The organism is Nonomuraea sp. NPDC049269, assembly GCF_043197155.1.
Lineage (GTDB): Bacteria > Actinomycetota > Actinomycetes > Streptosporangiales > Streptosporangiaceae > Nonomuraea.
Genome location: NZ_JBICSO010000005.1, coordinates 54,846 through 111,777, shown reverse-complemented (window position 1 = coordinate 111,777; position 56,932 = coordinate 54,846). Strand labels below are relative to the sequence as shown.

Annotated in this window: 51 protein-coding genes (2 of these 51 only partly in view); 19 read left to right on the top strand and 32 right to left on the bottom strand. The window is 71.2% G+C overall.

Going from position 1 to position 56,932, the window contains the following annotated elements; all coding sequences use genetic code 11:
- Positions 1-186, bottom strand: the 5' end (the start) of a protein-coding gene (locus tag ACGFNP_RS28075; RefSeq protein WP_358313489.1) for a dihydrodipicolinate synthase family protein. The gene continues 744 nt to the left of window position 1, outside the view; the window shows 186 of its 930 coding nt (coding positions 1-186); it begins with the start codon at positions 184-186; the stop codon falls past the left edge of the window.
- A 182-nt stretch (positions 187-368) separates the two neighbouring features.
- Between ACGFNP_RS28075 and ACGFNP_RS28070 the strand changes: the two genes are divergently transcribed.
- Positions 369-1,292 carry a hypothetical protein gene (locus ACGFNP_RS28070; protein ID WP_393323907.1) on the top strand — a complete coding sequence of 308 codons (924 nt, stop codon included), beginning with the start codon at positions 369-371 and terminating at the stop codon, positions 1,290-1,292.
- Positions 1,293-1,313: 21 nt separating this feature from the next.
- Here ACGFNP_RS28070 and ACGFNP_RS28065 read toward each other — a convergent pair whose 3' ends face one another.
- Both ACGFNP_RS28065 and ACGFNP_RS28060 read right to left on the bottom strand, forming a co-directional pair.
- Positions 1,314-5,561, bottom strand: a complete 4,248-nt coding sequence (locus ACGFNP_RS28065) for an AAA family ATPase (protein ID WP_393323904.1) — start codon at positions 5,559-5,561, stop codon at positions 1,314-1,316.
- Complete coding sequence (locus ACGFNP_RS28060; RefSeq protein WP_358313499.1) at positions 5,562-6,680, bottom strand: exonuclease SbcCD subunit D; 1,119 nt, start codon at positions 6,678-6,680, stop codon at positions 5,562-5,564.
- Between the two features lie 105 nt (positions 6,681-6,785).
- On the opposite strand from ACGFNP_RS28060, the gene ACGFNP_RS28055 reads away from it, so the two are divergent.
- The gene (locus ACGFNP_RS28055) at positions 6,786-8,279 is read left to right on the top strand and encodes a prolyl oligopeptidase family serine peptidase (RefSeq protein WP_358313502.1); all 1,494 of its coding nucleotides are present in this window, start codon (positions 6,786-6,788) and stop codon (positions 8,277-8,279) included.
- On the opposite strand, the gene ACGFNP_RS28050 is transcribed toward ACGFNP_RS28055, so the two are convergent.
- Positions 8,252-9,193, bottom strand: coding sequence for an alpha/beta hydrolase (locus ACGFNP_RS28050; RefSeq protein ID WP_358313505.1), 942 nt, complete (start codon positions 9,191-9,193; stop codon positions 8,252-8,254). The two genes, ACGFNP_RS28055 and ACGFNP_RS28050, sit on opposite strands and share 28 nt — an antisense overlap.
- A 1-nt stretch (position 9,194) precedes the next feature.
- Positions 9,195-10,055, bottom strand: a complete 861-nt coding sequence (locus tag ACGFNP_RS28045; protein ID WP_358313508.1) for a crotonase/enoyl-CoA hydratase family protein — start codon at positions 10,053-10,055, stop codon at positions 9,195-9,197.
- A 120-nt stretch (positions 10,056-10,175) separates the two neighbouring features.
- Between ACGFNP_RS28045 and ACGFNP_RS28040 the strand changes: the two genes are divergently transcribed.
- A complete protein-coding gene (locus ACGFNP_RS28040; protein ID WP_358313511.1) occupies positions 10,176-11,639 on the top strand; it encodes an LCP family protein in 1,464 nt (487 codons plus the stop codon).
- Here the strand turns inward: ACGFNP_RS28040 and ACGFNP_RS28035 are convergent.
- From ACGFNP_RS28035 to ACGFNP_RS28020, 4 genes are read right to left on the bottom strand one after another with little or no spacing between them, the layout of a single operon-like run.
- Complete coding sequence (locus tag ACGFNP_RS28035) at positions 11,614-12,570, bottom strand: asparaginase (protein WP_393323894.1); 957 nt, start codon at positions 12,568-12,570, stop codon at positions 11,614-11,616. The genes ACGFNP_RS28040 and ACGFNP_RS28035 overlap by 26 nt on opposite strands.
- The gene (locus ACGFNP_RS28030) at positions 12,563-13,390 is read right to left on the bottom strand and encodes an amino acid ABC transporter permease (protein ID WP_393323891.1); all 828 of its coding nucleotides are present in this window, start codon (positions 13,388-13,390) and stop codon (positions 12,563-12,565) included. Before ACGFNP_RS28030 ends, ACGFNP_RS28035 begins: the two co-directional genes overlap by 8 nt.
- Positions 13,387-14,031 carry an amino acid ABC transporter permease gene (locus ACGFNP_RS28025; RefSeq protein WP_219536288.1) on the bottom strand — a complete coding sequence of 215 codons (645 nt, stop codon included), beginning with the start codon at positions 14,029-14,031 and terminating at the stop codon, positions 13,387-13,389. Before ACGFNP_RS28025 ends, ACGFNP_RS28030 begins: the two co-directional genes overlap by 4 nt.
- The gene (locus ACGFNP_RS28020) at positions 14,031-14,948 is read right to left on the bottom strand and encodes a glutamate ABC transporter substrate-binding protein (protein WP_358313521.1); all 918 of its coding nucleotides are present in this window, start codon (positions 14,946-14,948) and stop codon (positions 14,031-14,033) included. The genes ACGFNP_RS28025 and ACGFNP_RS28020 overlap by 1 nt, the downstream gene beginning before the upstream one ends.
- A gap of 125 nt (positions 14,949-15,073) precedes the next feature.
- On the opposite strand from ACGFNP_RS28020, the gene ACGFNP_RS28015 reads away from it, so the two are divergent.
- On the top strand, positions 15,074-16,192 hold the full coding sequence (locus ACGFNP_RS28015) for an ROK family transcriptional regulator (RefSeq protein WP_393323886.1): 1,119 nt from the start codon (positions 15,074-15,076) through the stop codon (positions 16,190-16,192).
- Between the two features lie 279 nt (positions 16,193-16,471).
- Here the strand turns inward: ACGFNP_RS28015 and ACGFNP_RS28010 are convergent, their stop codons facing one another.
- The 5 genes from ACGFNP_RS28010 to ACGFNP_RS27990 form a co-directional block, all read right to left on the bottom strand.
- Positions 16,472-17,857 (bottom strand): class I SAM-dependent methyltransferase, encoded by a 1,386-nt coding sequence (locus ACGFNP_RS28010; RefSeq protein ID WP_393325075.1) that lies wholly within the window; start codon positions 17,855-17,857, stop codon positions 16,472-16,474.
- A complete protein-coding gene (locus tag ACGFNP_RS28005; protein WP_358313527.1) occupies positions 17,857-17,982 on the bottom strand; it encodes a hypothetical protein in 126 nt (41 codons plus the stop codon). Before ACGFNP_RS28005 ends, ACGFNP_RS28010 begins: the two co-directional genes overlap by 1 nt.
- A gap of 147 nt (positions 17,983-18,129) precedes the next feature.
- The gene (locus ACGFNP_RS28000) at positions 18,130-19,134 is read right to left on the bottom strand and encodes an enolase C-terminal domain-like protein (RefSeq protein ID WP_358313530.1); all 1,005 of its coding nucleotides are present in this window, start codon (positions 19,132-19,134) and stop codon (positions 18,130-18,132) included.
- 12 nt (positions 19,135-19,146) lie between these two features.
- Positions 19,147-20,520 (bottom strand): MFS transporter, encoded by a 1,374-nt coding sequence (locus tag ACGFNP_RS27995; RefSeq protein WP_358313533.1) that lies wholly within the window; start codon positions 20,518-20,520, stop codon positions 19,147-19,149.
- A gap of 63 nt (positions 20,521-20,583) precedes the next feature.
- Positions 20,584-21,306, bottom strand: coding sequence for a TetR/AcrR family transcriptional regulator (locus ACGFNP_RS27990; RefSeq protein WP_393323881.1), 723 nt, complete (start codon positions 21,304-21,306; stop codon positions 20,584-20,586).
- Between the two features lie 100 nt (positions 21,307-21,406).
- Here ACGFNP_RS27990 and ACGFNP_RS27985 point away from each other — a divergent pair, with 100 nt between their 5' ends.
- Positions 21,407-22,852 carry an MFS transporter gene (locus tag ACGFNP_RS27985; protein WP_358313539.1) on the top strand — a complete coding sequence of 482 codons (1,446 nt, stop codon included), beginning with the start codon at positions 21,407-21,409 and terminating at the stop codon, positions 22,850-22,852.
- A 43-nt stretch (positions 22,853-22,895) separates the two neighbouring features.
- On the opposite strand, the gene ACGFNP_RS27980 is transcribed toward ACGFNP_RS27985, so the two are convergent.
- The 5 genes from ACGFNP_RS27980 to ACGFNP_RS27960 are packed head-to-tail and all read right to left on the bottom strand — an operon-like array spanning position 22,896 to position 30,482.
- Entirely contained in the window at positions 22,896-24,068 is a 1,173-nt protein-coding gene (locus ACGFNP_RS27980) for a VWA domain-containing protein (RefSeq protein WP_393323876.1), read from the bottom strand.
- A complete protein-coding gene (locus ACGFNP_RS27975) occupies positions 24,061-26,361 on the bottom strand; it encodes a DUF5682 family protein (RefSeq protein ID WP_393323873.1) in 2,301 nt (766 codons plus the stop codon). Before ACGFNP_RS27975 ends, ACGFNP_RS27980 begins: the two co-directional genes overlap by 8 nt.
- A 46-nt stretch (positions 26,362-26,407) precedes the next feature.
- Positions 26,408-27,472, bottom strand: coding sequence for an AAA family ATPase (locus ACGFNP_RS27970; RefSeq protein WP_393323870.1), 1,065 nt, complete (start codon positions 27,470-27,472; stop codon positions 26,408-26,410).
- Positions 27,469-28,803 carry a DUF5691 domain-containing protein gene (locus tag ACGFNP_RS27965; protein ID WP_393323867.1) on the bottom strand — a complete coding sequence of 445 codons (1,335 nt, stop codon included), beginning with the start codon at positions 28,801-28,803 and terminating at the stop codon, positions 27,469-27,471. Before ACGFNP_RS27965 ends, ACGFNP_RS27970 begins: the two co-directional genes overlap by 4 nt.
- Positions 28,800-30,482: an SWIM zinc finger family protein gene (locus ACGFNP_RS27960; RefSeq protein ID WP_393323864.1), complete on the bottom strand. Its 1,683-nt coding sequence runs from the start codon at positions 30,480-30,482 to the stop codon at positions 28,800-28,802. The genes ACGFNP_RS27965 and ACGFNP_RS27960 overlap by 4 nt, the downstream gene beginning before the upstream one ends.
- Before the next feature lie 137 nt (positions 30,483-30,619).
- Between ACGFNP_RS27960 and ACGFNP_RS27955 the strand changes: the two genes are divergently transcribed.
- The 3 genes from ACGFNP_RS27955 (at position 30,620) to ACGFNP_RS27945 (ending at position 32,570) form a co-directional block, all read left to right on the top strand.
- Positions 30,620-31,186, top strand: a complete 567-nt coding sequence (locus tag ACGFNP_RS27955) for a cupin domain-containing protein (RefSeq protein WP_393323861.1) — start codon at positions 30,620-30,622, stop codon at positions 31,184-31,186.
- A gap of 5 nt (positions 31,187-31,191) precedes the next feature.
- Entirely contained in the window at positions 31,192-31,749 is a 558-nt protein-coding gene (locus ACGFNP_RS27950) for an NUDIX domain-containing protein (protein WP_393323858.1), read from the top strand.
- Between the two features lie 149 nt (positions 31,750-31,898).
- Positions 31,899-32,570 carry a response regulator gene (locus tag ACGFNP_RS27945; protein ID WP_393323856.1) on the top strand — a complete coding sequence of 224 codons (672 nt, stop codon included), beginning with the start codon at positions 31,899-31,901 and terminating at the stop codon, positions 32,568-32,570.
- Here the strand turns inward: ACGFNP_RS27945 and ACGFNP_RS27940 are convergent.
- From ACGFNP_RS27940 to ACGFNP_RS27920, 5 genes are all read right to left on the bottom strand, one after another.
- A complete protein-coding gene (locus tag ACGFNP_RS27940; RefSeq protein ID WP_393323853.1) occupies positions 32,557-33,684 on the bottom strand; it encodes an MFS transporter in 1,128 nt (375 codons plus the stop codon). The genes ACGFNP_RS27945 and ACGFNP_RS27940 overlap by 14 nt on opposite strands.
- The gene (locus ACGFNP_RS27935; RefSeq protein ID WP_393323850.1) at positions 33,681-34,445 is read right to left on the bottom strand and encodes an SDR family NAD(P)-dependent oxidoreductase; all 765 of its coding nucleotides are present in this window, start codon (positions 34,443-34,445) and stop codon (positions 33,681-33,683) included. Before ACGFNP_RS27935 ends, ACGFNP_RS27940 begins: the two co-directional genes overlap by 4 nt.
- A 13-nt stretch (positions 34,446-34,458) precedes the next feature.
- Complete coding sequence (locus ACGFNP_RS27930; RefSeq protein ID WP_393323847.1) at positions 34,459-35,256, bottom strand: family 3 encapsulin nanocompartment shell protein; 798 nt, start codon at positions 35,254-35,256, stop codon at positions 34,459-34,461.
- A 27-nt stretch (positions 35,257-35,283) separates the two neighbouring features.
- Positions 35,284-37,068, bottom strand: coding sequence for a carbamoyltransferase (locus ACGFNP_RS27925; RefSeq protein ID WP_393323844.1), 1,785 nt, complete (start codon positions 37,066-37,068; stop codon positions 35,284-35,286).
- A gap of 117 nt (positions 37,069-37,185) precedes the next feature.
- Entirely contained in the window at positions 37,186-38,541 is a 1,356-nt protein-coding gene (locus tag ACGFNP_RS27920; RefSeq protein ID WP_393323841.1) for an FAD-binding oxidoreductase, read from the bottom strand.
- 159 nt (positions 38,542-38,700) lie between these two features.
- Here ACGFNP_RS27920 and ACGFNP_RS27915 point away from each other — a divergent pair, with 159 nt between their 5' ends.
- The 4 genes from ACGFNP_RS27915 to ACGFNP_RS27900 are packed head-to-tail and all read left to right on the top strand — an operon-like array spanning position 38,701 to position 43,584.
- Positions 38,701-39,966 carry a DegT/DnrJ/EryC1/StrS family aminotransferase gene (locus ACGFNP_RS27915; RefSeq protein WP_393323838.1) on the top strand — a complete coding sequence of 422 codons (1,266 nt, stop codon included), beginning with the start codon at positions 38,701-38,703 and terminating at the stop codon, positions 39,964-39,966.
- A gap of 8 nt (positions 39,967-39,974) precedes the next feature.
- Positions 39,975-40,871, top strand: coding sequence for a sulfotransferase (locus ACGFNP_RS27910; RefSeq protein ID WP_358313616.1), 897 nt, complete (start codon positions 39,975-39,977; stop codon positions 40,869-40,871).
- A gap of 8 nt (positions 40,872-40,879) precedes the next feature.
- Positions 40,880-42,442 (top strand): AMP-binding protein, encoded by a 1,563-nt coding sequence (locus tag ACGFNP_RS27905; RefSeq protein WP_358313619.1) that lies wholly within the window; start codon positions 40,880-40,882, stop codon positions 42,440-42,442.
- A 2-nt stretch (positions 42,443-42,444) separates the two neighbouring features.
- Positions 42,445-43,584 carry an acyl-CoA dehydrogenase family protein gene (locus ACGFNP_RS27900; protein ID WP_358313622.1) on the top strand — a complete coding sequence of 380 codons (1,140 nt, stop codon included), beginning with the start codon at positions 42,445-42,447 and terminating at the stop codon, positions 43,582-43,584.
- On the opposite strand, the gene ACGFNP_RS27895 is transcribed toward ACGFNP_RS27900, so the two are convergent.
- Both ACGFNP_RS27895 and ACGFNP_RS27890 read right to left on the bottom strand, forming a co-directional pair.
- The gene (locus ACGFNP_RS27895) at positions 43,558-44,235 is read right to left on the bottom strand and encodes a nucleoside monophosphate kinase (RefSeq protein ID WP_358313625.1); all 678 of its coding nucleotides are present in this window, start codon (positions 44,233-44,235) and stop codon (positions 43,558-43,560) included. The genes ACGFNP_RS27900 and ACGFNP_RS27895 overlap by 27 nt on opposite strands.
- A 3-nt stretch (positions 44,236-44,238) precedes the next feature.
- Complete coding sequence (locus tag ACGFNP_RS27890) at positions 44,239-45,483, bottom strand: ROK family protein (RefSeq protein WP_358313628.1); 1,245 nt, start codon at positions 45,481-45,483, stop codon at positions 44,239-44,241.
- A gap of 130 nt (positions 45,484-45,613) precedes the next feature.
- Between ACGFNP_RS27890 and ACGFNP_RS27885 the strand changes: the two genes are divergently transcribed.
- From ACGFNP_RS27885 to ACGFNP_RS27865, 5 genes are read left to right on the top strand one after another with little or no spacing between them, the layout of a single operon-like run.
- Positions 45,614-46,660 (top strand): substrate-binding domain-containing protein, encoded by a 1,047-nt coding sequence (locus ACGFNP_RS27885; protein ID WP_393323832.1) that lies wholly within the window; start codon positions 45,614-45,616, stop codon positions 46,658-46,660.
- A 7-nt stretch (positions 46,661-46,667) separates the two neighbouring features.
- Positions 46,668-47,642: an ABC transporter permease gene (locus tag ACGFNP_RS27880; RefSeq protein ID WP_358313634.1), complete on the top strand. Its 975-nt coding sequence runs from the start codon at positions 46,668-46,670 to the stop codon at positions 47,640-47,642.
- Entirely contained in the window at positions 47,639-48,385 is a 747-nt protein-coding gene (locus ACGFNP_RS27875; RefSeq protein ID WP_358313637.1) for an ATP-binding cassette domain-containing protein, read from the top strand. The genes ACGFNP_RS27880 and ACGFNP_RS27875 overlap by 4 nt, the downstream gene beginning before the upstream one ends.
- A gap of 32 nt (positions 48,386-48,417) precedes the next feature.
- Entirely contained in the window at positions 48,418-49,302 is an 885-nt protein-coding gene (locus tag ACGFNP_RS27870) for a sugar phosphate isomerase/epimerase family protein (RefSeq protein ID WP_393323827.1), read from the top strand.
- A complete protein-coding gene (locus ACGFNP_RS27865) occupies positions 49,299-49,955 on the top strand; it encodes a nucleoside/nucleotide kinase family protein (RefSeq protein ID WP_393323824.1) in 657 nt (218 codons plus the stop codon). The genes ACGFNP_RS27870 and ACGFNP_RS27865 overlap by 4 nt, the downstream gene beginning before the upstream one ends.
- Here ACGFNP_RS27865 and ACGFNP_RS27860 read toward each other — a convergent pair.
- The 6 genes from ACGFNP_RS27860 to ACGFNP_RS27835 all read right to left on the bottom strand — a co-directional run bounded on the left by ACGFNP_RS27860 (position 49,952) and on the right by ACGFNP_RS27835 (position 54,552).
- Complete coding sequence (locus ACGFNP_RS27860) at positions 49,952-50,926, bottom strand: phosphotransferase (RefSeq protein WP_393323821.1); 975 nt, start codon at positions 50,924-50,926, stop codon at positions 49,952-49,954. The genes ACGFNP_RS27865 and ACGFNP_RS27860 overlap by 4 nt on opposite strands.
- Before the next feature lie 75 nt (positions 50,927-51,001).
- Positions 51,002-51,487, bottom strand: coding sequence for a DinB family protein (locus tag ACGFNP_RS27855; protein WP_358313649.1), 486 nt, complete (start codon positions 51,485-51,487; stop codon positions 51,002-51,004).
- 45 nt (positions 51,488-51,532) lie between these two features.
- Positions 51,533-52,000, bottom strand: coding sequence for a hypothetical protein (locus ACGFNP_RS27850; RefSeq protein WP_393323817.1), 468 nt, complete (start codon positions 51,998-52,000; stop codon positions 51,533-51,535).
- Positions 51,984-52,796 carry a PAS domain S-box protein gene (locus ACGFNP_RS27845; RefSeq protein WP_393323814.1) on the bottom strand — a complete coding sequence of 271 codons (813 nt, stop codon included), beginning with the start codon at positions 52,794-52,796 and terminating at the stop codon, positions 51,984-51,986. Before ACGFNP_RS27845 ends, ACGFNP_RS27850 begins: the two co-directional genes overlap by 17 nt.
- Before the next feature lie 69 nt (positions 52,797-52,865).
- Positions 52,866-53,795 carry a MerR family transcriptional regulator gene (locus ACGFNP_RS27840; protein WP_393323811.1) on the bottom strand — a complete coding sequence of 310 codons (930 nt, stop codon included), beginning with the start codon at positions 53,793-53,795 and terminating at the stop codon, positions 52,866-52,868.
- Positions 53,796-53,841: 46 nt separating this feature from the next.
- Entirely contained in the window at positions 53,842-54,552 is a 711-nt protein-coding gene (locus tag ACGFNP_RS27835) for a GntR family transcriptional regulator (RefSeq protein WP_393323808.1), read from the bottom strand.
- A 140-nt stretch (positions 54,553-54,692) separates the two neighbouring features.
- Here ACGFNP_RS27835 and manD point away from each other — a divergent pair, with 140 nt between their 5' ends.
- Both manD and ACGFNP_RS27825 read left to right on the top strand, forming a co-directional pair.
- A complete protein-coding gene (manD, locus tag ACGFNP_RS27830; RefSeq protein WP_393323805.1) occupies positions 54,693-55,901 on the top strand; it encodes a D-mannonate dehydratase ManD in 1,209 nt (402 codons plus the stop codon).
- Positions 55,898-56,932, top strand: partial view of a mannitol dehydrogenase family protein gene (locus ACGFNP_RS27825; RefSeq protein ID WP_393323802.1) — the 5' portion only. 432 nt of this gene lie beyond the right edge of the window; only the first 1,035 of its 1,467 coding nucleotides appear in the window; the start codon lies at positions 55,898-55,900; its stop codon lies off the right edge, out of view. The genes manD and ACGFNP_RS27825 overlap by 4 nt, the downstream gene beginning before the upstream one ends.

The following is a 56,932-nucleotide window of genomic DNA, read 5'->3' as shown; positions in this document are numbered from 1 at the left end:
CTCGTCGGTTATCGCGTGGAACTCTCCCGCCGTGCCGTGGGCGTACACGCCGTCCAGGCCTGCGGCGGCCAGCCGGTCCAGTTCGTCGGCCAGCCGGGCGAAGTCGATGGAGTCGTCGGAACGGAGTGGCAGCAGAGCGGTCCCCCACGTGCCACCGAGGGACTTTCGCGTAAGAAAGGACGGCATAGATCGAAATATAGGCACGGCAGCGCTGCGCGACCGAACCACTGGACTCACAGCGTCAGAGAGATCCAGGATGTGTGGTGTGACGGCGGGGACAGCGGCGGCCGGCAGGGATGAGCCCTGAGGCGCTGAGGCGATGGGTGGACGACGCCGGGCCCGTCGCGACACGTCACGGACACGGTGCCGTGGCGGAGCCCGCCGCCCCGCCGACCGGCCTGACCGTCGAGGACTGCGTGGGCGCGGGCTTTCGCTCGTACGGCAGATACCTGAGGCGTTCCCGCGCGGGCGTCACGTTCCGCGTCTACTTCTCCGCGGACACGCGGCACCAGGCCGTGCTGCTCGAAGCGCGCCGCGGCCGGCGCGGGACGCTGCTGTGGATCGACGGCCGCCGCGCGCCGACGCCGGTCGCTCTCGACGGCGCCGTCAAGACCGCGTCCTTGGCGCACTGGCTGGAGCACCGCTTCACCACAAGGACCTTGGGCGACGGGGAGGATCCGGCGCGTGCCCTGTCGATGTGGGCGTGGATGGGCGAGGCCGGGCGCATCGCGGCGCGCGGCCGGGACGGATGGACGCAGACGTACCCGGACCTGCCGGCAGGGATGACGCCCGCCGACTACCGGGAGCTCGGCTTCGAGTTCTCGGACGAGCGGTGCGCGTTCAACTACCTCGACGAGACGGGTAAGAGCACGATCCGTCTCGTTTTCTCCCCCGACCTCCGGCATCAAGCCTTGCTGCTCCAGGGACCGAACTGGATCGGCGCCCTGCTCTGGGTCGACGGCGAGCCAGTGCCGGTGCCGTGTGACCCGGACATGGGCCCGCTGTGCGAGCAGTTCGCCGAATGGCTCGACGACCGCTTCGTCCATACCGAGATCGGCGGCCTGTGGGACCATCCGCGGTACGATCCGACCAAGATCAATCTGCTCGGTAACGTACGCGGACTGCTGATCTGGGACGCGTCGAAACGTCTGCGGCGCGTTGAGCTTCCCCTCCCGACCGAGGCGTGGCGGAGCCCGATACTGCTGGCGTCGGGCGACTCGTGGCGCATCTATCCGGATGGTGAGGCGTACCAGCAGGATCACCCCGACCGCGTGCTGCCGATCCCCCGCTGAGACAAGCGGAGCAGGAGGTCGTCAGCCCACGCCGACCGTCGACAGGGTGGATCCGGTACGCGTCTTGGAGACCTTGAGCTGGGCCGGGACCCGGGAGCGGAGCTCGGCGACGTGGCTGATGATGCCGACCGCCCGGCCTCCGTCACGCAGCCCGTCGAGGATGTCCAGTACGCCGTCCAGCGTGTCCTCGTCGAGCGTGCCGAAGCCTTCGTCCACGAAGAGCGTGCCGATCTCCGCCCCGCCGGCTTCGGCGGTGACGACGTCGGCCAGGCCGAGCGCGAGGGCGAGGGACGTGATGAAGCTCTCCCCGCCCGACAGTGTGGCCGGATCGCGATCGACGCCCGTCCACCCGTCGGCCACCCGCAACCCCAGCCCGCCCCCGGAACGCCCTCTGGCCCCGGCCGTCTTCCGCAGGTCGTGCCGGAGCAGGTAACGTCCGGCCGACATGTGGTCGAGGCGCTCGTTGGCGGCGTCGACCACCTGCCGGAGCCGTTCGCCGAGCACGAACGACGACAGGCTCATGCTCCACTGGTTGTCGCTCGACGTACCGCTGGCCAGCGCCGCCAGCCGCTCGGCCAGCCGATGCCGGTCGGCGGCGGGCTGCCAGCGGTCGATGCACGCCGCCAGTTCGGCGCCCAGCTCGGCCACTCGCCGTTCACGCTGTTCGGCCTGGTCCCGGGCCGATGCCAGCGCTGTGTGCGCCCGCTCCGCCTCCTCGCGTGCCGCCTCGGCGACGGCCAGGTCGGGTACGTCCTGCTGTGCGGCGGCGACCAGCTCGGGATCGGCCAGCGTGCTGGTCACGGCCGCGTGCTGCGCGTCGAGTCGCCGCAGCAGCTCGGCCTTGCTCTCCCGCTCGTACTCGCTCCTGGCGGCGCTCTCCACATCGGCGACGTCGTCGAACCCCGCCTCCAGAGCCGCCCGCCCGGCCGCCTCCACCGCCCTGACCCGTTCAGCCTCGGCGGCGACGGCTGCCTGCGTGGCGTCAAGGGCCTCCCGCAGCAGCTCTGCCTCGTCGTTCAGCCTGGACAGGCGGGCTGTGAGCGTCGAGTCGTCGCCGCGCGCGCTGTCGAGCCGCGCGGTCAGGCGTCCGGCGTCGCCGCTGAGCTCCTCTTGTCTGGTACGGCCGGCCGCGAGGCGGGCGCTCAGGCGGCGGACTCGCTCTTCCAGCGCCACCCGCTCCTGGCCGAGCCCGGCGGCCTCCCGCGCCAGCCCGGCCTCCAACCCGGCCGACGCCCGCAGCCTCTCCAGCTCCTTCTCGGCCACCGCCAACACGGCGGGCGCCAGCTCGGGCCCGATCTCCGCTCCCCGGCCGTCACCTGGAACCGTCTCCTCAGAGGCGGCACCTCGCTCGGCCCGAGCCCGCGCCGAGACGTCGGACCCATCTTCCGCCCCGCCATCGCCGACCGAAACCGCCTCGCCAGAGGCCACACCCCGGTCGGTCCGGCCCTGCGCTGAGCCGTCAGCTTCGTCCTCTGTCCGGAGATCGACTCGGGAGTCGGACTGGGCGGACCCCGTGGGGCGACCGGTGGCGGTGCCCAAGCGGCCGGTGTCGGTGGTGGGGACGTAGGTGTCGAGGAGGCCGCTCTGGATCAGGCGGGTGACGAGGCGGGTGCGTTCGGCCTGGAAGTGAGTGCGGTGGGTGCGGTGGGCCGTGAGGAGTTCGCCGAGGTCGCGGGACTGGTCGCGGACGCGTTCGCGTTCCGTTTCGATGTGGTCCAGTTCGGCGGCCAGGGCGGGCTCGCGTTCGGCGATCGCCTCCAGGCGGGCCAGTTGTTCCTGTGCCTGGAGCGTCGCGGACTCCGCCGTGGCGGGGTCGAGGCCGCCTGCGGCTGACACGGCGTCGGTGTGGCGGGATTCGAGGGAGGCGAGTGCGCGTTCGGCCGCCTCTCGTTCGGACAGGGCCGCTTCGTGGGCGCTCTCCGCCGCCTGCTCGTCGTCGGCGCTGGGGGCGCTGGGGGCGGGTGAGGCCGGGTGAGGGTGCTGGTCGGAGCCGCATACGGCGCACGGGCTGCCGTCGGACAGGTCGCGTGCCAGTTCGGCGGCCATGCCGTCGATGCGTGCCTGCCGTACGTCCAGCCAGTGTTCGCGCAGGCCCTGCGCCCGGTCCACGAGGGACTGGTGCGCGGCGGCGGCCGACTCCAGCTCGGCGGCGAGGGTCTCACCGCGGTGGGCGGCATCTCGTACGGCCTTGGCGGCTTCCAGTGTCGCGACGGCGGCGGGGATGGCGGCCGCCTCGGCCCGTACCTCGGACAGGCGGGTGTTGACGTCGGCCAGCCGGGCGGGCAGTTCCGCGTCGGCGGCGGCCACCTCGGCCTCCCGCTGGGTCAGCCCGTCGAGCTCCGTGGCCAGCCTGGACAGCTCCCGGTCGACGCCGATCAGCTCGGCCGCCGCGGTCCGTACGGCCTCGGCCGCCGGGATTCTGGCGGCGTCCAGCCGGGCCTGGGCCAGCTTCCGTTCGGCCTCTGCTACGAGCGCGGGCAGGGCGGCGAGCCGGGTGGCGGCGGACTCGTCCTCGGCGGCCAGGCCGGTCAGCTCCTGCTCGACGCGCTGGAGGTCCCGCCGGACCACCAGCAGCCTGGCCTCCTCGGTGAGCAGCTCGGACAGGCGGGCGATCTCCGCCTGCCGGTCGCGTTCCATGGCGCGGAGCCGCTCGGGCTCGACCCATCCGACCAGATTCGCCCGCCGAGGCAGCGCCCGCGAGCCGCTCTCCTCGTCTGAGGGTGTGTGGGAGGGGTCGGTGAGTGGCCAGTCAACGGGGTAGGCCGCGGGCGTGGGGGTGGAGGCGGCTGCGGGCGAGCCTTCGCGCGGCCGGTCAAGGCGGTACGCGGCGGGGGCCTGGGCAGAGGAGATGGCGGACGCGTCGTCGTCGGAGGGGGCGGTGGGCGCAGAGGAAGAACGAGATGCGGGCGTTGGGGTGGTTTTCAGGAGGGGGTGGGCGCGGGCGACGGCGTCGGTGGCCAGGGCGTGGGCCTTGGCGGCGGCTTCGGCGCGCTGGCGGGCGGCTCGGATGAGCGGGAGTACGCGGTCCGCGCGGGCGGCGTCGTCGAGGATGGCCTGGAGTTCGGCGCGTTCTTCGGCTCGCTCGTCGAGGGTGCGGCGCAATGTCAGGGCTTCGGCGTGGCGGCGTTGGCGGTCGGCCAGCGACGTCGCCTGCTCGAAGCGGGAACGCGCCGAACGCAGCGCGTGCCCCGCCGTCTCGTGTTGGCCGGTGGTACGGACGACGACGGCGCGGGCGGCAGCGAGCAGCGCTCCGGCCCACCCGAGCGGGTCGGTGTCCGCATCGGGCGGCTCTGCGTCGGAACCGGGCGGGACGGTGCCGGAGCCAGGCGAGCCGGTGTCGGGAGCCGACGGGGCGGCTGCCCTCCGCTCCGACCGATGGCTGCCGGGAGTGTCCGGGCCAGCGGACGGGTCTGCGGGCAGATCGAAAAGGGCGCCTGCAGACGGCAGAGCGGCGCCCGGGGTGGGAGTGCTTGGCGCGGCACCGTCCATTGCGGCAGCACCCGGCACGGCACCACCCGGTGCCGGAACACCGGTGACGGCAGCGTCCGAGCCGGCAGCCTCCGTGACTGCGTCCGGCGCGGTGATGGCGGTCGGCGTGAGGTCGCCCGCTGCCTCCTCCAGGCGCTGGATCGCGAAGTCCACCTGCTGTCGCAGCTCCTGCTGCTCCCGCCAGGCCGTCTTGCGGTGTTCGGCCAGCCAGGACTCCGTCTGGGTGAACACCTTCACGGTGAACAGCCGCTCCAGCAGCCGCCGCCGGTCATCCCCATCGGCCCGCAGGAACCTGGCGAAGTCGCCCTGCGGCAGCATCGCGACCTGGCAGAACTGGTCGGCGTTCATGCCGAGCAGCCCGCCCACCAGGTCTCCTGCCTCGTCGGAGCGGGTCGTCAGGCCGTGCCAGGAGGAGCCGGCCCGTTCCTCGACGATGACCTTGGCCTTCTCCTCGGTGAATCCGGACCCGCGCAGCTTGGGCCGCTGCCACACCGGCGAACGCTGGATGCGCAGTAAACGGCCGCGCACCGACACCTCGAGCGAGACCGAGGGCCCGACGGACGGCGGGGCGTGGTCGCAGCGCAGCGCGCGGGCGCTGTTGCGCTGGCCCGGAACCTGGCCGTAGAGGGCGAAGCAGAGGGCGTCGAGGATCGTGGTCTTGCCCGCACCCGTCGGTCCGTGGACGAGGAAGAGGCCCGCCTCGGTCAGCGCGTCGAAGTCGACCGTCTCCGAACCGGGGAAGGACCCGAAGGCCGTGAGCGAGAGCCGGTGCGGCCGCATCTACGCCATCGTCTCCTTCACCCGGGATGCCTCGATCGCCTGTCTTAGCAGGTCTTCCTCGTCAGGTGCGGCAGGCTCGCCGCGTACCTCCCGGACGAAATCGAGCGCCACGTCCGCCTCGGGGCGCCCGCTGAGCCGTGCGGGCTGGGCGGCGGGAGCGCCGCCTGCGGGCTCGAAGGAGAGGGCGAGGGTGTGGGGGAAGCGGGCGCGCAGCCGGTCCATGGCGGATTTGGGGCGGATTGGGTCGGTCAGGACGACCTGGAGCCAATGGTCTTCCAAGGCGTCATATTCCGGAAATGTCAGGAGATCCTCCAGCAGGCCACGCAGGCGGCCGACCGGGCGGGGCACGGGCGCGGGTACGAAGTCGACGGTGGAGGCGGTCGAGCCGAGCGTGACCAGCCACGACCCCTTCTTCTGGTTGACCTCCGAGAAGGAGTAGGCCAGGGGCGAGCCGGAGTAGCGGACCGTCTCCGACATCCGCTGGCGGCCGTGCAGGTGGCCGAGCGCGACGTAGTCGACCCCGTCGAACGCCGACAGCGGCACGTGCGCCACCCCGCCCACGCTGATGTCGCGCTCGCTGTCGCTGGCCTCTCCCCCGGTGACGAAGGCGTGGGCCAGGACGACGGACTGGCGGTGTCGCACGGCGTCGGCTCGTACGTGCGCCATGGCGTGGGACAGCGCGGCGGTGTGGCTGCGGTCGGGCAGCTCCCAGGGACCGCGGACCAGCTCGGGCTCCAGGTAGGGGATGCCGTAGAAGGCGACGTCGTCCACGACGATCGGCTCCCAGGCGCGGGACGGGTCGGTGCGCAGGTGGACTCCGGCGGCGTCGATCAGGTCGGCGCCGAACCCGAGCCGCCGCGCCGAGTCGTGGTTGCCGCTGATGAGCACGGTGCGGGCGCCGGTGCCCATCAGACGGCGCAGCGCGTCGCCGCACAGCGCGACCGCGTCGACCGGCGGCAGGGCGCGGTCGTAGACGTCACCCGACACCACCACCACGTCGACCCGCTCGGCACGCACCGTCTCGATCAGATGGTCGACGAACGCGGCCTGGCCCTCGAGCAGGCTCTCGCGATGGAACGATCGCCCCAGGTGCCAGTCGGAGGTGTGCAGGATCCGCATTCGCAGGAAGCTAACAGTTCCCACCGACAAATGTGGTCCCCTGGGTCACAGAACACGGGAGTAGGCTGAAAGATCAGCGGGCAAATCACCCACATGGGGAGGCCGATGCGCACTGGCCGTGGCACCTTGAGCGTCGCCGCCGGTTTGGTCCTGGTGGCCCTTGCGTCGGTCGGCTACGTTCTGCCACCCGCGTTCAACCCTCCGCCGCTCCAGGCGGATCATACGATGCAGGCACTCCCGCCCCAGCCCGCGAGCGAGCTGCGACCCGTCGCCGCGGTGGATCCCGTACGGCGTCAGGAGATCTCGATCCCGGCGGAGGGCCAGACACTGTTCGGAACGGTCCGCGCGCCGATGACGCCGGGACGGCATCCGGCGATGGTGTTCGTGTCGGGGTCGGGCAACGGCTCGCGGACCGAGTTCACGCCGCAGGCGGAGTTCCTGGCCAAGGCGGGCGTGGTGACGCTGGCGTTCGACAAGCGGACGGTCGGCTACAACTTCCGCGACCGGGACTTCGGGCTGCTCGCGGACGACGCGCTGCGCATGGTGGAGTATCTGCGTACGCGCCCCGACGTGGACCCCCAGCGCACCGGGCTGTGGGGGGTCAGCGAGGGCGGCTGGGTGGTGCCCATCGCGGCGGCCAAGAGCCTCGACGTGGGGTTCACGGTGCTGGTGTCCTCGCCGAACGTGTCCCCGCTCAGGCAGGTGGCCTGGGCGCTGAACGAGCAGTTGCAGCGCCTGCACGCGCCGATCGGCGTGCGCGACCTGCTGACCAGGGCGATGGGCGGGGTGGGCTTCGACTTCCTGCGCTATGACGCGCGGCCCGCGCTGCGTCAGATCACGCAGCCGGTGCTGGCGTTCTACGGGACGATGGACCCGTCCATCCCGTTCGTGGAGTCCAGCCAGTCCCTGATCACCTCGCTCAAGGTGGCGGGCAACGACCAGTACACGGTCCGCTTCATGGACAAGGCCGACCACGCCATGCGGATCAACGGCGGCCCGTTCGCGCACGGCTACCTGGAGACGCTGGCGAACTGGATCATCGGCCTGCCCGGCACGGCGCGGCCCGCCGTGCACGTGGCGGGCGCGACGCCGGTGCAGCGCTTCGAGGCCAGCGACGTCCCGGCCGCTCCGTGGTACGCGGGCGGCACGATGCTGGGGCTGACGATCTGCCTGGCCGCCGTCGGCTACGTGGCCGGTCCCGTCGCCGCGATGGTCGTGCGCCTGCGCGGCCGTCGGCAGACTCCCGCCGACACGAACGCCCGGCTCTGGCCGCCGATCAGGCGCCGGTTGCGCCGGATGGCGTGGACCGGGCTGGGGTTGCTGGCCTCGGTGGTGGCGTTCATCACGGTGCTGGTGCTGTTCTCGGTGAACCAGGCGGGGGCCTGGCCCGCCGTGCTGGCCGGCTGGCTGGTGGTGCGCCTGCTGGCCGTGCTCATGCTGGTGCAGGAGGTCACGGCGGTCGCGGCGGTCGTGGCGGGGCTGCGTGAGGGCATGCGGCCGAGTCGCTGGCAGCACGTGGCGATCGCGGGCGTGCTCGGTGGTACGGGGCTGCTGCTGGTGGCCGCGGCCTATTACGGCTTGTTCGCCTTCCCCTGGTGATCCTGGTGATCCTGGTAGACGAAGGCGTTCAGCCAGCGGTCGATCTCGGCGAAGACCCGCTCGCGCACCGGCTCGGCCGACAGCACCAGGTCGTGCATGCCGTCGGGGATGCGCACGCAGGTGACGTGCGGGCCGACGGCGGTGGCCCAGCGGGCGATATGGCGGGGATCGAGTACGGTGTCCGCCGAGCGGGCTTCCGGGACGAAGTCGCGGATCCGTAGTCCCGTGGCCGAGGCGAGCACGAGCACCGGCACGTCCACGGCCAGCCCGGCGTGCAGCCGCCGCTGCGCCCTGCGGATGGCGGCCAGCCAGGTGGCGTGCACGGAGAAGCCGCCGAGCGGCTTGAGCTCCAGGTCGTAGTCCCATTCACCCTGTTCGGTGCGGTGCAGGCTCTGGCCGTACGCGACGCTCACACCCAGCGGCAGCGCCCGGCTGGAGTACGACAGCGGCGTCTTGAGCAGGTCGGCGGCGAGACGGAGCGGCGCGGGCACGTTCAGGTCGAAGAACGGGCTGTTGAGCACGAGCCCCTGCACCAGGCCCCGGCCGCGGACGCGGTCGGCCCACAGGGAGGCGACCAGGCCGCCGGTCGAGTGGGCGTTGATGGTCAGCTCGTCGTGGTCCTGCCTGATGACCCGGACGGCTTCGTCGATCTCGGGGAAGTATTCGGTGACGCTCCTGACCAGGCCCCTGGTCTGGTGCGGCAGCAGCGACCTGCCGTATTTCCGCAGGTCGAGGGCGAAGAAGTCGACGCCGCGGCCGACGTAGTGGTCGGCGAGGTGGTCCTGGAAGAAGTAGTCGGTGAAGCCATGGAGGTAGAGCACCGCCCTGCGGGAACCGGCTCGTCTGGAGATCAGCGTCGCCACGACGTCGCCTTCGAAGTCGGGCGGCATGGCCAGAACGGTGGTGTCGTACATGTTAGCCACCATAAGGATTTACCGGCCATGTCGGCACACCGTCTGGCAGGTCCTCACTGATCTTCATCGGGAACTCGGCCGGCCGTTTCTCCAGGAACGCCGTCACCCCTTCCACGGTGTCGGGCGCGGACCCGAGCTCGGCCATCAGCCGGGAGTCCGCCGCGTGCGCCTCCCACGGCGACGAGGCCGACAGCCCCGACCACATCAGCCGGCGGATCGCGGCGACCGACACGGCGGAGGTGTTGCCGGCGATCTCCCGGCCGAGCGCGTAGGCGGCGGGCAGCAGCTCCTCGGCGGGCAGCACGCGGGACACGAGACCTCCCGCCAGCGCCTCGGACGCGGGGAACACCCGCCCGGTGGCGGCCCACTCCATGGCCTGCGCGATGCCGACGAGCCTGGGCAGGAACCAGCTCGACGCGGCCTCGGTGACGATCCCCCTGCGGGCGAAGACGAAGCCGAACTTGGCGGTGTCGGCGGCGAGCCTGATGTCCATCGGCAGCGTCATCGTGACGCCCACGCCCACGGCGGGGCCGTTGATGGCGCCGATGACCGGCTTGAGCGACCGGGCGATACGCAGCGCGACCGTGCCGCCACCATCACGCGGTGAACCCTCCACCAGCTCGCCAGGCTCCCGGTGACTGAAGGTGTCACCGCCGCCGCTCAGATCGGCCCCGGCGCAGAAGGCCCGGCCCGCGCCGGTGACCACGACGGCGCGTACCTCGTCATCGTCATCCGCGAGGTCAAAAGCCTTTACCAACTCTCCGCGCATCGTAAAGGTGAACGCGTTGAGCCGTTCGGGACGCTTCAATGTGATCGTGGCGATCCGGTCCGTCACGCCGTACTCGATCTGGGAGAAGGACATGTACCGAATCTTATTCGGCTACTAATGTTCACTCTCCCCTCGAGACATATTTCGTATTCTGTCCATAGGCTGCCGCCTCGATTCGGCCTACGGTGAAGTTCGCGGGGAAACGGGGATGGCGTGAGGCAGGCAACTAAACCGGTGCGGGCATGGGCGGTTCTCGGCTGGCTGGCGCTCGCCGTGATCGCGCCGGGAGCGGCGCATCTGCGCGCCGGGTGGCGTAAGACGGGGCTGACACTGCTCGGCTGTTACGCGGCCGGTCTGCTCGCGTTGCTCGCCGTCCGGCTGAGCACCGACAACCTGCTGGGCGAGCTGCAGGAGAACAGCTGGCTGACGGGGGTGGCCGCCGGCGCCGCCGTGCTCGGGGTGGCATGGTTCGCCCTGATCGTCCACTCGTTCATCGTGCTGCGGCCCGGCGGCCTGCCGCAGAGCGGCCAGATTCTGGCGGGCACCTTCGCGGGACTGCTCGCCGTCGTGGTCGTGCTGCCGTTCGGGGTGGGCGCGAACTTCGTCTGGACGTATCGGCAGGCGCTCAACGACATCTTCGTGAACGACGGCAGCGCCGACGGCGCCCCCGACCCGCAGGCCGGGGAGAAGATCCGCCCCGAGGATCCGTGGGCGGGCCGCACCAGGGTGAACATCCTGCTGCTCGGCGGCGACGCCGACGACAACAGGATCGGCGTGCGCACCGACAGCATGAACCTGGCCACCATCGACGTGAAGACCGGCAACACCGTGCTGGTCAGCCTGCCGCGCAACCTGGAGAACGTACGGTTCCGGCCGGGCACGCCGATGGCCCAGCACTTCCCGAACGGGTTCCGGCTGCCGCCCGATCCCGGCGGTGGCCGCAGCGACCTGCTCAACAGCGTCTGGGAGTACGCCGACGCGCATCCGGAGATCTTCGGCGGCAAGCAGCACCAGGGCCCCCGGGTGCTGATGGACACGATCGGCTACACGCTCGGGCTCAAGGTCGACTGGTACGCGCTGGTCAACATGTGGGGGTTCGCCCGGCTGATCGACGCGATCGGCGGGGTCCGGATCACGGTCGAGCAGGACGTGGTGTTCGGCAAGTACAACGAGGGCCTGGTCAAGGCGGGCACGCGCAAGCTGAAGGGCGCCGATGCGATGTGGTACGCCCGCTCGCGCACCTTCAGCGATGACTTCACGCGGATGCGCCGTCAGCGCTGCGTGATCGGCGCGCTGCTCGACCAGGCCGATCCGGCGACGGTGCTGACCCGGTTCAACAAGATCGCGTTCGCCACCAAGGAGCTGATCAAGACCGACATCCCGCGGCCGATGCTCAAGCACCTGGTGCCGCTGGCGCTGACCGTCAAGAACGCCAAGGTGACGAGCGTCCAGTTCGTACCGCCGCTGATCAGCACCGCCTACCCCGACTGGGCGAAGATCCGCACCATCACCGAGAAGGCCATCCGCGACTCCGCGGCCAGCCGTCCCGTCGCGGCCACGGCCTCCGCGGCGCCCTCTTCGTCGCCGTCGCCGTCGAAGTCGCCGTCGAAGGCTCCCAAGAAGCCGAAAGAGAGCGACCCCACCAAGACCCTTACCGAGGGCTGCGGCTCGGCGTGACGATCCGGCCGACCGGCGCGCCACCGCCGAGCACGGCCACGCTCTCGAACGCGGCGGCCGAGGACACCTCGCAGCCCATCTCGCGGAGCACGGCCAGGGCGATGACCGTGGTGGCGCGCGGGCTGCCGTCGATGACCTTGACCGCGACCGAGTGCCCGGAGGCCGTCCCCACGACCAGCACCCCTTCCGCGCCGCCCTTGGCCAAGGAGCCGGGCAGGGCACGCATGAGCTCGGTGTTCTGGTGGCCGGTCCCGCCGACGTACTCGGGGTGCTCGCGCATAGCGTCGGCGACCTGGCGGGGCGCGCTGCCCGGCGCGGCGAGCACGAGCGCCTGCACGGCCCGCGCCAGGCCGGTCAGCGAGAGCCCGAACACCGGCGCCCCGCAGCCGTCCACGGCCACGTGGGCGACCTTCTCCCCCGCCAGGTCCTCGGTGATCGAGCGCACCTTGCGCTGCACCGGGTGCTCGGCGGCCAGGTAGGAGTCCACGTCCCAGTCGTTGGCCACTGCGGCGGCCAGCATCGCGGCGTGCTTGCCCGAGCAGTTCATCCGCTCGCGGGAGACGCCCTGGCCCTGCCTGATCAGCGCGTGCAGGGTGGCCTCGTCCTCCGGCCAGGTCGCCGGGCAGCCGAGCGCCCCGAAGTCCAGGCCGTAGTCGGCCAGCAGCTCGCCGACCAGCCGTACGTGGAAGTCCTCGCCCGTGTGACTGCCCGCGGCGATCGCCAGGCTCGGTCCGGCAAGGGCGGCGCCCGCGACGAGGCAGGCGAGCGCCTGGAACGGCTTGCCCGACGAGCGGGGCAGCACCGGCGCGTCCACCCGGCCGAGCGCGACCTCGGGCTTACCCGACGGGTCCAGGCCGACGGCGCTGCCGCAGTGGACGCTCTCGACGAACCCGGAGCGCACGACCTCGGCGAGGAGGGCGAGTTCAGGCACGGGTGAATCTCCTTCGGGGGATGCCGGGGCCCGCTCGCCGGCGGGCCTCCAGCGTACGGGCCAGTTTGGACAGCGACGCGTTGACCACCAGGTAGACCAGCGCGACGACGAGGTAGGTCTGGATGAGGTAGCCGTTGTACGCGGCCAGGACCTTGCCGCTGTAGAGCAGCTCGGCGTAGCTGACCACGTATCCGAGCGCGGTGTCCTTGAGCAGCCCGACCGACTGGCTGACGATCGAGGGCAGCACCCGGCGGGCGGCCTGCGGCAGCACGATCAGGCGCATGGCCTGGCCGTGGGTGAGGCCGATCGCCAGGCCCGCCTCGCCCTGGCCGCGCTCGATGGAGCGGATCCCGGCGCGGAAGATCTCGGCGAACGCCGCCGCGTTCGACACCGACAGCGGCACCACGAGCTTCCAGAACAGCGGCAGGTCCAGCCCGTACTTCGGCAGCGCGAACAGCACCACGTACACCAGCAGCAGGGCCGGGATGGTCCTGACCACCTCGACGTAGCCGGCGGCGGGGACGCGCAGGAAACGGTGGCGTGACAGCCGGCCCAGGGCCAGCACCAGCCCGAACGCCATCGCCAGCGCGGCCGAGACGACCGCGGCCAGCGCGGTGGACCACAGTCCTGTCAGGAGATATCGCCACATGGGCCAGGTGGCGTACGGCTGCCAGCGCGCGGCGTCGAGCTGCCCGTTGGCGGCGAACTGCCGGACCGCCAGCGCGAGCAGCGCCAGGGCGGCGAGCGTGCCGACGACGGTCGCGATCCGGATGCGCCGCCGCGCCCGAGGGCCCGGCTCGTCGAACAGAGCGGTACTCATCGCAGGATCACCAGTCGTCGTTCGAGGCGCCCGGTCACGAAGCCCGCGCAGGCGGCGATCAGCGCGTACGCCGCGCCCGCGCCGACGAAGATCGGGATGGGCTGGGCTTCGAGGAGGTTCACCCGGTTCGCCGCCGCGGTCAGGTCGACGACGCCGACGGCCGCCGCGAGGGCGGTGTTCATGGTGAGCGCGATGAAGATGTTGCCGATCGGCTGCACCACCGTACGCAGCGCCTGCGGCAGGATGACGTGCCGCAGCGACTGGGCGAACGTCAGCCCGATCGCGCGGGCCGCCTCGCCCTGCCCCTTGGCCACCGAGTTCACGCCGGACCGCAGCGCCTCGCCGATGTAGGCGGCCTCGTACACGGCGATCACCGCGATGGCCGTCACCCGCAGGTCTGCCTGGATCCCGATCTCCGGCAGGCCGAAGAACGCCAGGACGAGCAGGACCAGCAGCGGCAGGTTCTGGAAGGTCTCCACGTAGGCGGTGCCGAGGGCGCGCAGCACTCGCACCGGGCTCACCCGCAGGGCGGTGACCAGCACGCCCAGCACCGCCGCGCCGAGGAACGACGCGGCGGTGAGCTGGAACGTCACGAGCAGTCCCTGCCACAGCTCGGGCAGGTGGTCGAGGAGCACGGACATCAGGACCCCGGCACGGAACCGATCTGGGGCGGCTGCGGAGCATCGCCCACGACGACCGTGCCGATGGAGTTCTTCCAGATCTTCTGCCAGGCCCCGGCGTCCTGCATCTTCTTCAGCCAGGCGTTGGTGAACGTCTTGAACTGCTCGTCACCGTGCTTGAGCCCGATGCCGTACGGGTCGACGGTGAAGGGCTTGGTGACGATCTGGATCGACGGGTCCTTCTTGGCGTCGGCGATCAGCAGCGTCTCGTCCTGGACGTAGGCGACGCCGCGGTCCTGCTTGAGCGCCTGAAGGCATTCCGGGTCGCTGCCGAACGTGATGATCTCGGCCTGCGGCGCGAACTTCTTGATCGCCGGGATGGCCGGCGTGTTCGCACCCGCGAGGACCTTCTTGCCGTTCAGGTCCTCGGGCTTGGCGATGCCCGTCGCGCCCTTCTTCACCGCGATGGTCAGACCGGAGGTGTAGTAGGGCCCGGCGAACGCGACCTGCTTCGCCCGTTCCGGCGTGATCGTGTACGTCTGGAAGACGACGTCCACGGTGCCGTTGGCGAGCAGCGCCTCGCGGGTCTCCGAGGCCGAGTTGACGATCTTCACCTTGGGCTGGCCGATGATGTACTTCGCCAGTGCCTTGCCCAGATCGGCGTCGAAGCCCTCGATCTCGCCGGTGGCCGGGTTCTGCTGGGAGAGCAGCGGCGCGTCCAGCGAGCCGCCGACGATCAGCTCGCCGCGCTGCTTGATCTTCTCCATGGTGGAGCCGGGCAGGATGTCCGCGGCGGCGGCGACAGGTGCCTGCGCGAGCACGTCATCCTTCGCCGTGGCCTGTTCCGGTACGGCTCCGGGTACGGCGGGGCTGCTCGTCTCGCCGCAGGCCGCCAGGCCTAACAGGGAAACGGCGACGGCAGCGACCAGTCTCTTCATTGAGCATCCACTTCCTTCGAAATCGAAGATGAAGCGGAACGTAGTGGGAGATTTCGTACTAAGTCAATACGTTGCCGCAGGAAGTCTGGACATGGTATTCCTCTCACATGGATCAGCGGCTGCCCGTGAGCGGGGCACAGAGGGACCTGCTGCGGCTCGTGGCCACCGGCCAGGCCGAGTCCCGGGCCGACCTCGCCCGCTTATCGGGCCTGGCCGCCTCCAGCGTGTCGCTCCGGGTCGAGGAGCTGATCGCGTTGGGGCTGCTCGGCGAGGAGGGCTCGGGCACGTCGCGGGGCGGGCGGCGGCCCAGGCGGCTGCGCCTGTCACCGTCGGCGGGGGTGCTGGCGGTCGCCGACCTGGGCGCGCACCATGCCCGGCTCGGGCTGCTCGACCTCAGCGGCACTCCGCTCGTGATCGAGGAACGCCCCTGCGAGATCGCCCGGGGCCCGGAGGCCACGCTCGACCTCCTGTCGGACGCCTTCGACGAGCTGCTGGCCGTACATGTGGCCGATGACGTGCCGTTACGCGGGGTGGGCACCGGCATCCCCGGCCCGGTGGACCCGGCGACGCGCCGGGTGGTCACGCCGTCGCGCATGCCGGGCTGGAACAACTTCCCCGTTGCCGAGCATCTGGGGCTCCGCTACGACCTGCCGATCCTCGTCGAGAACGACGCCAACCTGATGGCCGCCGGCGAGGCCAGGCACTGGCCTGGCTGCGACAACCTCATGGTGCTCAAGGCCGGCACCGGCATCGGCTGCGGCGTGATCGTCAACGGCCACCTGCACCGGGGCCGGGGCGCGGCGGGCGACATCAGCCATGTGCGGGTACGTTCCGACTCCTCCGTCCTGTGCGCCTGCGGCCACCCCGACTGCCTGGAGGCGTACGCCAGCGGCGCCGCCCTCATGTCGGCCCTGGCGGACGCCGGGATCAAGGTGGCGCGCCCGGCGGACATCGTGGGCCTGGTGAACGACGCGATCCCCGAGGCCACCAGCCTGGTACGGGGCGCGGGCCGGCGGATCGGCGAGGTCCTCACGGTATTGGTCAACTTCTTCAACCCGGACGTGATCGCGGTGGGCGGCAGCCTGTCGGCCGCGGAACCACTGATCACCGCCATCAGAGCGGCGGTCTACGAACGCTGCCTGCCCCTGGCGACCCGCGACCTGGAGATCGCCCCGGCCCGCGCCGGCCGAGACGCCGCCCTCCTGGGCGCCGGAGCGCTTCTGCTGGAGGCGGCGCTGGCCTAGGCGGCCCGTGGTAGACGGGTCAGCCGCGTGGGACGAAGACGCTGGGCGGGGGGCCGTCGGCGGCCGGGCGGAAGGTGCTCTCCACCATCCGTGCCAGGTGCTCGAACTCCCACCGCCCGGTGCCGTTGACCTAGCGCCGCCTCGGGGTTGTTGCCCGTACTCACGGCGTCGCAGCCTACTCGTGTCGGACGGCGATTCCCGGCATGCTTGCGTTTCCAGAATCGCTTCTGATTTTCGGCTCGGTCGACGCTTCGCTCCGCCGCCGCGACGGAACCTGCGTCAGGCGGCGGCGGGGCGGTGGAAGGTGGCGCGGCAGCGGTGGCGTTCCGGGTCGCGGAGGTCCTCGATGTGGTCCTCTACCAGGCCGTCGGATGCGAAGGACGCGATCTCGGACGGGGTGAGGGGCCATGGCGGGGCGAACACCGGGCCGCCCTCCTCGCGGGCCGAGGCGATCACCAGGAGCGCGCCGCCCGGCCGGACGAAGCCGGCGACCGAGGCGATGGCCGGTGCGTGGAGGTGTTCCGGCAGTGCTTGGACGGTCATGATCTCCACCACCAGGTCGAACGCGTGGCGCCACTCGGCAGGCGGGGCGAGCAGGTCGGCGGCGCGGTAGTCCACCGTGGAGGCCGGGAAGCGCTCCTTGGCCAGGCGTACGGCCGACTCGCTGACGTCGAAGGCGACCGTGTCGTAGCCGAACCGCGACAGGTACTCGGCGTCGTCACCGAACCCGCACCCGACCACCAGCACTCGACGAGCCGCTCCCGCCTCCGAGCCCGAGCCCGGTTCCATTGGGAGCCACTCAACGAGCAGCGGGTGGGGGCTCTGCGAATCCCACGGGACGATCGCCTCGCCCGTCTCCGACTCCGCGTACAGGCGCTCGAACCAGCCCGTCGCATCGCCGGCCGCCAGCGACTCCGCCGCCAGCCGCCGGGAATCCGCGTCCGGGTCTCTTTCCGTCACAGATCCTCCAAGTTCGAGTCCGTACGGCAATCCCTGCCCTGCTCTATCAGCCAGTGCCACCACATCGACCGTATCGCCCAGAGGCCCGACAAGGCTGCGGTGCTGGAGGGCCTCTGCCACGTAGCCCATCCGCCGCAGCGCGCCGTCGAAGAACGGGATCAGCACGCAGACGGCCGGGCTGGGATGGGGGCACGGCTCAGCGTGCCCCCAGGAGAGCTCGCCCGCCCTGCCGTCGACGGCCAGTTGGACGACGTCGCGTGTGGTGGCCTCCCGCCCGAGCAGCGTGCGCGCGGCGGCGATGATCTGTTCCCGGTCGTGCGCGTGTATCGAGCCCCACGACTCCCAGGGCACGTCATGCAGGGAGAGGGGCGGGATGCGGGGGTTGGCGGCCTTGGTGCTCTCCCACAGGACGACCTGCCCGAGCCGACGTTCCGGCTTCTCCGCGACGCCGGAGACGACCGGATCGACCACCGGGTCGACGAGCTCGCCGGCGCTCCATCCGAGCTCCTGGAACAGGCTCGCCTCGTACCGGTCCATCTTCTCGGCCAGGTAGACGTCGACGTTGGGCTGCATCCGCGCGAGCAGACCGTCTTCCTTGATCTTCCATAGGAAGGTCCGATAGATGTCGGGGACGTAGCCCCAGCCAGGCGACATCGCCGGGAGCGCGTATCGGCGGAGATGCCAGTAGAAGGCCTTGTCGACCATCAACGCGCGCCGCGTGGCGCGGGCCAGGCGCTCAGGCGGACCTTGACCGAGGTGGGCCGCCAGCCCGCCTCCTCGAACGCCGAGTCGAGGACGCGACGAAGCCGCGGATGATCGTCCAGAGGCAAGCGCGGGTATCTCCACCTGCCCCGAGGCCACCAGGCCATGGCTCCGGCAATCAGGCATGTGGCGAGGGTCGGCACCGCCAACAGCACTACAAGTCCCTCTATCGCGAAATTTCGGGATAAAGGTAGATGGGCTAGATCACGTAGCCGTCACGCGCGAAAGGAGTCCTTGGCCATCCGGTGTACCCGGGTCTCGTCGATGACGTGTCCCAGGCCCGCCTGCGTCAGCGGGACCGCCACCACCCCGCCGTTCGCCCCCACGATCGGGGTCACGATCTGGTTGTTGCGTGGCGGCTGCGTCACGTCGCACGGCAGCGTGCACCCCGGCAGGCTGGCCACCGCCACCGTGGCCGCCCGGGCCAGCCCGGCGCCCTGGCCGCCCGCGCACTGGATGTCCCAGCCGGCCGCGGCGGCCCGGTCGTGCGCCCGGCGGGCCTCGCTGAGCGAGCGGAAGGCGGTGGGCCGCAGCAGCAGCACCCGCCCGGCCCGCAGCGTCAGGTAGTCGTCGAGCTCCGCCGACGAGCGCACCTCGACCGCCACCGACGCCGCCACCTGGTCCTGCAGCGCGGCGTGCGCGTAGACGTCGCCGATGGGGAAGGGCCGTTCGATGACCTCGACGCCGTAGGAGTCGAGGGCCGCGAGCTGGCCGCCCTCGGAGTAGGCGCACCCGCCGTCGACGGCCAGCGTCAGGGCCGGATAGGCGAGCCGTACGGCCCGTACCGGCTCGACGTCCCAGCCGGGACGGACGTCGAGCGTCACGTGGCCGTAGCCCGCGCAGACCTGCTGGTTGACCCGTGAGACCAGGCTTTCCAGGGAGGGATCGGGTTCGAGCCGGACGGTCGCCACCAGGGAGGTGCGGGTGCCGCCGATCGCCTCGGCGAGCGGGACGCCGCGCATCCTGGTCCACAGGTCCCAGCAGGCCATGTCGACGGCCGGGTCACTGATCGGGACGGCGTCGGGGTGCTCCCAGTCGACGCCGATGAGCTGGGCGCCCAGCGACTCCTCCAACTGGGTCCAGGTCTTGGGCTGGGGGGCCAGCGCCTCACCCCAGCCGGTCATGCCGGCGTAGTCGGTGAGCTTGACGAGCAGGCTCTCCGTCCGCCTGCCGTACGGCAGAACCAGCCGGAAGACCTCTAGCTCCCGCACTCGCGGCATGTAACCCCACTTCTACGCATCGACTCCTTCCAGTGTGCCTGCCTTCGTGTGCTGGGCAAAACGCGGAGCCACGGCAGCGGCGAGCACGGCGAGGGCGAAGGTGAAGGCCAGGCCCACCAGATAGGTCTCGCCGGTGGCCGTGAACAGGGCTCCGGTGACCGCGACGGCGACGACGGTGAACACGGACTCGCCGACGCCGAGGGCCGCGGTGTTCTGGCCCTCCTCCCCCGACGCGGACATCTCCAGCACCAGTACGGACACCGTGGGGTGCAGCGCGCCGATGCCGAGCCCGGAGATGGCCATGGCCACGTACGCCAGAGCGATCGGCACGGAGTCGATCAGCACGAGCGACATCAGCGCGATGCCGGTGGCGATCATGATGGCGCCGCCGCGCAGGGCGGCCAGGTGGCTGATGACGCCGCGGCCCTTGACCCAGGACCCGGTGGACCAGCCGAGCGCGCCGACGGTCAGGACGATGCCCGCGCCGGTGGGCGTCAGGTCACGCTCGTTGATCAGCATGAGCGGGATGAGGACCTGGGCCGCCATCAGCGAGCCGTAGGCCAGGCCGCGGAGCACGGGGGCGGTCGGCAGCCCGCGGGCGGCCCTGAGCGAGCCGCGGGGCAGCAGCCTGGGCAGGGACACGGCCAGCAGGACGATCCCGGCCGCGAGCAGGGGCAGGCCGCGGAGCTGGAGCGCGCTGCCGTACTGGATCAACGCGGCGGCCACGGCGGTCAGCGTGGCCCAGATCAGCTTGCGCCCGAGACCGGGGGCGGGCTCGGCGTTGCCGCCGCTCAGGCCGGCGCCCGCGGTGCCGCGCCAGAGCAGCAGCGCGCTGGGCACGACGATCAGGGAGACGCCGAGGAAGATCCACCGCCAGTCGGCGTTCTCCACCACGAACCCCGCGATGGCCGGCCCGACCATGGAGGGCACCACCCAGGCGGCCGAGAACAGCGCGAACACCTTGGGATGCATCTCACCCGGATAGACCCTGGCCACGAGCACGTACAGGGACACCTGGATCAGGCCCGCGCCGAGCCCCTGGATGAACCGCCCGGCGACGAACACCTCCATGTTCGGCGCGAGCCCGGCCACCAGCAGCCCCGCCACGAAGGCCGCCACCCCGGACCCGACCGGCACCAGCGGGCCCTTCACATCACTCCATCTGCCGCCGAGCACGGTGGCGATCACACTGGCGGCGAGGGTGGCGCTGAAGGCCAGGTTGTACAGGTGCATGCCGCCGAGCTCGCGCGCCACGACGGGCATCGCCGTCGCCACCGCCATCGCCTCGAACGCCACCAGCATGACGAGCGCCACCAGCCCCACGCTGAGCGCCCGATATTTCGCCGACACCACGCTGACGGGAGGTGCTTCAACAGTTGTGGTCATGTCCGGCACGCTATGGCGGACACCCTGGTCAGCACATCGGGCGGCGGCCCTAGGCCATTGGGCCTAAGGCATCCGGGCCTCCAGGCCGTCGAGGAGCAGATCGAGGCCGTACTCGAAGCGGGCGCGACCGTCGCCGCCCATCAGTGCGTCGAGGTGCTTGGTGATGTGCGGGAACCGCTCGGGAGGCAGCGAGCGGTAGTAGCTCTCGATGGTGCCGACGAACGTCCTGAAGTATTCCTCCATGCTGACGCCCGCGGCGCGGATCTTGGCGAAGTGCAGCGAGCCCTCGAAGGCGTCGCCGGAGACGTAGAGGGCGAGCCGGTCGACGGCGAACGCGGCGTCACGGGGCGGCATGCCCGCATCGAGGAGCAGGCCGAAGACCTGTTCGCTGATCCGCAGCGCGTTCGGGCCGGTGGGGATGCTGGCCAGCGCGGCCCTGGCCACGTCGGCGTGGCTGCCCAGCACCCGGTACCACTCCATCGCGTAATCGCGTAGTTGCTCCTTCCAGCGGGCCGGGTCGGGCTCGGCCAGCCGGATCTCGCCGAGCACCCGGTCGTAGATGAGCTCCAGGAGCTCTTCCTTGTTGGCGACGTGCGCGTAGAGCGAGGCGGGCCCGGTGTCGAGCTCCTGCGCGACGCGGCGCATGCTCAGCCCGTCGAGGCCCTCGGCGTCCATGATCCGCAGCCCCGTCTCGACGATCAGATCCTGACTCAGCTGCGGCTTGAGCTGGACCGGCTTACGCGCCTTGCGCCACGGCGGGGTCGGGACGTCTTCGTTGCTTCCCATGACGAACACTGTACTTGACACGAACGTCGTTCGCCACTAAAACGGTGTTCGTAGCGAACGATGTTCGTTGAAAGAACGGTGTTCTAGCCAAGGAGTCCACATGACCGTCACCGCCCCCCAAGCGGCCTCGGAGGTCCAGCCTTACCGCTGGCGCTGGGTCGCGCTGTTCGTCATCTTGGCCGCCGAGGTCATGGACCTGCTGGACGCGCTGGTCACCTCCATCGCCGCACCGACCATCCAGAAGGATCTGGGCGGCTCGTCGAGCATGGTGCAGTGGCTGGTGGCCGGTTACACGCTGGCCATGGCCGTCGGCCTGATCACCGGCGGCCGGCTCGGCGACCTCTACGGCCGCAAGCGCATGTTCGTGATCGGCGCCTTGGGCTTCACCGCCGCCTCGCTGCTGTGCGGGATCGCCGCCAACCCGGAGATGCTGATCGCCAGCCGGGTCGTGCAGGGCTTGTTCGGCGCCGTGATGCTGCCGCAGGGGCTCGGCCTGATCAAGGAGATGTTCCCGCCGAAGGAGATGGGCAAGGCGTTCGGCATGTTCGGCCCGGTCATGACGATCTCGTCCGTGGGCGGCCCGATCCTGGCCGGGTGGCTGGTGGACGCCGATCTGTTCGGCACCGGCTGGCGCATGATCTTCCTGATCAACCTGCCCATCGGGCTGGCCGCCGCGCTGGCCGGGATCCGGTTCCTGCCGGAGTTCAGGCTCTCCAACGCCACCCGGCTCGACCTGGTCGGCATGCTGCTGGTGTCGGCCGCCGCGTTCCTGCTGATCTTCCCGCTCATCCAGGGCCGCGATCTGGACTGGCCCGCCTGGACGTTCGTGTCGATGGCCGCCTCGATCGTGGTGTTCGCCGTGTTCGGCCGGTACGAGAGCCGCCGCGCCGCGTCCGGCAAGGACCCGCTGATCACGCCGAGCCTGTTCCGCAAGCGCGCCTTCACCGGCGGGCTGGTGGCCGGGCTGGCCTTCTTCACCGGCATGATCGGCCTCAGCCTCGTCTTCACCCTCTACACCCAGGTCGGCCTCGGCTACAGCCCGCTCAAGGCCGGCCTCACCGGCCTGCCGCAGGCCATCGGCGGCGTGGTCGGCTTCGGTCTGGCCATGTCGGGCCTGCAGGAGAAGCTCGGCCGCGGCCTGCTGCAGATCGGCACCGCGGTCATGGCGGTGGGCGCGGCGGTGCTGGGCGTGACCATCCACCTGGCCGGGACCGACATCAGCCCCTGGCAGCTGGCTCCCGGTCTGGCCTTCGTGGGTATCGGGATGGGCCTGACCATGGCGCCGTTCTTCGACATCGTGCTCTCGGGGGTCGAGCCGCACGAGTCGGGCTCGGCTTCGGGCACGCTGACCGCGACCCAGCAGCTCGGCGGCGCGCTCGGCAGCGCTCTGCTGGGAACGCTCTTCTTCGACCTGCTCAAGAGCCAGTGGAGCTTCGGCTCGGCGATGCAGGTCACCGTCTGGGTGGAGATCGGGCTGCTGGCGCTGACCTTCGTCCTGGCGTACCTGCTGCCTCGCAAGGCCCTCGCGGAGCACGCCGGGCACTGACCCCGCTGGAAAGGGCCGCGACCTCGCGTCGCGGCCCTTTTCGCTATGAAGAACCCAGGCCGATGTGCCGTTCGGCCCACTGGGCGATGTCGCGGCGCTCGATAGCGGCGGCCATCAGGTCCGGGAACGCGTCGGGCGTACACGCGAAGGCGGGCACCCCCATCGCGGCCAGCGCGGCGGCGTTCTCGTGGTCGTAGAAGGGCGCGCCCTCGTCCGAGAGCGCCAGCAGCACGATCACCTGGACGCCCGCCTGGGTCATCGCGGCGACCCTGCGCAGCATCTCCTGCCGCACCCCGCCCTCGTAGAGGTCGCTGATGAGGATGAAGATCGAGTTGGCCGGGCGGGTGATGAGGCCCTGGCTGTAGGCGATGGCCCGGTTGATGTCCGTACCACCGCCGAGCTGCGTGCCGAACAGCAGCTCGACCGGATCATGCAGCTGATCCGTCAGATCGACCACAGCCGTGTCGAACACCACGAGCGACGTCTTGAGCGACCGCATCGAGGCCAGCACGGCGCCGAACACACTCGAATACACCACCGAGGCGGCCATCGACCCGCTCTGGTCGATGGCCAGCACCACCTCGCGCTGCACGGACCGCTGCCTGCGCGCGTAGCCGACGAGCCGCGACGGCACGACCGTGTTCTTCTCGGGCAGGTAGTTCTTGAGGTTCGCCCTGATCGTCCGGTCCCAGTCGATGTCGGACACCCGCTTGGGCCGGTGGGTCCTGGCCGAGCGGTCGAGCGCGCCGGTGACGGCGGCCCTGGTCTTCTGGGCGAGCCTGCGTTCGAGCTCCTGTACGACCTTGCGCACCACGGCCCTGGCCGACTCACGGGCCTGATCGGGCATGACCCGGTTGAGCGCGAGCAGGGTGCCGACCAGGTGTACGTCGGGCTCGACGGCCTCCAGCATCTCGGGTTCGAGCAGCAGCCTGGTGAGGTTGAGCCGCTGGATCGCGTCCTTCTGCATGACCTGGACGACGGTCGACGGGAAGTAGGTCCTGATGTCGCCCAGCCACCGCGCCACCCGGGGCGCAGACGCGCCCAGGCCGCCGTCGCGGTCGTACACGGCGGCCAGCGCCCGGTCCATGTCCGCGTCGGCCCCCTGGAGACCGCCGCCTTGGCCTCCGCTTTGACCTCCGGAACAGATGCCGTCGGCGTCGCCACCGCCCAGCACCAGCCGCCACCTGCGCAGGCGCTCATCCATCGGCTCAGCCATGGTCCCTCCCGTCGATCCGCGCTCTCCCCAAGATCGCCAGTACGGTCCGCGCGGCCGGCTCCGCCCGCTGTTCGTCCACGTCCTGCTCCCCCACCCGCTCGGCCCGCTCCGCCGATCGGACGCGCTCGCCGATCGCCCTGCGTTCCGGTGCGGCGAAGCTCCCGAACGTACGGCGGAGCAGCGGCAGCACGTCGATGAACTGTTCGCCGTCAAGCCCGGTCAGCCAGGTGTCGACCAGGCTGAGCAGCCTGGGATCGTGCACGAGCAGCAGCCCCCCGCCGCCCAGGAAGCCCTCGATCCACGAGGCGGCCCTGGTGGGCGCGTGCCCCCTGGACATCGCCCGCGACATCCGGGCGTCGGCGTCGTCGAGCTCCCCCGCGTCGAGCAGGATCCTGGTCAGCCGTCCCTCGATCAGCCCGTGCAGGTCGGGACGGTCACTCACCCCACGCAACGTGACCAGCCACCGACTACGCGGCGACGCCTGACGAACGACCGGCGCCGCCGTCTCCTGCCCGGCGGCCTCCTCTTGGGGAGCTTCCGGTGAGGGCCCGGTGGGCTCCTCTGACATCAGGGCGACGGCCGTGTGGACGGCGTCGACGCCGCTCAGGAGTGCGGCCGCCGCCTCGTCGTCGAGGCCGGTGACCGCGACGGGCAGGCCGACGCAGATGCGGTCGAGCATGGAACGTACGATCACCGCCAACCCCTCGGCCGAGGTGCCGCGCACGTCGCCGTAGCGGTGGGCGCGGACCATCGCGGGCAGCGCGGCCATCAGGTGGGTGACGTCGGTGTCGAGCGCGGCCTTGGCCGACAGGGCGGCCAGCACCTCAGGCAACGCTTCCGGCAGGTCGGCCAGCAGGCAGCGTTCGACCAGCCCGGTCAGGTCGGCCAGCGTCACCGACTCCGCCGAGGCGAGGTCGCGGGCCCGCTGGGCGGCGGCCGAGGCGACCGTGATGCCGAGAGCCGCCGCCTCGACGAGCGCCAGGTCGAACTCGGGCCGCCACTGCAACGTCCACGTCTCCCTGAACGTCCCCTTGCCCCTGGCCTGCCCCAGCACCCCCCACTCGACGCCGAGCAGCCGCAGCCGGTGCAGCAGGCGGCTGCGATCGAGGTCGAGCGGCTTACGCAGGTCGAGGCCGAACTCGCGGTCGAGCGCCTCCGGCTTCAGCTTGAGCCGCCGCTGCTGCTCACGCAGGTCCCGCTGGAGCGGCACCATGGGCGTGCCGTCGGAGACGTGACCGAGCCGGTCGCCGGCCACCATGCGCCGCTGGATCAGCTCCACCGCCAGGTCGTCGCCCTCGCACAAGACCGCCCTGGCCGCCTCGGTGACCTCGCCGAGCCCGGCCAGCGGGCGTCCGCGCAGGGTCGCCAGGCTGTGCGCGAGCCGTACGGACTCGATGACGTGCGCGGACGAGACCGGCAGGCCCTCCTCACGCAGCACCGCCGCCGCCTCGGCCAGCCAGCGTTCGACGGGACGGTCGGGGGCCGTGAACAGGTGGTGGTACCAGCCGGGCGAGGAGATGCCCGCGCCGTAGCCGCTCCACGAGGCCAGCCGCCCGTACGTCCACGGCACCCACGTCAGCTGGGCCTTCACCTTGGGCAGGCCGCGCAGGAGCGCGTCGTCGGCCTTGGCCGGGGGCATAGGGGCGGTCAGGGCGGGGACGTGCCAGGCGCCGCAGATCACCGCGATGCGGTCGTGGCCCTGTCTGATGGCGGTGCGGAGGGTCTTGCGCATGTACGCCTCGCGCCTGGCCTCTCGCTCGCCGGGCTCGTGGCCCTCGCGGACAGCGGCCATGGCCTCAGCGATCACCTCGAACGGGGTGTCGCCCCGGTGCTCGACGACGTCCTCCCACCACCGCTCGGGGTCGTCGTAACCGGCCGCCCTGGCGAGCGCGCCGATCGGATCGACCCGCAGGCCCTCGGGGTCGGCATCGGGCGCGGGCTCGGGGCCGGAAGCAGGCTCGGGAACCACCTCGGGCTCAGGTTCGGCCAGGCTGTGGGACGCCGGGAGGTCGCAGAAGCGGACCGGGATGCCGGCCGTCGTACCGTACAAGATCGCCTGCCACTCGGGCGAGAACCCCGCGAACGGCCAGAAGGCCGCGCTGGACGCCTTGCCCGGCACGTGCGCGAGCAGCGCGACCGGTGGCTCCAGCTCGGGCGCGAGCGCGACCAGCGCGTCGGCCTCCGGCGGTCCCTCGATGAGGATCAGGTCGGGACGGAGGCGTTCGAGCTCCGCCCGCACGGCGCGCGCCGAGCCGGGGCCGTGGTGCCGGACGCCGAGGATCGAGACGCTCACGGGTGCACCATCCTCTCGCCGGCGGTCGGGAGACCGCTGGCGCACCTCATGACACCTCGCGGCAGGCGCGGTAGAAGTCACGCCAGTCGGAGCGCTCGCGGACGACCGTTTCGAGGTATTCGCGCCACACCACCCGGTCGGACACCGGCTCCTGCACCACCGCGCCCACGATCCCGGCGGCCACGTCGGAAGGCCGCAGCACACCGTCGCCGAAGTGGGCCGCCAGCGCGATGCCGCTGGTCAGAACCGAGATCGCCTCGGCCGTGGACAGAGTGCCGCTGGGCGATTTGACCTTGGTCCTGCCGTCCTCCGTCACACCCGTGCGCAGCTCCCGGAACACCGTCACCACCCGGCGGATCTCCGCCAGCCCCGTGCTGGTCTCGGGCAGCTCCAGCGAGCGGCCGAGCTGGGTGACGCGGCGCGAGACGATGTCGACCTCCTCCTCGGCGGTGGCGGGCACCGGCAGGACGACCGTGTTGAAACGGCGGCGCAGGGCGCTGGACAGCTCGTTGACGCCCCGGTCGCGGTCGTTGGCGGTGGCGATCACGTTGAAGCCGCGTTCGGCCTGCACCTCGCGGTTGAGCTCGGGGATCGGCAGCGTCTTCTCCGACAGCACGGTGATCAGCGCGTCCTGAACGTCGGAGGGCATGCGCGTGAGCTCCTCGACGCGGGCGATCCGGCCCTCGGCCATGGCCCGCATGACGGGCGACGGGGTCATCGCCTCCATGGACGGGCCCTCGGCCAGCAGCCGCGCGTAGTTCCAGCCGTAGCGGATTGCCTCTTCGGCCGTTCCCGCCGTGCCCTGCACCAACAGGGTCGAGTCGCAGCTGATCGCGGCGGCCAGGTGCTCGGACAGCCAGGTCTTCGCCGTGCCGGGCACGCCGAGCAGCAGCAGCGCGCGGTCGGTGGCCAAGGTGGCGACGGCGACCTCGACGATGCGGCGGGCGCCCACGTACTTCGGGGTGATCTGGCGGCCGTCGCCCAGGATGTACGTGGTCACGGCCCATGGCGACAGCTTCCAGCCGGGCGGCCTGGTCCGATCGTCGTCCTTGGCGAGCACCGCCAGCTCTTCGGCGTACTGGTCTTCGGCATGGGGCCGCAAAACGGTCATGAGAGCTCCTTCAACATGTCGGCACGGAAGCGCAGCAGGGCGGCGACCTGCTGAATGGGCGGCACGGGCGAGTAGCCTTCTGCCAGCTCGGCGAGCGACGGGTCGATGCGCTCGCCGGCCAGTTTGATCAGCTCGCCGAGGTTCCACGGCTGGGTGGTGGCCACCTTGATGATCTTGCGGAGGACGGCCGTCGCCAGGCCCTCCCGCCAGTGCGAGGACACGCCGCCCAGCACCATGATCAATTGGCTGTCCAGGTCATGCAATTTCACGAAATCAGCGGCGAGCCGCTGCTGCTCGTCCGGCCCCAGCGCCTCCAGCAGATCCGCGATCGGGTCCCACGCGAACATCGCCCGCGCCCACTCCGGATCCCGCTGCAGCACGGCCGCGCGTACCCAGGCGGCCTTCACCTCGGCGTCCCAGTCGGCGATCTTCATCTGGAGCAGCTTGGCGGGCCTGCCCCAGAGCCCGAGGGGCGCGCGGGCGACGACCTGCTGGAGCCACCAGGCCCGCTCGCCGATCCCCCTCGGGGGCTTGGCCCGGATGCCGTCACGCTCCATCGCCGCATCGCACGCTTTGGGCGCCTCGACGGAGATCGTGCCCTTGGTGAAGGTCAGGCAGCTTCGAGCGCGTACGGCCATGCGCTGGGCCAGCCGCGACTCGGGCAGGCGGGTGAGGAGGTTGGCGGCCTGCTGGCGCACCTCTCGCCTGCGGTCGTCGAGGGCCTGCTCCAGGAACGGCTCGTCGTCCATGGACAGTCCGTCGGCCAGCACCTCGACGAACGCCGCCCGGTCGTCGGGCTCCTCGCGCTCCCAGCCCGTCTCCAGCAGCTCCCTGGCCTGCTTGGGTTCCTGACTCCTGAGGTGGCTCAGGTAGGCGCGGCGGTCGGCCGGGCTGCCCAGCTCCCACGTCTCACCGGTCGGCTCTTCGAGCAGGTACGCCCAGGCCGGGTTCAGGGCGGCCAGCCACCTGCCGCGCTGCCCGGCGACCAGGCCGAGGTGGGACCTGATCGACTGGTCGCGCCTGCCCCGGTCCAGCAGCTCGGGCAGGACGTACGGGGGCACTCTGCGGCCCGCCGTGGACGCGGCGGCCAGCCATTCGGGGAGCAGGCGGTCGTACTCGCCGCCCAGGATCCTGGCCAGCCGCTCGGCTGCCCGCGCGCTCACGGCGGGCAACTCCTCGTCGTCCGCCCGCTCCTGCTCGGTCGTCTCGCCAAGTCGCTGACCGGCGCGCCGGCGCACCACCTCCACGGCGGCGCTTTCGAGCAGTTCTCCCTCGTACGGTCTGCGGTCGGTGCCGACCAGCGCCGTCGAGGCCAGGTCCTCCCAGGTCACAGGATCACCGCCGTTCCGTCGTCAGCCCAGGTGGCCAGGGGGCGCAGGCCCAGCGGCGTCCACTCGGCGGCCACCGTCACCGGACGCCCGCCGGACACGGCGATCAGCCGCCACGGGTCGCGGGACCTCGGGTGCAGCGGGAACCCGCCCACGGACGCCCGGCCCGGAACCACCCCCGCCAGCACGACAGGCCAGGAGTCGGTCCACGGATCGGCGGTGACGGCGGCGGCGATCTCGCCAAGCGCCTCCTCCGGCGACGTCCCCGGCGGAACCCGGCCACCGAGACCACCCCGGGTAGCGGCGTCACTCTGACCGGCAACCGCACTCGGGTCAGCGGCTTCGCTCGGGCCGACGGCTTCCCTCCGACCAGCGAGCGCGCTCCGGTCGGTGGGGAGGCCGCGATCGGCGGGATGTCCCCGGTCGGCGGGGACGCTCCGAGGGGCGGGGTGGCGGGTGGCCACCAGGGCGCGGAGGGGTGCGGCGCCCGGGTAGAAGGCGACGTCGGCGTCGATCGTGGTGCCGGTGACCAGCGAGGCGTCGAGCGGCTGGCCGGAGGCGGCGAACGAGAGGACCAGCGCCGCCCGGCCCGTGTCGTGGCCCCGGAGCCAGACCCGGCGGGCGATCAGCCGGTCGTGTTCCTCGTCGCGCCTGCCCACCACGTGCCACCGGTCGCGCACCGCCGGCCGGGCCAGCACGTCCTCCCGTGCGACGGGGAAGCCCGCACGGATCAGGACGGTCTGGCGCAACGGCCCCGGCAGCTCGGCCCGCCGCCGGTAGGCGACCGCCAGCAGGTTGATCAGCGAGTATTCGGCCAGCAGCCGGCTCGGCCAGTCGTCGGCCATGCGCACCTCCCGTAGCCGGGAGAGGACGTTGGCGACACCCGGCGCCTGGGCGTCGACGAGGCGCTTGGCCAGCTCGTCCCACTCGTCGGCGTCGGTCCCCGCCAGGCCCTGCCGCACCTGGTCGGCCAGCCACCGTTCGAGCTCGGCCAGCCCGGCGGCCACCCGCGCATGCCGTACGGACTCGGCCCCCGCACCCCGACCACCACCCGGCGTGGCCGACGCCCCCAGACCGGACCCACCACCAGCCACCGCGCCCGCCGCACCACCCGAGCCCCCGCCCGAGGCAGAGCCCTCGCCCAAACCCGAGGCCGAATCCGGCCCACCACCCGAGGCCGCACCCGAACCCGACCCCAAGCCCGAGGCCGCACCCGAGTCCAGATCAGCGTCCGAGCCCAGCCCGGCGTCCGAGTCCCATGCCTGCCCGTCCGCCAACTCCGGGTCGCCAGCGGCTTCGGCGGCGGCTCGGGCGCGGGCCGCCTCGAGCTTGGCCGCCGCCTTCGCGGCGCGTTCGGTGCGCTGGGCGACCCACTCCGCCGCCCACGGCGGCAGCGAGTCGGCGGCGGGCACCCCGTCCGCCGACCACATGAGCAGCAGCCCGAGCGCGTGCTTGCACGGGAACTTCCGGCTGGGGCAACTGCACCGATATGCGGGCTCGGAGAGGTCGACACACGCCAGGTAGGGCGTGGCCCCGCTCCCCTTGCACGCGCCGAACAGCACGTCGTCAGTCACGCCGCGCAAGGTCCATTTGCCGGGTGCCGCCACGCCCTGCGCCGCCTTCTGGGACGAGGCGTCGGGGGCGAGGGCGAGCACCTGATCACGGCTCCACCGTTCGATCACTTGCCGCAGACTAGCCAGCCCGACCGACAATTACCGCCGCTCCGCCGGATCCGCGAAGAAGATCCATATCACCAGCTCGTCAGGCTACGGCGACGTCATTCGACTGCCACGAATACCGAGCACGTAGGATCACCCACGTGGAGCTGACGATCTACCCCAGCGGCCCGTCCGTCGAGGTCGCCGACGAGGCTGCGGCCCTGGCCAGCGAGCTGGCCAAGGAGCTGGACGGGCAGCTGGTCCTCGACGGCACCCGCTTCCTGCGCCGTGACGTCACCGGCGCGGCCGTCGCGTTCGTGGACCGCCCGCCCATCGCCCAGGCCCTGGACCTGCTGCCCCACCCCGAGGGCGGCTGGTTCCGCGAGACCTGGCGGGCGCCCGTCTCCTTCCTGCCCGCCGGCTACCCCGGCGCCCGCGCCTCCGCCACCGGCATCTACTTCCTGCTGGGGCCGGGCGAGGAGTCGGTCCCGCACGTGGTCCGGTCCGACGAGGTGTGGCTGTGGCACCGGGGCGGCCCGCTGAGCCTGACCATCGGCGACGAAACCGTCATCCTCGGCCCGCGGGTCGAGGATGACCAGGTGCCGCAGGCCGTGGTCCCGGGCGGGGTGTGGCAGTCGGCCAGGCCGGCGACCGGCGAGGAGGTCCTGGTGAGCTGCGTCGTCTCGCCGGGATTCGACTTCGCCGACTTCACCGCGCGAACCGAGTAGGGATCATGGACGGACCACCGGACAACAAGCACCCGATCAGGCGCCTCTCGACCCAGGTCGTGTACGAGAGCCCGTACCTGCGCATGCGCGAGGACCGCATCCGCCGCCTGGACGGCTCCGAAGGCATTTACTCCTACGTCGAGAAGCCCGACTACGCGCTGGTCATCCCGATCGAGAACGACGGGCTGCACCTGGTGGAGCAGTACCGCTATCCGATCCGCGCCCGCTCATGGGAGTTCCCGCAGGGCGCGTTCCCCAACAAAGAGACCGGCGACCCCGAGCACCTGGCGCACGAGGAGCTGCGCCAGGAGACGGGACTGACGGCGGCGCACATGCGGCACCTCGGGCGGCTGAACTCCGCCAAGGGCATGTCGTCCCAGGTCTTCGACGTGTTCGTGGCCACGGGGCTGGAGCCGGGGCCCAACGAGCTGGAGGTCGAGGAGCAGGACCTGCTGCACCGGTGGTTCAGGCGGGGTGACTTCGAGGCCATGATCCGCACCGGCGAGATCGCGGACGCCGCGACGCTGGCGGCCTACACGCTGTTCCTGCTCTCCGCCCAGTAGGACGCCGTCACGCTCCGCATGACAGGGCGTCTTACGCGCCCCCCCAGCTCACAGTCGAAAAAGGGCCTAAATCCTGATTTTTGGCGCCGTGTCACGGCATAACCGAACAGATGTGACATGCTGCCCAGAAATCACGGAAAAGAGTTCGCATGTGCGGTGCGTCACTAAGAGTGATTATCTGTGATAAATACGCGATTACCCGGTTCGGCCTATTGACGATCTTGGCGTCCCGGCACGACGTCAACGTGATCGAGACCACCGACAGCGGAGTCCATGCGATCATGCTCGCCCGCAAGCATCATCCCGAGGTGGTGGTCACCGGACTGACGCTGGGCGGGCTGTCCGGACTGGAGCTGATCCAGCGATTACGGGCCGAGAAGCTGGACCCCGAGCCCCGCGTGGTCGTGTTCACCGTCGACCACACCGATCAGACGGTCACCGACGTGCTGCGCGCCGGCGCGAACGGGCTGCTGACCCAGGATTCCACGCAGGACGAGGTCGTCGCCGTCATCAGGGCGGCGGCCCGGGGGCAGACCATGCTCTCGCCCGTGGTGACGCAGCGGCTGGTCGACTGGTTCAGGCAGCGCGAGCCCCCTCCTGCCGAGCTGGACCAGCCCACGCTGGCCGGGCTGACGCCACGGGAGCAGCAGGTTCTGCTCCTGGTCGCGCAGGGCAGGTCGACCGAGGAGGTGGCGGGTGAGTTGTACATCGGGGTCAGTACGGTACGCACCCATCTGCACCGGCTCCGCGCGAAGTTGAAGGCCAAGGACCGGGCCCAGTTGGTCTCCTTCGCCTACCGCTCCGGCCTCATGTCAACCTAGACACCGGACGCGTCGCCAGTGGCCCGAGGGCCAGGGAGCCGAGCACCACGACCGCCGCCAGCGCGAACGCCCCCGGATAGCTGATGTCCGCGACCACCCCGCCGACCAGCCCCGCGAGCCCGAAGAAGATGTCGTACAGCGAGCTGAGCGCCCCCAGCGCCGCCCCCCGCTCCGGCTCCGGCGCCCGGCTGATCGTGATCATCGCGAGTGACGGGTAGAGCAGGGTGAACCCGGCCCCCGAGAGCACCGCCCCCGCCGCCGCCACCCACCAGCCGGGCGCGAATCCGATCATGGCCAGGCCGATGGCCTCCGCGAGGCTCGACACGACGATGACCGGCATCGGGCCGAGCCGGTCGGGCAGGCGCCCGGCCACGAGCCGGGTCGCGATGTAGGCGGCGCTGAAGACGCTGAGCAGCACCGGCCCGTTCGAGATCCCCCTGGTGGACAGGGCCAATGCGCCGAAGCCGACCAGCACGCCGTACCCGAACGCCCCTGCCCCCAGCGCCAGCCCCGGGAGCACCGCCGCACCCGGGATGAGCTTGCGCGACACGACGGGCACCCGCGCGCCGGCCGGCAGCCGGCTCAGGACCGCGACGGCGAGGAGCGGCAGGACCACGGCGGCGGCCCATACCGCCGGGTAGGAGCCGAGGCGGTACAGCGACTCGCCCAGGGCGGGGCCGGCCATGAAGCCGCCCCACATGGCCAGGCCGTACCATCCGACGATCTGACCCCGGCGGCTCTCGGGCGCGAGCTGCACCGTCCACACCGACCCAGCGGTGAACAGCAGCGCCTCGGCGACGCCCATGATCAGCCGGGTGGCCATGAGGCCCGGCAGGCCCCATGGGAGCGCGTACATGGCGCCGATGACGGCGGCCAGCGCCGCCCCGGCCAGCATCAGCCGGCGGCTGCCGAACCGCTGCGCGAGCTGCCCGCCGTAGGGACGCAGCGCCAGCGTCACCGCCGCGGTCGAGGTGAAGGCCGCGCCGACGGCGAAGGGGGCGCCGCCCAGCTCCTCCGTCACCAGCCGCGGGATCACCGGCACCGCCGCGCCGAACGCCGTGAACGTGGCGAACAGCGCGGCCACCAGCCCCGCGAACGTCCGCGCCCAGGTCATAGGCCGCGAGTGTTTCCGCCGTCCACCAGCAGCACCACGCCCGTGATGAAGGAGGTGTGCTCACTGGCCAGGAACGCGGCGATCGCCCCGAAGTCGCCGGGCCGCCCGATCCTGCGCATCGGCAGGCCCTCGGCCACCCGCGCCAGCGCCGCGTCCGCCTCGTCGCCGAACTGGTGGTCGAGCGCGGGCGTGCGGTGGAAGCCCTGGGCGAGGACGTTCACGGTGATGCCGCGCGGGCCGAGGCTCGGCACGAGCCCCTTGGCGAAGCCCAGCACGCCCAGCCGGGCGACGGCCGACAGGCCGGTCAGGGGCAGCGGCTGGCGTACCGCCTCGGAGGTGAGCATCAGCACCCGGCCCCAGCCGGTGTCCAGGTGGGGCAGGGCGGCCAGCACGACGCTCACGTGCGGGATCGTGTTGTCCTCCAGCGCCCGCCGGTACACGCGTACGTCGAACTCCTCCAGCGACCCGTGCGGCACTCCGCCCGAGCTGCTGACCACGATGTGCAGCGAGCCGAACTCGTCGGCGGTGCGCCGCACCCACTTGGCGACGGCCGTCTCGTCGCGCACGTCCACGCTGGTGCTGAGCACCCGTCCCGGTCCCGCGGCGTCGATCTCGGCGTGCGCCCGCGCCAGCCGGTCGGGCTCGCGGGCGCAGATGGAGACGTGCGCGCCCTCGGCCGCCAGTGTGCGGGCCACGGCCAGCCCGAGCCCGCTGCTGGCCGCCGCCACGAGCGCGACCCGTCCGTTCAACCCAAGGTCCATGGCCAGACACCTCTCACGAGACCAGCAGGAAATGCTGCGGCAGGTGCACGGCGAGCCCGACGCGCGTGCTCGCCTCGATGACCTCGGCGTCCCTGCGCAGCCGCAGCGTGGACGCCGCGGGGTCGAGCAGCGTCACGGCGGCGCGGAAGTCGCCGAGCAGCGCCTCCCCCGTGCCGATCATGCGGGTGCGCGAGACGCGGATGCCGGCCGTCGCCAGCCGGTCGAGCGTCCCGTCGCGCACGAGCTTCCAGTACAGACCGGGATGGGTCACGATCCCGTCGCACGAGCCGCCGGTCTCCTCGACCTCGGCCGCCGCCGCCGTCAGCACGTCCTCCGGATCGCCGTCGAACGGCGCGTGCCGCGAGTCCGCCAGGTGCAGCAGCCCGTCGATGGCGCCGTCGCCCGAGCCGTGCAGCAGGATCTCGTTCTCGACCGTGGACAGCCGGACGAGCACGCGGTAGTCGACGAAGGCGGCGAGCAGGCCGGGCTCGTCGAGCACGCCCTTGGGGGCGGGTACGCCGACCTTGACCTCGGTCAGGTCGGCCACGCGGACGCTGGAGGCGAAGGCCGACTCGGGTGTCTTGTCGTACGACGTCCCCGACGGCTCCAGCCGGGACGGCGGCGCCTCGTGGACATAGGGCACTTGCCCGCCGCCCACCGGAACGCTCTTCAGCAGGTGCCGGACCGTGTAGCGGGGCCGGGTCTTGAACAGCGGGAACGCCTCGGTCAGCGCCAGCCGGTACGGTACCTCGACGTCACCGCCGTTCCGCGAGCCGGCCACCGCCCACGCGAACTCCTCGCCAGGAGACATGCCTGTCCCTCCCCGTTGAAATGGTTGTCAACGCTGAGCTGATTTGGTGGCTACAAACCGTCCGAGCACGAGGTAATCCATCTCGGTCTTCAGGAAGCAGTCCATGGCGTCGGCCGGTGAGCACACGATGGGTTCGCCGGCCACGTTGAACGAGGTGTTGATGAGACAGGGCACCCCGGTCAGCTCGGTGAAGGCACGCAGCAACTCCGCCAGCAGCGGGTTGTCGTCCTCACGGATCGTCTGGATCCTGGACGTGCCGTCGACGTGCGTGGCGCCGGGAATCAGGTCGCGGTAGCCGGGCCGTACGGGGAAGACGAACGTCATGTACGGCGAGGCGCGCTTCTTCCCCAGCTCGAACACCTCGGGGGCCACGTCTTCGAGGACGACCGGCGCGAACGGCCGGAAGGGCTCCCGGTGCTTGATCCGGTCGTTGATGATGTCCTTGATATCGCCGAACCGCGGATTGGCCAGGATGCTGCGGTTGCCCAGCGCGCGCGGCCCGTATTCCGTCCGTCCCTGGAACCAGCCGACCACGCACTTCTCCCGCAGCAGCTCCGCCGTCTCCCGCGCGACGTCGCCCGGAGCGAGCTCCCGCCATTCGACGCGCCCCGCGTGGGCGTCGAGCGTGGCGCGGATCTCCGCATCGCCATAGGCGGGCCCCAGGTACGGCGAGCCGCTGACCCGCGGCGTGTCGCCCGCCTCCTGACTGGCGTAGAAGGCGGCGCCGATGGCCACGCCCGGATCGCTGGCGCCGAAGCTCACGTCCATCTCGGCGAACCTGGACCCTTCGAGCAGCTTGGTGTTGTTGACGCAGTTCAGCGCCAGCCCGCCCTCGAACAGCAGCCGGGGCAGCGCGCTGCGCTCCTCCAGCGCGCGCACCTGGTGGGCCGTCACCGCCTCGACCATCTCCTGGGCGGCCCCGGCGACCCGGACCCGCACGTCGAAGTCCTCCCGGTGGTCCGGGTCCGTGCCGAAGATCCGGTCGAACAGCGCGTAGTAGGCGCGTACGGCCCGCGGCGCGTAGGGGATGGTGTAGCGGCCGTCGCCCGTCAGCTCCACCACGTGCTTGAGCAGCGGGTTGGGCTCCGGCGGCGGGCCGTAGCCGGCCAGGCCCATGACCTTGTACTCGTCGTTGTTGGGGACGAAGCCGAGATACCTGGTCAGCACCGCGAACAGCAGGGCGAGCGAGTTGTCCCCGTCGACCGTCGCGTCGTCGAACACCTGCACCTTGCCGTCGCGCACCTCGCCGAGGATCGCCGACAGCCACTCCGCCCGGCCGTCGCTGACCACGAACGCCGCGTCCCCACCTCCGGACAGGTGGTATCCCGTCATCAGATGAGCTATGTGATGCGGCACCGTGACCAGCTTCTCGGCCGTCAGCGGGTATCCCGTGTGCTCGTGGAAGTCGGCGAGAATGGCCGCCTCGCTGAATATCCGGGTGTAGGTGTCGTCGAGCCGCCGCAGCCTGGCGAATTTCTTGTCCACCGGCGCGTCGGCGTCCACGATCTCGGCGATCATGTTGTTCATGACGTCCTGGGAGAAACGCCAGGAATGCGCGAAGACATCAACCTCGTCGAATGACTTCCCGGCCTCCCTTAAAACCCATTCGATGGCGTTGACCGGAAACCTGGCGGTCTTCTTCTCGCGATTGAGCCGCTCCTCCTCGACGGCTGCGACCAATTCTCCGTCCACCATGAGAGCCGCCGAGGAATCGTGACCGTAAAGCATGTGCCGGTCGATTCCCGTCGACCCGTAATAACGTGCGAAGAGTTCGGCGACCTTACCGAACCCGTTGTATCCGAGGACGATCACGAGAACTCCTTGGCGGTGAAGGACCGGAGTGCCACCAGTGAAGGTCATGGCGCCCTGGACGGCGTCCACCTGGCGATGACCCGGGAGGCGACGCATCGTTGAGCCGGTGGACGCGGCTCAACGGACGGCCGAGGGCGCGACGTTGTAGTTACCGCGGAAGAAATTGTCCGGGTCCAGCCGCTGTTTCACCGAGGTCAGCCGGTCGAAGGCCGTCTCGCCGAAGGTCTTCCTGGCCCGCTCGCCGGTGGACGCATAGTTGATGTATCCGTCACCCCAGCGGCCGTACGGCTCGGCGGCCTCCGCGACGGACCGCGCCCAGGCGATCTGTTCCTGGTCGGCGGCCGGGTCTGCCCAGATCGCCGTGCCCGTGACGTTGAAGCCCGCGCCCCGGAAGGGCACGGCCGTGGCCTCGGCGGGCACCCGCCGCACCGCGCCGTGCAGCGCCTCGACGAGGATCCCGTCCCTGAAGGGCCCCAGCCACCGGCCGGCCAGGAACCGTTCGACCAGCGCCTCGGCCAGCTCGTCGGGCAGGGCGTCGGCGAAGCGGGCGCTCCAGTAGTGCCGCAGCCCGAACGCCAGACGGCCGAGCGTGGCCTGCAGCGAGAGGTACGACCTGGGCATGACCTGCCAGTCGAGGATCTCCGGCCCGCGCAGCCGCTTCTCCAACGCCGTCCGGTATCCCTCGTCCTCGCCGCTGTAGGCCACGCAGATCACCGCCGCCGGAACGTGTGTGGGACCGTACCTTTTCAGCAGCAGCGTGCAGTTGAGCTCGTCGGGCGCGTCGAGCATGAGGTCGCGGAACAGGCGCACGGCCGGGCCGAGCTCGGCGCGCGGGTAGGCGACGCAGCCGCCGTACAGCAGGCCCACCGGGTGCATCCGGAAGCGGAACGCCGCCACCACGCCGAAGTTGTGACCCGCGCCGCGCAGCGCCCAGTCGAGCTCGGGATCGCGCTCCGCGTCCACCTCGACCACCTCCCCGGCGGCCGTGACGAGCTGATAGGAGAGCACGTTGTCGCAGGTAAGGCCATATCTTCCCATCAGGTGACCGAGGCCGCCGCCCAGGGTCAGGCCGCCGACGCCGGTGGTGTCGAAGGTGCCGCCCGTGGTGGCCAGGCCGTACGCCGTGGTGGCCAGGTCCAGCTGACTCCAGGTGGTGCCGCCGCCCACCGTGGCGGTGCGTTCTCGCGGATCGACCGTCACCGAGCTCATCAGCCGCAGGTCGATGACCAGCCCGTCGTCGACGGAGGCGTACCCGGCGACGTTGTGCCCGCCGCCGCGCACCGCCGTGACCAGGCCGGCCTCGCGGGCGGTGCGGATCACCGCGCGCAGCTCCGCGACGTCGCGCGGCAGGCAGATCAGCCGGGGCCGCAGATCGTGCATGCCATTGAAGAGCAGCCGCAACTCGTCATAAGCGGGGTGGCCGGGGCCGACCACCCGATCGGGACACGCGGCGTTCAGTGCGGAGACCGTCACGGGCTTGTTCCTTTCTCGGGCCTGGGTTCTTCGACGGCTTATCACGCATTTGTGACACACGCGAGGGGGGTTGCCTTTCCCGGGATCTGAGGCGATAGTCGGCTCTTAGCTCCACCGCGCAATTCACTACGCTATTTGCACAACAGATTCGAGGGACCGGTGAATCCACCCCTGACCACCTGGCCCACTTATGACAAGGGTGATGTCTTCCTCAGCCCGGAGGACCTCGCCGCAGCCATGGAGGCGCTCCGCGCCCAGCTGTTCTTCCGTTACGATTTCCGACCGCACGAGGAGACATTTACCGGGCTCTTCGAACGGCGGCTGTGCGAGGTGTTCGGCGCCCGGCACGCGCTGGCCTGCGCCAGTGGCACCACCGCGATCACGCTGAGCCTGCTCGCGCTCCAACTGCCCGCCGGCTCGCCGATCGCCTGCCCCGCGTTCACCTTCGCGGCCACGCCGAGCGCGATCCTGCTGGCCGGGCACCGGCCGGTGCTCGTGGAGTGCGAGGAGAACCTGCACCTCGACGTGCGCGACCTGCGCCGGGTGCTGGACGAGGGCGCCAAGGCGGTCGTGGTGGTGCACATGCGCGGCTTCGCCAGCGACATGCCGGAAATATGCCGACTGGCCGAGGAGTACGGCGCCTTCGTGGTCGAGGACGCGGTGCCCGCGCTCGGCGCGCGGCTCGATGGCCGCTACCTGGGCACATTTGGCCACTTCGGCGCCTTCAGCACTCAGTCCGACAAGTCGCTCAACACCGGAGAAGGCGGCTTCCTCCTCACCGACGACCCCGAAGCGTACGCCCGCGCGGTGGTCTACAGCGGCGCGTACGAAGGCCGGATGGCCCGCCACTTCCCTGGCCAGGTCCCGGACGTCGACGACCGGGCGTTCCCCATCTTCAGCTTCCGCATGGACGAGATCAGGGCGGCGCTCGCCGGTGCCCTGCTCCAGCGGCTGCCCGACCGGCTGGCCGCCCATCACCGCAACTACGGCTACGTGGCCGAGCGGCTCGCCGACCTCGACGAGATCGCGCTCCGGCAACCGGTGGCGCCCGGCGCGTACCTCGGCGAGGCGCTGGTCTTCCGGCTGCCCGGGGCCACGCCGCGGGAGTGCGCGGCGTTCGCCGCGGCCGTCGCGGCCGAGGGGGTCGACGCTCGCGCGCTCGGCGACCGCGACGACGTCAACGTCCGCGCCTTCTGGAACTGGCGGTTCCTGCTCGGCGACGACGCGCACGCCGCGCGGAGCCTCTTCCCGGCCTCGGCGCGCTACGTCAGCGAGGCGATCGACATCCCGCTCTCGGCCAATCTGACCCGCGCCGACTGCGACCGCCTGGTGGCGGCTGTCAGAAAAGCCGCCGCCGGGAGGCCCGCCGCCGAGACCGCCACAGCGGGAGAGACCGCCACCGCCGGACGGGCCGCGAGCCGATGACGCCGCGGGTGCTCTACGTCACGGGCTGGTGCAGGTCGGGCAGCACACTCCTCGGCAACCTGCTCAACGAGCTGCCGGGCGTCGCGCACGTGGGCGAGCTCAACTACCTGTGGTCCAACGGCGTGCTCTGCACCGGCACCAACAGCACCTGCGGCTGCGGCAAGGACCTGCGGGACTGCGAGGTGTGGCGGCAGGTGCTGCTCAAGGTGGACGGCCACGCCATCGCGACGGAGATGATCCGGCTGCACAACGCCCACCTGCGCACCCGCTTCACCCGCGAGCGCCTGCGCGAGGCCCGCGGCCTGGCCCCGCGGCCGCGCGACGTGCGGCGCGTCGGCGAGGTCAAACGGCGGCTCTACACCGCGATCGGCGAGGTGCTCGGCGCCGAGCTGATCGTCGACACCTCCAAGTTCCCCGCCGAGGCGGCCCACCTCATGGGCCTGCCCGACCTGCGCCCCCAGGTCCTGCACATGGTGCGCGACCCCAGGGCGACCGCGTACTCCTGGCACCGCGCCAAGGGCTACATCCCGGCCATGAGCCCCCTGCGCAGCAGCACGTACTGGACCGGCTTCAACGCGGCGTCGGAGTGGATCGCGAGCGCCTTCCCCGAAAGGTGCCTCCGGCTCAGGTACGAGGACTTCGCCGCCCGCCCCGCCGAGACGATCGGCCGGGTCATGGCGTGGGCGGGTCTCCCGCCGCCCGGCCCGGTGATCGACGGGGGCACCGCCCGGCTCGGCGTCAACCACACCGTGACGGGCAACCCCGACCGGTTGCGTACCGGGCCCGTGGCCATCAGGCCCGACGAGGCCTGGCGTACCGCCCTGCCGGCCGCGAGCGTCGCGCTGAGCACCCTGGCCGCGCTGCCGCTCATGGGCAGGTACGGCTACCACCTGAACGACCGGTAGGAGGACGCATGGAGTGGCGAAGCGACGCCGAGCACTGCTACCGGGAAGGCTGGTGGCGCGACACCACGCCCCTGGACGATCTCCGGCGGGCCGTGGAGCGCTTCCCCGGGCGCGTGGCGATCACGGCGCATCAGGCGGGCGCCGACGACCTGGTCAAACTGACGTACACGGATCTGTCCCGGCTGGTGGAGCGGTTCGCCGGGGCCCTGACCGAGCTGGGCGTCGGCCCGGGCGACGTGGTCGCGCTCCAGTTGCCGAACTGGTGGCAGTTCCCGCCGCTCGCGCTCGCCTGCATGCGGGTCGGCGCGGCGGTCAACCCCATCATCCCGATCCTCCGCAAACGCGAGGTCGGCTTCATGCTGGAACGTACGGAGGCGAAGGTCTGCGTCGCGCCCGCGTCGTTCCGCGGCTTCGACCACGCCGGGATGCTCGCGGAGATCGCCAAGGAGGTGCCGACGCTGCGGCACGCGGTGACCATCGGCGGCGGCCCGCTCGACTTCGACGACGTCTTCATGTCCGGCCGCGACGTCCGGCTCGGGCCGCAGGAGGCGAGCCCGGACGACCTGGCCCAGGTGATGTTCACCTCGGGCACGACGGGCGAGCCCAAGGGCGTCATGCACACCCACAACACGCTGTACGCCGGCATCCGCACCGAGGCGGAGGCCCTCGGACTGGACGAGGACCTGGTCGTCCACATGGGATCGCCCCTCACCCACCAGGCCGGCTACCTCTACTGCTTCCTGATGCCGCTCCAGCTCGGCGGCCGGGCGGTGTTCCAGGACGTGTGGGACCCGGACGTCATGCTCGGCCTGGTCGAGTCGGAAGGCGTCAACTTCGGCATGGGCGCCACCACGTTCGTGGTCGACGCCATCGCCGCGCAGCGGGCCCGCCCCCGAGACCTGAAGACCCTCGACTCCTTCGCCTGCGGCGGGTCACCGATCCCGCCCAAGGTGGTGGAGGAGGCGGGCGAGGTGCTCGGCGTGCGCATGTACGCGCTGTGGGGCATGACGGAGAACGCCACGGTCACGATCACCCGCCCCGAGGACCCGCCGGATCTCGCCGCGCGCTCCGACGGCCGGCCCGCGCCGTGGATGCAGGTCCGGATCGCCGGCGACCGGCTGCAGGTACGCGGCGCCAACCAGTGCGTCGGCTACTGGAAGCGCCCGGACCTGTACGGCGAGGCCCTCACGACCGACGGCTGGTTCGACACGGGCGACCTCGCCAGGGGCGACGGCCACGACGGCATCCGGATCACCGGCCGGGCCAAGGACCTGATCGTCAGGGGCGGGGAGAAGATCCCCGTGGTCGAGGTGGAGGCCGCGCTGTGGCGGCACCCGCGGATCAAGGAGGCCGCGCTGGTGGCCTATCCCGACGAGCGGCTCGGCGAGCGGGCGTGCGCCTTCGTCGTCCCGGATGGCGAGCCGCCGTCGCTCGCCGACGTACAGGGGCATCTGGAGCGGCTCGGCATGGCCCGGCAGTTCTGGCCGGAACGCCTGACGGTCGTGGCCGAGCTGCCGAAGACGGCGTCGGGCAAGGTGCAGAAGTTCGAGCTGCGGGAACGGATGGGCTGAGCATGGACTTCGCGTTCGACGGCGAGCAGGAGCGGCTGCGCGCCCGGGTGCGCGACTTCGCGGCCGAGCACCTCGCCCCGCACTACCAGTCCGACGACCGCGCCGCGGCCATGCGCCCCGAGCTGCCCGGCGAGCTGGCCCGCATGGGCCTGCTCGGCCTGCGCGTCCACCGGGAGTACGGCGGTTCGGGCGCCGACGCCGTGACCACCGGCCTGGTGCTCGAAGAGCTGGCCCGCGTCGACGTGAACAGCTGCTACCTGGTGCTCAACGCCGCGCTCGTGGCCGACATCCTCCAGGCCAACGCCTCGCCGGAGCAGCGGGGCGACTGGCTGCCCGCCCTGGCCTCGGGCGACCTGATCCCGGCCATCTGCCTGACGGAGCCCGAGCACGGATCGGACGCCGCCGCCATCGAGTTCCGCGCCACACCGCAGGACGGCGCCTGGCTGCTGCACGGCGAGAAGACCTCGATCATGCTCGGCATGACCGCCACGCACGGCCTGGTCTTCGCCAGGACGGGCGGTCAGGGGGCGCGCGGCGTCACCGCCTTCCTCGCCGACCTGGCCGCCGCCAAGCGGGAGGCGTTCACCGACCTCGGCAACCGCGCCGTGGGCCGCGCCCACCTGACCTTCGACGGCCTGTCCGCCGGGCCCGAGACGATCGTGGGCGGCGAGGGCCTCGGATTCGTCCAGGTCATGCGGGGTTTCGACTATTCGCGGGCGCTGATCGCGTTGATGGCGACGGGCACCGCTCAGGCGGCGATCGACGACGCGCTGGAGCGGGCGCGCACGCGCACCGCCTTCGGCCGCCCGCTCGGCGCCTTCCAGGGGCTCAGCTTCCCCCTGGTCGAGTACGCCACGCAGCTCCGCGCGGGCAGAGCGCTCTGCTACGAGGCGCTGTGGCGCAAGGACCAGGGGCTCCCGCACACGACCGAGGCGAACATGGTCAAGTGGTGGGTGCCGAGGATGGCCGCGGACGCCGTCCAGCAGGCGCTGCTCACGTTCGGGCAGGCCGGCTACTCGGAGGAACTGCGGCAGGCGCAGCGGCTGCGTGACGTGATCGCGCTGCAGATCGCCGACGGCACCGCCCAGATCACCAAGCTGGTCGTCGCCCGGCAGCTACTCGGCCGCGACTTCGCCCCCTGATTTTTCCGGAACGTACGGCGGGAGCTGGAGGCGGGCGCGGATACTCCGCTGGACGGTCACCTTGTCGTCGCGGGCGTCGACCGTCGTGACGTACTCCTTGCCGCGGAACAGCTCCACGACCGGGTCGATCTTGTCGTGGTATTCGCGCAGCCGCGTGGCGAGCGCGTCAGGGGCGTCGTCCTCGCGGGTGACGAGCTCGCCGCCGCACACGTCGCACCTGCCCTCGGTCGCCGGCCGGTGGGCGATCAGGTTGTAGTCCATGCCGCAGCGTGAGCACAGCCGCCTGGCCAGGACCCGCCGCCGCACCTCGTCGTCGGGCAGGTCGAGGTGGATCACGCCGTCGATGTCGTAGCTCTCCAGGAAGAACTCCGCCTGCCGCCGGCTGCGCGGGAAGCCGTCGATGATGAAGCCGTAGTTCCAGTCGTGCTGCTGGAGGCGCTCCCTGACGACGGCCTCGACCAGGTCGTCGCCCACGAGCTCGCCGGCCGCGACCAGGCGGCGGACCTGGGCGCCGAGCTTGGTGTGGCTTTTGACGTGCCAGCGGAAGATGTCGCCGACGCTGATGTGCACCAGGTCGAGATCGGTGGCCAGCAAGGTGCTCTGGGTGCCCTTGCCGCTGCCCTGCACGCCCAAGATCACGTATTTCCGCATGTCTCATTCTCCGTCGGGGACGGGGAGCATGATCTTACTGCCCGCGCCACCGCGATCGACGAGTTCCTGGACCCGCTGGGGAGAGTAGATCCCGTCCACGAGGAGCTGCGCGAGCCCGAGTATGCCCGCGTCGGGGTCGAGATCACTGCGGACGATCTGGAGATTGCGGGTGGCCAGCGGCAGGGACCGCCGGTAGACGATCTCGCGGATGCCGGCGAACAGCTGCTCGTCGGTGTGGGCGAGCTGGCCGCCGATCGCGATGATGCGCGGGTTGAACAGGTTGACGGTGTCGGCGATGGCGCCGCCGAGTATGCGGGCCGCGCGCCGGGCGAGTCGTACGGCGACCAGGTCGCCGGAGCGGATCAGCCGCACGGCGTCGTCGACGGTGGCGACGTCGCGGCCCGCCGCCTGGAGATCGCGGACGAGCGCCCAGCCCCCTGTGTACGCCTCCACGCAGCCGACGTTGCCGCACCGGCACAGCGGCGGCTCGGCCACGTCGTCGACCACCACCTGGATGTGGCCGATGTCGCCGGCCGCGCCGTCGGCCCCCCGGTGCACCTGGCCGCCCGCGATGAGGCCGGTGCCGACGCCGGTGCCGATCTTGACCATGAGCAGGTGCGGGACCCCGGGGTAGCGCAGGCGCTGCTCGCCGAAGGCCATCGCGTTGACGTCCTTGTCGACCAGCACCGGGCAGTTGTAGTGGGCGGTGAACCAGCCCGGGATGTCGAAGCGGTCCCAGCCGGTCATGATCGGCGGGCTGACCACCCGCCCGCTGGCGAAGTCGACCGGACCGGGCACGTCGATGCCGATGCCGAGCACGTCGCCGGGAACGTGGCCGCGCTCCTCGAGCAGCTCGGCGAACAGCTCGGACACGATCGTGAGGATCGCCGTCGGACCGGTCGTCACATCGGCGCGGACGTCGCGTTCGGCCCGCACCTCTCCGCCCAGGTCGCACACGGCGGTGCGCAGGCCGGTGGCGCCCACGTCGGCCACCAGCAGCACACCCCGGTCGCGGTTGACGACGAACTGGCCAGCGGGCCGGCCCTTCGTGCGCGCCTCCGTGGGCGCGGGGATGAGCAGTCCCGCGGCCAGCAGTCCGTCGAGGCGCTGGTTGACCGTCGTGCGCGACAGGCCGGTGTGACGCATGACGTCGGCTTTCGTGAGCCCGTCGGGGATGTCGCGGAACAAGCCGAGGATCTCCCCTGAGCTGACTCCCATCCGCAGCGCGGACACGCCTGTTATGGCCATTGGACCACTATATCGGTGACTGTTAGTACTCGTAAGTCAAGAAAGTTTCGTCTTAAAAAGTCGAAAGAAGGGTTGTCAGTCTTCAGAAGTAGCCGTACGGTCATCCCATCGACGCCGAAAGGGGCATCCGATGCACACGACCTCGCATGGCAGGCGAGCGACGGCGATCACCGCCGTTCTGGCGGCCGGAACACTGGCCCTGGGAGCGTGCGGCTCCAGCGTGTCCGCGGGTCCGACCGTCTCGACCGCCGGCGCCGCGACTCCGAACGTCGCCGCAGTGATCAAGGGGCTGGACAATCCGTTCTTCCAGACGATGAAGCAGGGCATGGACGAGCAGGCCAAGGCGGGCGGCGTGGCCCTCACGGTCCAGGCGGCCACCTCCATCACCGACACCACCGGACAGGCGGACAAGCTCAACGGCCTGGGCGGGCAGCCCTTCACCTGCTTCGTGGTCAACCCGATCACCGGCACCAACCTGATCCAGGGCCTGGCCAGGATCGCCGCGCAGAACAAGCCCATCGTCAACATCGACAGTCCGGTCGACCCCGGCGCGGCCAGGAGCGCCAACGTCAAGCTGGCCACCTACATCGGCACCGACAACGGCGAGGCGGGCAAGATGGCCGGGCAGCGGATGAGCCAGCTCGTGCCCTCCGGCGGTGACGTCGCGGTCGTCGGCGGCATCGCGGGTGACGTCACCAGCGGCGCCAGGGTCGAGGGGTTCCAGCAGGGCATCGGCACCAAGCTCAAGGTCGTCCAGACCGTCGCCGCCAACTGGGATCGCCAGACCGCGCTCACCGCCGCGACCGACCTCCTGCGCGCGCACCCGGACCTGAAGGGCCTCTTCGTCGCCAACGACGACATGGGGCTAGGCGTGTCGCGGGCCATCGCCAACGCCGGCCAGACGGGGAAGGTGAAGGTCATCAGCGTCGACGGCATCAAGGACGCCCTCGAAGCGGTCAAGGCCGGCACGCTGGACGGCACCGTCGCCCAGTACCCGTACGCGATGGGCCTGATGGGCATCGAGGCGTGCCAGGCCGCCACGGCGGGCAAGCCGCTGCCGGGCACGGTGAAGTCCCCGGTCGAGCTGGTCACCAAGGACAACGCGGACAAGGCTCTGGCGGCGACGCCCAAGCCGTTCGGCACCTACGCCGACCCGTTCAAGAGCCTCATCCAGTAGGACAGAGATGGCAAACACTGCAATCGCCGCACCCGAGCACGAGGCCTGGACCGCGCGTCTGAAGGACGTCGGCTTCTGGGCCGAGTGGGCGGCCCTCGTCGGGCTGATCGTCCTGGTGATCGTCTTCCAGGCGCTGAACCCGACGTTCCTGAGCGCGGGCAACATCGCGTCGATGCTGGTCGCCGCCGCCATCCTGATCATCCTCAGCGTGGGGCAGACGTTCGTCATCGCCACCGCGGGCATCGACCTGTCGATCGCCTCCGCGATGACCTTGGGCGCGGTCGCCTTCGGCCAGGTCTACTCGATGGGGATGGGCCTGGCGCTGTCGTGCCTGGCGGCCGTCGTCGCCTCCGGCCTGGTCGGCGTGGTCAACGGGGTGATCATCGCCCGGGGCAAGATCACCGACTTCATCGTCACGCTCGGCACCCTTTCTGCGGCCTCCGGGCTGGCGCTGATCCTCTCCGAGGGCAAGCCCGTGACGATCATCGACGCGACGCTGCTCGGGCTGTCGACCGGCGGGCTCGGGATCTTCGGCTGGTCGTTCGTCATCGCGGCGGTCGTCGCGGTGCTGGGGCACGTCCTGCTGTTCCACACCCGGTTCGGCACGCACGTGCTGGCCACGGGCGGCGCGGCGGAGTCCGCGACGGCCATGGGGATCAGCACCCAGCGCGTGAAGATCGCCGTCTACACGATCTCCGGCGCGCTCGCCGGGCTCGGGGCCATCCTGCTGGTCGCCCGCATCGGCGCGGCCGAGCCCGCCGCCAACACCGCCTTCCTGCTCAACTCCGTGGCCGCGGTCGTGCTCGGCGGGGTGAGCCTGTTCGGCGGGCGCGGCAGCATCATCGGCCCGGTCATCGGCGCGCTCCTGCTCATCGCGCTGGTCAACGGGCTGACGCTGCTCGGCGTCTCGCAGTTCTACCAGCCCCTCGCCGTCGGCATCGTCGTGGTGCTGGCCGCGCTCCTGACAAGGTTCCAACGATGACGAACACCCTGCTCGAATCCCGGAACGTGTCCCTGTCGTTCGGCAACGTCCGCGCCCTCGCCGACGTCTCGCTGTCCCTGCGTCAAGGCGAGATCACCGCCCTGGTCGGCGACAACGGCGCGGGCAAGTCCACGCTGGTCCGCTGTATCTCCGGCATCCACCGGCCCGACAACGGCCACATCATCTTCGACGGGGAGGAGAGCGACTTCCACTCTCCCGACGACGCCCGCAAGGCCGGCATCGAGACCGTCCACCAGAACCTGGCCCTCGTCGAGGACCTCACCGTGTGGCAGAACCTCTTCCTCAACCGCGAGCTCGTCCGCGGGTTCGGTCCCATCGCGTTCCTGGACCGGCGGGCGATGCAGACCCGCGCGCGGGAGATGGTCTCCACGCTCGCGGTCAACGTCCCCGCGGTGAAGTCCCGCGTCCGGCGCCTGTCCGGCGGGCAGCGCCAGGCCGTCGCCATCTGCCGCGCGGCGGGCTTCAGCTCCCGGCTCGTCATCATGGACGAGCCGACGGCCGCGCTCGGCGTCCAGGAGACGGCCCGGGTCGAGGAGCTCATCCTGCGGCTGCGCGACGAGGGGCACACGGTGCTCCTCATCAGCCACAACTTCGCGCAGGTCATGCGGCTCAGCGACCACGTCTGGGTGATGCGCGCCGGCCGCTGCGTCGGCGGGCGCCGTACGTCCGAGACGAACGGCGAGGAGATCGTCTCCCTCGTCACCGGCGCCGTCAGCCAGTGAGCCCCCACCAACGATCAACAGAAGGCACCACGATGACCCTCACCGCCACCACGACCAACCCCATCGGCGTGCACGCCCTCGTCTGGGCCGGCGACACCACGCCCGCGTCGGTGGAGCACGCGATCCGCAAGACCAAGGAGACCGGCTTCGACCTGCTCGAACTGTCGCTGCACGACTCCATCAACCTCGACGTCCCGGCCGCGCGCGACGCCCTGCGGTCCGCCGGTCTCGGCGTGGCGTGTTCGCGCGGACTCGCCTTCGACGCCGACGTCTCCAGCGACGACGCCGACGTGGTGGCGCGCGGCGAGAAGCTGCTGCAGGACTCGCTCGCCATCACCGGCGAACTCGGCGGCACGCACTTCACCGGCGCCCTCTACAGCGCCCTGGGCAAGTACGACCGCCCGCTCACCGACGCCGGGCGCCGCAACGTGGTGTCGGTGCTGCGCGGCCTGGCGCAGGAGGCGCGGCGGCGCGGCATGACGCTCGGCCTGGAGATCTGCAACCGCTACGAGACCAACGTCATCAACACCGCGCACGACGCGCTCCGGCTCGCGGACGACATCGGGGAGGACAATGTCCTCATTCACCTGGACACTTACCATATGAACATCGAAGAGGACGATCTCGTACGGCCAGTACGCGAGGTCGGATCCCGGCTCGGCTACGTCCACATCGGCGAGAACCACCGCGGCTATCTCGGCTCCGGGCACCTGGACTTCACCTCGTTCTTCCACGCGCTGGCCGACATCGGCTACCGCGGGCCGATCACCTTCGAGTCCTTCTCCTCGGCCGTGGTGGCGCGCGGCCTGTCGAACGACCTGGCCGTCTGGCGCAACCTGTGGTCCGACGGCGAGGACCTGGCCCGCCAGGCCCACGGCTTCATCGCCGGTCAGCTGCACGCGAGCCAGACTCGATGACGACCCTCGCCGACCTGGCCGCCCGAGCCCGCTCCCTCGTACGCGACGGCCACCGCGCGGTGCTGGGCATCACGGGCAGCCCCGGAGCCGGCAAGTCGACGCTCGCCGAGCACCTGATCCGGCTGCTGCGGCAGGACCAGCCCGCGCTCGACTGGGTGGCGCACGTGCCGATGGACGGCTTCCACCTCGCCGACGTGGAACTCGACCGGCTCGGCCGCCGCGACCGCAAGGGCGCCCCTGACACCTTCGACGCCGCCGGCTACGCCGCGCTGCTGCGCCGCCTGCGCGCGGACGAGGACGACGTGATCTACGCCCCCGCGTTCGAACGCGACCTGGAACAGCCGATCGCGGGCAGCATCCCGATCCCGCGGACCGCCCGCCTCATCGTCACCGAGGGCAACTACCTGCTGTTGGACCAGGGCGACTGGGCGCGGGTCCGGCCCCAGCTCGACGAGGTCTGGTACTGCGATCTCGACGAGACCGAACGGGTGCGACGGCTCGTCGCCCGCCACGAACAGTTCGGCAAGGAGCACGACGCCGCCGTGGCCTGGGTGATGGGCACCGACCAGCGGAACGCGATCCTGGTCAGCGGCACCCGTCCGGGCGCCGACCTGGTGATCTCCGACCCGACCCTGCGCACGCTGGAGGCCTAGCCGTACTGGCCACAGAGGTCGGTTACGGTGCCGGTGAGCGCCTCCCACGCCTGGCGGCTGTCGGTGCCGCTCTCATGGGGCCCGCGGAAGTCGTCCACGTAAAGGGCCACGTCCTCGATGGCCCAGCGCAGCCGGTAGAGGTCCATGACCTCCGGATCGGGCCGCCGCCCGGTGATGTCCGCGTACCGTGCCAGATCCTCCGGCCCGTCGGCGACCAGCCACAGATCCCGCTCGGGCCGCGCCAACCCCACCGTGTCCCAATCCACCAGCAGTGGGCCGCCGTCGGCCAGCACGAGGTTGCCGGGATGCGGCTCACCGTGGGTCACCACGAGGTGCTCGCCGCTCACCTCATCGGCCCGCCGGTCGAACTCGTCCAGCCGCTCCCGTAACCTCCCGGCGCTCTCGGCCACCAGAGCTCGGGCGGGTTCCGCGTACGGCCCGCCCTGCCAGACCCCGCCCGTCTCCCGGAGGGCGTCCTCCAGCCGATCCCGCGCCGGAATGCGCAGGGGCCGCACGGGAGCCGAAGCCGGCGGCACCGTACGGTGCAACTCGGCGAGCAGTTCCACGACCGCGGCGCGCTCGCCGGCCGCCAGGCTCTCGCCGAAATCCCCGGTGCGCCCGCTTACCAGCGGAAAGACGCTCACCGCATGCCGTTGGCCGAGCAGCCGAAGTGATTCGCCCCGGCCGGTGGCCAGGGGCGCGACGACGAAGTCCAGCCCCTGCTCGCGCAGGGCGACGGCGGTGTCCATGGCCTGCCGCAGCCCGCTCTCCGCGGAGCCTTCCTCGAACAGACCCTTCTGCGTCAGATCCGCGACCGTGACGAACCACCGCGGCCCATCGGCATCAGCCGCGACCCAGTGGTAGTCCCCGAACCCGACCGGCGCGTAGTCCAGCGAAACAGCCCCGATCCCCCAAGCGCCCAGGAGGTCGCGCAACGCCCGCTCATCAAGCCCCGCCGGCCGATCTTTCACGCCCGCCACCCTACCGACCCCACCCAGCCGAGCGTTTCGAATATCGCCCGGCCCCGGCGAACCAGATGGGCGCGGCTACGTCAGGACCAGCCAGGTTCTGCCGTCGGTCAGCTCTCGGGCGGCGTCGAGGTGCCCGGCGTGACACGCGGTCTCGGTGATCACATGCAGGATGATCGTACGCAGGTCGCGGGGCGGCGCGTCGCCGAAGAAGTCATCGGGCCACCAGACCGGTGGGGCGTCGAGCGGGGTGGCGGCGATGATGGCGTTCGCCAGCTCCGTCTCCCGCCGGTATGAGCCGAACACCGCCTCGGCCGTCACGTCGGGGGCCACCTGCCAGGCGGCGTCCCCCGTTTCGAGCTCGACCGACTCGCCGCCGACGACGGCGCGGAACCAGAATCGCTCGACGTCGAGGGCGAGGTGCCGCACCAGCCCCAGGCACGTCCAGCCCGACGGCAGCACCGGCCGTCGCAGCGCATCCTCCGGAAGGCCGTCCAGGATGCCGAGCACGTGATCGCGCTGACTGTTGAGGACTGCGAGGAGGGTCTCAGTCTCTTTGTTCATGGTGGCGCCGAGCTTAGCGACCGCAACCGACAAGATCCGGCCGCTTCATTCGGCCGGTCGAGGGCGCGGCGGGCCGCCGATCATGTGCGGCCCGGTGGTCTCGGAGCCGGACACGGGGGACAGCCCCGCCTCGATGAGCTGGCCGCGCAGCGCGGCCACGGTGCGTTCGAGGGCACGGATCTGGGCCTGGAACTGGCGGATCTGCTCGCGCATCGCCGCGGATCCGGTCTGTTCGCTGGCCAGGTCGGCGCTGAGCTGGGTGGCTTGGTCCTGCAGGCGGTCCACCTGCCGCTCCATCTGGGTCAGCGCGTCCTCGTAGATCGTTTTGGCGCGGACGTAGGCGTCGGCGTCGACCTTGGAGCGTTCCAGCTCGGCGTGGCGTTCGGCCTGCAGCAGCGCGGTCTGTTGCGTCTTCTTGTTGGCGTCGGTGGCGGAGCGGAAGGCGAGATAGGCCACGCCGAGCGGGACGATGCCGACGGAGAACTGGATCAGGAGGTTACTCAGGCTGGACACTGCCGCCTCCGATGGGCCGGATCACGCCGGTATAGGTGACTCCGTCATCGCTGTGCCAGGCGTTGACGGTGAGGGCGATGGCGAACTCGGTGCCGTCGCGGTGCAGGCCGACCAGCGGAATGATCCGCCCGGCCAGGTCCGAGCGACCGGAGGAGCGCACCCGGGCGAGTCCGGCGGAGTGCTGGGCGCGAAAGCGGGGCGGCATCAGCATCGTCAGCGATCGTCCGACCGCCTCGTCGATGGTCCAGCCGAACAGGCTCGCGGCTTGGGGGTTCCACGACTGGATGACCCCGGCGCCGTCGGCGACGATGACGGCCTCCGGCTCGGCCCCCGGCTCGGCCTCGCCACCCGGGAAGCGGCTCACCACGACGGCCTCGGGCCAGGTGGCGATCAGCGAGATCCAGCCGCCGAAAGCCAGCCAGACCGCGCCGCCGACCCACCCACGCGGGTTGGCACCGGTGAAGGTGGAGAACAGGTACACCAGGCCATACAACATGAGCAGGGCGGTGGCGACGGCGAAGGCCACGCGATCCGAGCGCATGAACATCTGCACCAGGCACAGAGCGCCGGTGGCACACCAGACCAGCGCCCACACGCCCAGGGGAGCGATGGAGGCCAGCATGGCGTATCCGGGGGCGACCCGCTGGTCAGCCGGTACGTACGCCAGAGAAGCGGCGATCGCCAGACTCAGCAGACCGACGAACGCCAGGGAGGCCCCACGCCGGCCGATGCGGTGCAGCACGCGGATGATCGTACGGCGAAAATGAGGGGCGCCGACATCGACTCTGTTACTCACGGTTGCTAGATTAATGCATATAGTGATGGATCGAGGGGTTATCCCTGACGATCCGTCGTGCGCTCTCCGCTACTCCGGCATCCGGACACGCAGAGCTCGGACGAACCAGTCGAGCACCGGCGCCAGGCTCTCCGGGGCCGACCAGCCGTTGATCACCGCGAGCAGCCGGAGATATCTCTCCCGGCGAGGATCGTTCGCGCTCTCCAGCCGCGCCAACAGCCGCCGCCGGAGGCCGTCGTCGTCGGGGCAGCCGAAAACGTTCGCGTAGCGAGCCGTGACCGCTGCGACGACCGCGTCGGCCTGGGGTGAGGCGGGGTCGAGGCCGGCCGCCACGGCCGGGCCGGCCTCCTCACGGACCATCGCGGCGGAGCCGCGGCGCAGGACCGCGGTGTCGCCCTGCGCCCGCTCGGCCGCGTACTGCTCGGCCATGCGCCGCATACCGGCGCGGAAGTCCGGATCCTGGGACAGTTCGGCCAGCTCGACCCATGCCTCGACCTGCTCGGCCTCGGGATTGTCCGGCAACTCGGGGGTCATCGAGCGCATGGCCCCGGCGAACTCGGGGAGGCCGCCGAAGGCGGTGTCGAGGAAGTCGCCGATCAGTCGCCGGCGTTCGTCCTCGGAGAGCTTGGCCAGTCTGTGCATGAGATCCATCTCCTCAGGTGTGGACCCGCGCCTGGCCACCGCCGTCAGCACCGCGCGCCGCAGCCGAAGCGTGCGGATCTGCACCGCCAGCGCGTCGGCGTGCGCCGCGGCGACCTCGGCGAGCGAGATCTCCCGGTCCACGACCTTCCGGATCGTGGGAAGATCCAGCCCCAGGTCGCGCAGCGTCCGTACGAGCTCCAGGCGGGCGAGGGCGTCGATGCCGTAGCGGCGGTAGCCGGCCGGGCTGCGGTCGGCCGGCGGCACGATCCCCTGATCGGAGTAGAACCGGATGGCCTTGACCGTCAGCCCGGTCCGCCGGGCCAGGTCACCGATCGAGTAGCGCGTGTCGCCGTCCATGCCCTCACCTTCGCGTCTCCCCTTACTGGAGACTCAAGCCCGGCGGCTACTCCCAGACGACGACGTTGCGGCGTACCGGAGCCGATCCCGAATCCGTCGCGAACAGCTCCGGCGAGTGCTCCCGGATGCGTTCGACGTCGTTGAAGACGGCTCTCAGGTGGGTGCGCATGGCCGTGCGGGCCAGCGCGACGTCGCCGGCGAGCACCGCGTCGAGGATCTGGACGTGCTGGGCGGCGAAGTCCGTCGCCGGGGTCTCGTGGAGGCCGAGCCGGCGCGCGCGATCGAGATGGCCCTTGGCCGATGCCACGGTCGTCCAGGCGCTGCCATGCCCGCTCAGCCGCAGCAGGCCTTGGTGGAAGGACTCATCGAGCTCGAAGAACCCCTCGAGATCAAGGCCCGGTTGCTGCTGCTCCCTGAGGTTGCGCCGGAGCTCGTCGACCAGCTGGGAGTCGAGCTCGGCGGGCAGGTCGTCGAGGGAGGCCATCTCCACGGCCTCGCGCAGGAACTGCGCGTCGGCCACCCTGGCCGGGTCGACACGTGAGACGAACGAACCGACCTGGGGAAAGATCTGGACCAGGCCCTCCTCGGACAGCAGGATCAAGCTCTCCCGGACCGGTGTGCGGCTCACCTTGAGCGAGGCCGCCAGCTCGTTCTCCGACAGGGCCGTCCCCGGCGGGAGCTCAAGGGTCAGGACCTTGCGGCGCAGGGCCTCGTAGACAGTGCGTCGGCTGGTCCGCCGCTGATTCGATCCGGCCACACGCTCACCCTACCGGCGCGGGACGCCTGAGCGAGCAGCCGATCCGCGGGCGCACAACTGGTATTGCGCATCTGTGCGACAGATGCTTGTATATCAGTACTGTGCGACCACGATGAAGGCTGTCCGAAGGAGTGGGACCTGTGAGCAAGATCGAGCGGGCCGAGGTGTTCGTCGCCTCCCCGGGGCGGACCTTCGTCACCTTGCGCATCACGACGTCGGACGGCGTGACCGGCCTCGGCGACGCCACACTGAACGGCCGTGAGCTCGCCGTCGCGAGCTACCTGCAGGAGCACCTCGTGCCCCTGCTGATCGGCAAGGATCCGGCGCGCATCGAGGACATGTGGCAGTACCTCTACCGTGGCGCGTACTGGCGCCGCGGCCCCGTCACGATGACGGCGATCTCCGCCGTGGACACGGCCCTGTGGGACATCAAGGGCAAGGTCGCCGGCCTGCCGGTCTACCAGCTGCTCGGCGGCCGTTCCCGCGACGGCGTCATGGTCTACTCGCACGCCAGCGGCGCGGACGTCCCCGCCCTGCTCGACGATGTCGAGCGGTTCCTCGATCTCGGCTACAAGGCGGTCCGCGCCCAGGCCGCCGTCCCGGACGTCGGTGGCACCTACGGGGTCCGCAAGGGCAAGGTGTACGAGCCGGCCGCGAGCTCGCTGCCCGACGAGCAGCCCTGGGACACCGAGGCCTACCTCGGGTTCGCGCCGACCTATCTCGAAGCCGTACGCGAGCGCTTCGGTTTCGGCTTCCACCTCCTGCACGACATCCACCACCGGCTCACCCCGATCGAGGCGGCCCGCTTCGGCAAGCGGGTCGAGGACTGCCGGCTGTTCTGGATGGAGGACCCGACCCCGGCCGAGAACCAGGAGTCGTTCCGGCTCATCCGGCAGCACACGACGACACCGATCGCGGTGGGGGAAGCGCTGACCTCCATCTGGGACGTCCAGCACCTCATCACCGAGCAGCTCATCGACTACGTGCGCACCACGGTCGTCCACGCCGGCGGGATCACGCACCTGCGCCGGATCTTCGACCTGGCCGCGCTCTACCAGGTCCGCACCGGTTCGCACGGGGCGACGGACCTGTCGCCGATCACCCTCGCCGCCGCGGTGCACGTCGACATCTCGGTGCCGAACTTCGGCATCCAGGAGTACATGGGCCACGCGGACGAGACCGCGGAGGTCTTCCGCAGCGGAGTGACGCTGTCCGACGGCATGCTGTACCCGTCGGAGGAGCCCGGTCTCGGCGTCGAGTACGACGAGAAGGAGGCCGCGCGCTTCCCCTACGAGGCCCGCTACCTGCCGGTCGCGCGGCGCCTCGACGGTTCGGTGCATGACTGGTGAAGACCTTGACGGCGCCCTCGCTGAGCCGCGCCACGCTCGACCGGATCGCTCCCGAGCTGCGCCCGGCCGTCGATCCCCGGCAGCTTCGCCCGCGGATCGTGCACTTCGGCCTCGGCGCCTTCCACCGGGCACACCAGGCGGTCTACACCGAGAACGCGGCAGCCCGCGGCGGCGAGCCGTGGGGCATCGTCGCCGTGGCCCCGAACTCGACGCGGGTGGTCAAGGCCATGCGCGCCCAGGACTGCCTGTACTCGGTGACCGAACGCCACCCGGCGACCACCGCCACCCGCGCGGTCGGGTCGATCGTCGACGCGCTGGGGCTGCGCCCGGACGCCGAGCGGGTCGACGACCTGCTCGCCGACCCCGACGTCACCGTGCTGACCCTGACGATCACCGAGAACGGCCACTACCGCCGCCCCGGCACCGGCGAGCTCGACACCGGCGCACCGCTGATCGCCGCCGACCTCGCGGCGCGGCGGACGGCGGACATCACCACGGTCGTCGGCCGGCTCGCCGCGGGGCTCGCCGCGCGGATGCGGGTCAACGGCGCCCCGATCAGCGTCGTGTCCTGCGACAACATGGCCGCCAACGGCGCCGCGCTCGGCACGGTGGTCCGGGGCTTCGTCGAAGCCTCGTCGTGGCCGGACCGGCGGGCCGTCCTCGACTGGCTGGCCACCTCGGTCGCCTTCCCCGCCACGATCGTCGACCGCATCGTGCCCGCGACGACCGACGCGGACCGGGCGGCGGCCTGTAGCGCGCTCGGCGTGCGCGACGAGGTGGCGGTCGTCGGCGAGCCGTACCGGCAGTGGGTTCTGGAGGACTCCTTCGCCGGCCCGCGTCCGCCGTGGGAGCTCGACGGCGCCCTGTTCGTCCCCGACGTCGGGCCGTACCAGCTCACGAAGCTGCGGCTGCTCAACGGGTCCCACTCGGCCATGGCCTATCTCGGGGCGGCGGCGGGCTGCGCGACGATCGCCGACGTCATGGCGACCGGCTGGGGTGAACGGCTGGTCCGGGCCCTGGGCGCGGAGCTC

Coding starts and splice junctions, on each gene's coding strand:
- ACGFNP_RS28065 (WP_393323904.1), bottom strand. CDS start 5,561: ATGCGGCCGCACCGGCTCTCGCTCACGGCCTTCGGGTCCTTCCCCGGT.
- ACGFNP_RS28060 (WP_358313499.1), bottom strand. CDS start 6,680: ATGCGGATCCTGCACACCTCCGACTGGCACCTGGGGCGATCGTTCCAT.
- ACGFNP_RS28055 (WP_358313502.1), top strand. CDS start 6,786: ATGCGCACTGGCCGTGGCACCTTGAGCGTCGCCGCCGGTTTGGTCCTG.
- ACGFNP_RS28050 (WP_358313505.1), bottom strand. CDS start 9,193: ATGTACGACACCACCGTTCTGGCCATGCCGCCCGACTTCGAAGGCGAC.
- ACGFNP_RS28045 (WP_358313508.1), bottom strand. CDS start 10,055: ATGTCCTTCTCCCAGATCGAGTACGGCGTGACGGACCGGATCGCCACG.
- ACGFNP_RS28030 (WP_393323891.1), bottom strand. CDS start 13,390: ATGAGTACCGCTCTGTTCGACGAGCCGGGCCCTCGGGCGCGGCGGCGC.
- ACGFNP_RS28025 (WP_219536288.1), bottom strand. CDS start 14,031: ATGTCCGTGCTCCTCGACCACCTGCCCGAGCTGTGGCAGGGACTGCTC.
- ACGFNP_RS28020 (WP_358313521.1), bottom strand. CDS start 14,948: ATGAAGAGACTGGTCGCTGCCGTCGCCGTTTCCCTGTTAGGCCTGGCG.
- ACGFNP_RS28010 (WP_393325075.1), bottom strand. CDS start 17,857: ATGGTCGACAAGGCCTTCTACTGGCATCTCCGCCGATACGCGCTCCCG.
- ACGFNP_RS28000 (WP_358313530.1), bottom strand. CDS start 19,134: ATGCCGCGAGTGCGGGAGCTAGAGGTCTTCCGGCTGGTTCTGCCGTAC.
- ACGFNP_RS27995 (WP_358313533.1), bottom strand. CDS start 20,520: ATGACCACAACTGTTGAAGCACCTCCCGTCAGCGTGGTGTCGGCGAAA.
- ACGFNP_RS27990 (WP_393323881.1), bottom strand. CDS start 21,306: ATGGGAAGCAACGAAGACGTCCCGACCCCGCCGTGGCGCAAGGCGCGT.
- ACGFNP_RS27985 (WP_358313539.1), top strand. CDS start 21,407: ATGACCGTCACCGCCCCCCAAGCGGCCTCGGAGGTCCAGCCTTACCGC.
- ACGFNP_RS27980 (WP_393323876.1), bottom strand. CDS start 24,068: ATGGCTGAGCCGATGGATGAGCGCCTGCGCAGGTGGCGGCTGGTGCTG.
- ACGFNP_RS27970 (WP_393323870.1), bottom strand. CDS start 27,472: ATGACCGTTTTGCGGCCCCATGCCGAAGACCAGTACGCCGAAGAGCTG.
- ACGFNP_RS27950 (WP_393323858.1), top strand. CDS start 31,192: ATGGACGGACCACCGGACAACAAGCACCCGATCAGGCGCCTCTCGACC.
- ACGFNP_RS27945 (WP_393323856.1), top strand. CDS start 31,899: ATGTGCGGTGCGTCACTAAGAGTGATTATCTGTGATAAATACGCGATT.
- ACGFNP_RS27940 (WP_393323853.1), bottom strand. CDS start 33,684: ATGACCTGGGCGCGGACGTTCGCGGGGCTGGTGGCCGCGCTGTTCGCC.
- ACGFNP_RS27935 (WP_393323850.1), bottom strand. CDS start 34,445: ATGGACCTTGGGTTGAACGGACGGGTCGCGCTCGTGGCGGCGGCCAGC.
- ACGFNP_RS27930 (WP_393323847.1), bottom strand. CDS start 35,256: ATGTCTCCTGGCGAGGAGTTCGCGTGGGCGGTGGCCGGCTCGCGGAAC.
- ACGFNP_RS27905 (WP_358313619.1), top strand. CDS start 40,880: ATGGAGTGGCGAAGCGACGCCGAGCACTGCTACCGGGAAGGCTGGTGG.
- ACGFNP_RS27900 (WP_358313622.1), top strand. CDS start 42,445: ATGGACTTCGCGTTCGACGGCGAGCAGGAGCGGCTGCGCGCCCGGGTG.
- ACGFNP_RS27895 (WP_358313625.1), bottom strand. CDS start 44,235: ATGCGGAAATACGTGATCTTGGGCGTGCAGGGCAGCGGCAAGGGCACC.
- ACGFNP_RS27890 (WP_358313628.1), bottom strand. CDS start 45,483: ATGGCCATAACAGGCGTGTCCGCGCTGCGGATGGGAGTCAGCTCAGGG.
- ACGFNP_RS27885 (WP_393323832.1), top strand. CDS start 45,614: ATGCACACGACCTCGCATGGCAGGCGAGCGACGGCGATCACCGCCGTT.
- ACGFNP_RS27880 (WP_358313634.1), top strand. CDS start 46,668: ATGGCAAACACTGCAATCGCCGCACCCGAGCACGAGGCCTGGACCGCG.
- ACGFNP_RS27875 (WP_358313637.1), top strand. CDS start 47,639: ATGACGAACACCCTGCTCGAATCCCGGAACGTGTCCCTGTCGTTCGGC.
- ACGFNP_RS27870 (WP_393323827.1), top strand. CDS start 48,418: ATGACCCTCACCGCCACCACGACCAACCCCATCGGCGTGCACGCCCTC.
- ACGFNP_RS27865 (WP_393323824.1), top strand. CDS start 49,299: ATGACGACCCTCGCCGACCTGGCCGCCCGAGCCCGCTCCCTCGTACGC.
- ACGFNP_RS27855 (WP_358313649.1), bottom strand. CDS start 51,487: ATGAACAAAGAGACTGAGACCCTCCTCGCAGTCCTCAACAGTCAGCGC.
- ACGFNP_RS27840 (WP_393323811.1), bottom strand. CDS start 53,795: ATGGACGGCGACACGCGCTACTCGATCGGTGACCTGGCCCGGCGGACC.